This window comes from Granulicella rosea, assembly GCF_900188085.1.
In the GTDB taxonomy this organism is placed as follows: Bacteria; Acidobacteriota; Terriglobia; order Terriglobales; family Acidobacteriaceae; genus Edaphobacter; species Edaphobacter rosea.
Genome location: NZ_FZOU01000007.1, coordinates 110346 through 166300 on the forward strand (window position 1 = coordinate 110346; position 55955 = coordinate 166300).

General features: G+C 63.8%; 53 protein-coding genes and 1 pseudogene (1 of these 54 only partly in view). 20 read left to right on the plus strand and 34 right to left on the minus strand.

Annotated features, from left to right (window positions below; genetic code table 11):
* Nucleotides 1-45: 45 nt before the first annotated feature.
* From CHB87_RS17535 to CHB87_RS17555, 5 genes are all read right to left on the minus strand, one after another.
* On the minus strand, nucleotides 46-1455 hold the full coding sequence (locus tag CHB87_RS17535) for a serine hydrolase domain-containing protein (protein WP_089409735.1): 1410 nt from the start codon (nucleotides 1453-1455) through the stop codon (nucleotides 46-48).
* Nucleotides 1456-1652: 197 nt separating this feature from the next.
* Complete coding sequence (locus CHB87_RS17540) at nucleotides 1653-2438, minus strand: secretin N-terminal domain-containing protein (RefSeq protein WP_089409736.1); 786 nt, start codon at nucleotides 2436-2438, stop codon at nucleotides 1653-1655.
* A 125-nt stretch (nucleotides 2439-2563) separates the two neighbouring features.
* A complete protein-coding gene (locus CHB87_RS17545; protein ID WP_089409737.1) occupies nucleotides 2564-3259 on the minus strand; it encodes a hypothetical protein in 696 nt (231 codons plus the stop codon).
* Nucleotides 3256-3813 carry an RNA polymerase sigma factor gene (locus tag CHB87_RS17550; protein WP_089409738.1) on the minus strand — a complete coding sequence of 186 codons (558 nt, stop codon included), beginning with the start codon at nucleotides 3811-3813 and terminating at the stop codon, nucleotides 3256-3258. The genes CHB87_RS17545 and CHB87_RS17550 overlap by 4 nt, the downstream gene beginning before the upstream one ends.
* Nucleotides 3814-3903: 90 nt before the next feature.
* Nucleotides 3904-4647 (minus strand): TetR/AcrR family transcriptional regulator, encoded by a 744-nt coding sequence (locus CHB87_RS17555; protein ID WP_245818063.1) that lies wholly within the window; start codon nucleotides 4645-4647, stop codon nucleotides 3904-3906.
* A 35-nt stretch (nucleotides 4648-4682) separates the two neighbouring features.
* Between CHB87_RS17555 and CHB87_RS17560 the strand changes: the two genes are divergently transcribed.
* Nucleotides 4683-5843 carry an FAD-dependent oxidoreductase gene (locus CHB87_RS17560; RefSeq protein WP_089409740.1) on the plus strand — a complete coding sequence of 387 codons (1161 nt, stop codon included), beginning with the start codon at nucleotides 4683-4685 and terminating at the stop codon, nucleotides 5841-5843.
* Nucleotides 5844-5873: 30 nt separating this feature from the next.
* Here the strand turns inward: CHB87_RS17560 and CHB87_RS17565 are convergent, their stop codons facing one another.
* Entirely contained in the window at nucleotides 5874-7004 is a 1131-nt protein-coding gene (locus CHB87_RS17565; RefSeq protein WP_089409741.1) for a M20 family metallopeptidase, read from the minus strand.
* A 144-nt stretch (nucleotides 7005-7148) separates the two neighbouring features.
* On the opposite strand from CHB87_RS17565, the gene lpxC reads away from it, so the two are divergent.
* Complete coding sequence (gene lpxC, locus CHB87_RS17570) at nucleotides 7149-8072, plus strand: UDP-3-O-acyl-N-acetylglucosamine deacetylase (protein ID WP_089409742.1); 924 nt, start codon at nucleotides 7149-7151, stop codon at nucleotides 8070-8072.
* Nucleotides 8065-8541: a 2-amino-4-hydroxy-6-hydroxymethyldihydropteridine diphosphokinase gene (folK, locus tag CHB87_RS17575; protein ID WP_089409743.1), complete on the plus strand. Its 477-nt coding sequence runs from the start codon at nucleotides 8065-8067 to the stop codon at nucleotides 8539-8541. Before lpxC ends, folK begins: the two co-directional genes overlap by 8 nt.
* Before the next feature lie 128 nt (nucleotides 8542-8669).
* On the opposite strand, the gene CHB87_RS17580 is transcribed toward folK, so the two are convergent.
* The 4 genes from CHB87_RS17580 to CHB87_RS17595 form a co-directional block, all read right to left on the minus strand.
* The gene (locus tag CHB87_RS17580; RefSeq protein WP_089409744.1) at nucleotides 8670-9173 is read right to left on the minus strand and encodes a DUF4240 domain-containing protein; all 504 of its coding nucleotides are present in this window, start codon (nucleotides 9171-9173) and stop codon (nucleotides 8670-8672) included.
* Between the two features lie 213 nt (nucleotides 9174-9386).
* Complete coding sequence (locus tag CHB87_RS17585; RefSeq protein WP_245818064.1) at nucleotides 9387-10499, minus strand: SurA N-terminal domain-containing protein; 1113 nt, start codon at nucleotides 10497-10499, stop codon at nucleotides 9387-9389.
* Between the two features lie 40 nt (nucleotides 10500-10539).
* Nucleotides 10540-11517: a DsbA family protein gene (locus CHB87_RS17590; protein WP_245818065.1), complete on the minus strand. Its 978-nt coding sequence runs from the start codon at nucleotides 11515-11517 to the stop codon at nucleotides 10540-10542.
* Between the two features lie 85 nt (nucleotides 11518-11602).
* A complete protein-coding gene (locus CHB87_RS17595) occupies nucleotides 11603-14221 on the minus strand; it encodes an LPS-assembly protein LptD (protein WP_245818066.1) in 2619 nt (872 codons plus the stop codon).
* Nucleotides 14222-14349: 128 nt separating this feature from the next.
* Between CHB87_RS17595 and CHB87_RS17600 the strand changes: the two genes are divergently transcribed.
* Nucleotides 14350-15840, plus strand: coding sequence for an RDD family protein (locus CHB87_RS17600; protein WP_089409745.1), 1491 nt, complete (start codon nucleotides 14350-14352; stop codon nucleotides 15838-15840).
* A gap of 48 nt (nucleotides 15841-15888) precedes the next feature.
* Here CHB87_RS17600 and CHB87_RS17605 read toward each other — a convergent pair whose 3' ends face one another.
* Complete coding sequence (locus CHB87_RS17605) at nucleotides 15889-16398, minus strand: Cif family virulence factor (RefSeq protein ID WP_089409746.1); 510 nt, start codon at nucleotides 16396-16398, stop codon at nucleotides 15889-15891.
* Between the two features lie 261 nt (nucleotides 16399-16659).
* On the opposite strand from CHB87_RS17605, the gene CHB87_RS17610 reads away from it, so the two are divergent.
* Together CHB87_RS17610 and CHB87_RS17615 are read left to right on the plus strand one after the other, a co-directional pair.
* Nucleotides 16660-17742, plus strand: coding sequence for a sensor histidine kinase (locus CHB87_RS17610; RefSeq protein ID WP_089409747.1), 1083 nt, complete (start codon nucleotides 16660-16662; stop codon nucleotides 17740-17742).
* On the plus strand, nucleotides 17739-18521 hold the full coding sequence (locus CHB87_RS17615) for a LytR/AlgR family response regulator transcription factor (protein WP_089409748.1): 783 nt from the start codon (nucleotides 17739-17741) through the stop codon (nucleotides 18519-18521). Before CHB87_RS17610 ends, CHB87_RS17615 begins: the two co-directional genes overlap by 4 nt.
* Nucleotides 18522-18548: 27 nt before the next feature.
* Here the strand turns inward: CHB87_RS17615 and CHB87_RS17620 are convergent, their stop codons facing one another.
* Nucleotides 18549-19952: a DUF5715 family protein gene (locus CHB87_RS17620; RefSeq protein WP_089409749.1), complete on the minus strand. Its 1404-nt coding sequence runs from the start codon at nucleotides 19950-19952 to the stop codon at nucleotides 18549-18551.
* 366 nt (nucleotides 19953-20318) lie between these two features.
* Here CHB87_RS17620 and CHB87_RS17625 point away from each other — a divergent pair, with 366 nt between their 5' ends.
* The gene (locus tag CHB87_RS17625; protein WP_089409750.1) at nucleotides 20319-21062 is read left to right on the plus strand and encodes a glycosyltransferase family 2 protein; all 744 of its coding nucleotides are present in this window, start codon (nucleotides 20319-20321) and stop codon (nucleotides 21060-21062) included.
* A 96-nt stretch (nucleotides 21063-21158) separates the two neighbouring features.
* Complete coding sequence (locus tag CHB87_RS17630) at nucleotides 21159-21932, plus strand: PEGA domain-containing protein (RefSeq protein WP_245818067.1); 774 nt, start codon at nucleotides 21159-21161, stop codon at nucleotides 21930-21932.
* A gap of 71 nt (nucleotides 21933-22003) precedes the next feature.
* On the opposite strand, the gene CHB87_RS17635 is transcribed toward CHB87_RS17630, so the two are convergent.
* Nucleotides 22004-22219: a DUF3606 domain-containing protein gene (locus CHB87_RS17635; RefSeq protein ID WP_089409752.1), complete on the minus strand. Its 216-nt coding sequence runs from the start codon at nucleotides 22217-22219 to the stop codon at nucleotides 22004-22006.
* Nucleotides 22220-22308: 89 nt separating this feature from the next.
* Between CHB87_RS17635 and CHB87_RS17640 the strand changes: the two are divergent.
* A pseudogene (locus CHB87_RS17640) lies at nucleotides 22309-22449 on the plus strand (BrnA antitoxin family protein); the annotation flags it as partial.
* 189 nt (nucleotides 22450-22638) lie between these two features.
* On the opposite strand, the gene CHB87_RS17645 reads toward CHB87_RS17640, so the two are convergent.
* From CHB87_RS17645 to CHB87_RS17665, 5 genes are all read right to left on the minus strand, one after another.
* On the minus strand, nucleotides 22639-22842 hold the full coding sequence (locus CHB87_RS17645; protein ID WP_217897068.1) for a hypothetical protein: 204 nt from the start codon (nucleotides 22840-22842) through the stop codon (nucleotides 22639-22641).
* A complete protein-coding gene (locus CHB87_RS17650) occupies nucleotides 22824-23288 on the minus strand; it encodes a type II toxin-antitoxin system VapC family toxin (protein WP_089409755.1) in 465 nt (154 codons plus the stop codon). The genes CHB87_RS17645 and CHB87_RS17650 overlap by 19 nt, the downstream gene beginning before the upstream one ends.
* On the minus strand, nucleotides 23288-26227 hold the full coding sequence (gyrA, locus tag CHB87_RS17655; protein WP_089409756.1) for a DNA gyrase subunit A: 2940 nt from the start codon (nucleotides 26225-26227) through the stop codon (nucleotides 23288-23290). Before gyrA ends, CHB87_RS17650 begins: the two co-directional genes overlap by 1 nt.
* A gap of 179 nt (nucleotides 26228-26406) precedes the next feature.
* Nucleotides 26407-29817 (minus strand): outer membrane beta-barrel protein, encoded by a 3411-nt coding sequence (locus CHB87_RS17660; protein WP_245818068.1) that lies wholly within the window; start codon nucleotides 29815-29817, stop codon nucleotides 26407-26409.
* 301 nt (nucleotides 29818-30118) lie between these two features.
* The gene (locus CHB87_RS17665; RefSeq protein ID WP_089409758.1) at nucleotides 30119-30718 is read right to left on the minus strand and encodes an acetate uptake transporter; all 600 of its coding nucleotides are present in this window, start codon (nucleotides 30716-30718) and stop codon (nucleotides 30119-30121) included.
* A gap of 346 nt (nucleotides 30719-31064) precedes the next feature.
* Between CHB87_RS17665 and CHB87_RS17670 the strand changes: the two genes are divergently transcribed.
* On the plus strand, nucleotides 31065-31757 hold the full coding sequence (locus CHB87_RS17670) for a hypothetical protein (protein WP_089409759.1): 693 nt from the start codon (nucleotides 31065-31067) through the stop codon (nucleotides 31755-31757).
* Nucleotides 31758-31999: 242 nt separating this feature from the next.
* Here the strand turns inward: CHB87_RS17670 and CHB87_RS17675 are convergent, their stop codons facing one another.
* The 4 genes from CHB87_RS17675 to CHB87_RS17695 form a co-directional block, all read right to left on the minus strand.
* Nucleotides 32000-32554: a 5' nucleotidase, NT5C type gene (locus CHB87_RS17675; RefSeq protein ID WP_176441842.1), complete on the minus strand. Its 555-nt coding sequence runs from the start codon at nucleotides 32552-32554 to the stop codon at nucleotides 32000-32002.
* Between the two features lie 68 nt (nucleotides 32555-32622).
* Nucleotides 32623-33402 carry a zinc ribbon domain-containing protein gene (locus CHB87_RS17680; RefSeq protein WP_089409761.1) on the minus strand — a complete coding sequence of 260 codons (780 nt, stop codon included), beginning with the start codon at nucleotides 33400-33402 and terminating at the stop codon, nucleotides 32623-32625.
* A gap of 739 nt (nucleotides 33403-34141) precedes the next feature.
* The gene (locus CHB87_RS17690; RefSeq protein WP_089409763.1) at nucleotides 34142-34468 is read right to left on the minus strand and encodes a HepT-like ribonuclease domain-containing protein; all 327 of its coding nucleotides are present in this window, start codon (nucleotides 34466-34468) and stop codon (nucleotides 34142-34144) included.
* A 10-nt stretch (nucleotides 34469-34478) separates the two neighbouring features.
* The gene (locus tag CHB87_RS17695; RefSeq protein WP_089409764.1) at nucleotides 34479-34775 is read right to left on the minus strand and encodes a nucleotidyltransferase family protein; all 297 of its coding nucleotides are present in this window, start codon (nucleotides 34773-34775) and stop codon (nucleotides 34479-34481) included.
* 136 nt (nucleotides 34776-34911) lie between these two features.
* Between CHB87_RS17695 and CHB87_RS17700 the strand changes: the two genes are divergently transcribed.
* Complete coding sequence (locus CHB87_RS17700; RefSeq protein WP_089409765.1) at nucleotides 34912-36558, plus strand: DHA2 family efflux MFS transporter permease subunit; 1647 nt, start codon at nucleotides 34912-34914, stop codon at nucleotides 36556-36558.
* A 9-nt stretch (nucleotides 36559-36567) separates the two neighbouring features.
* On the opposite strand, the gene mutM is transcribed toward CHB87_RS17700, so the two are convergent.
* Nucleotides 36568-37374 carry a bifunctional DNA-formamidopyrimidine glycosylase/DNA-(apurinic or apyrimidinic site) lyase gene (gene mutM, locus CHB87_RS17705; RefSeq protein WP_089409888.1) on the minus strand — a complete coding sequence of 269 codons (807 nt, stop codon included), beginning with the start codon at nucleotides 37372-37374 and terminating at the stop codon, nucleotides 36568-36570.
* Nucleotides 37375-37442: 68 nt separating this feature from the next.
* Here mutM and CHB87_RS17710 point away from each other — a divergent pair, with 68 nt between their 5' ends.
* The 4 genes from CHB87_RS17710 to CHB87_RS17725 all read left to right on the plus strand — a co-directional run bounded on the left by CHB87_RS17710 (nucleotide 37443) and on the right by CHB87_RS17725 (nucleotide 40422).
* Nucleotides 37443-38066, plus strand: coding sequence for a TonB C-terminal domain-containing protein (locus CHB87_RS17710; protein ID WP_089409766.1), 624 nt, complete (start codon nucleotides 37443-37445; stop codon nucleotides 38064-38066).
* A gap of 82 nt (nucleotides 38067-38148) precedes the next feature.
* Nucleotides 38149-39459 carry an adenylosuccinate synthase gene (locus tag CHB87_RS17715; RefSeq protein WP_089409767.1) on the plus strand — a complete coding sequence of 437 codons (1311 nt, stop codon included), beginning with the start codon at nucleotides 38149-38151 and terminating at the stop codon, nucleotides 39457-39459.
* Nucleotides 39460-39493: 34 nt separating this feature from the next.
* On the plus strand, nucleotides 39494-39781 hold the full coding sequence (locus CHB87_RS17720; protein ID WP_089409768.1) for a putative quinol monooxygenase: 288 nt from the start codon (nucleotides 39494-39496) through the stop codon (nucleotides 39779-39781).
* A 74-nt stretch (nucleotides 39782-39855) separates the two neighbouring features.
* Nucleotides 39856-40422, plus strand: coding sequence for a nuclear transport factor 2 family protein (locus tag CHB87_RS17725; RefSeq protein ID WP_089409769.1), 567 nt, complete (start codon nucleotides 39856-39858; stop codon nucleotides 40420-40422).
* Between the two features lie 57 nt (nucleotides 40423-40479).
* Here CHB87_RS17725 and rpmA read toward each other — a convergent pair whose 3' ends face one another.
* From rpmA to CHB87_RS17755, 6 genes are all read right to left on the minus strand, one after another.
* Nucleotides 40480-40758: a 50S ribosomal protein L27 gene (gene rpmA, locus CHB87_RS17730; RefSeq protein ID WP_089409770.1), complete on the minus strand. Its 279-nt coding sequence runs from the start codon at nucleotides 40756-40758 to the stop codon at nucleotides 40480-40482.
* 69 nt (nucleotides 40759-40827) lie between these two features.
* Nucleotides 40828-41151 (minus strand): 50S ribosomal protein L21, encoded by a 324-nt coding sequence (gene rplU, locus CHB87_RS17735; protein WP_089409771.1) that lies wholly within the window; start codon nucleotides 41149-41151, stop codon nucleotides 40828-40830.
* A gap of 299 nt (nucleotides 41152-41450) precedes the next feature.
* Nucleotides 41451-42443 (minus strand): SDH family Clp fold serine proteinase, encoded by a 993-nt coding sequence (locus tag CHB87_RS17740; RefSeq protein WP_176441843.1) that lies wholly within the window; start codon nucleotides 42441-42443, stop codon nucleotides 41451-41453.
* A gap of 128 nt (nucleotides 42444-42571) precedes the next feature.
* Nucleotides 42572-44290 (minus strand): cryptochrome/photolyase family protein, encoded by a 1719-nt coding sequence (locus CHB87_RS17745; RefSeq protein ID WP_089409773.1) that lies wholly within the window; start codon nucleotides 44288-44290, stop codon nucleotides 42572-42574.
* Nucleotides 44291-44444: 154 nt separating this feature from the next.
* A complete protein-coding gene (locus CHB87_RS17750) occupies nucleotides 44445-45140 on the minus strand; it encodes a YqaA family protein (RefSeq protein WP_245818069.1) in 696 nt (231 codons plus the stop codon).
* Complete coding sequence (locus tag CHB87_RS17755; RefSeq protein WP_342743584.1) at nucleotides 45137-45658, minus strand: MogA/MoaB family molybdenum cofactor biosynthesis protein; 522 nt, start codon at nucleotides 45656-45658, stop codon at nucleotides 45137-45139. Before CHB87_RS17755 ends, CHB87_RS17750 begins: the two co-directional genes overlap by 4 nt.
* A 215-nt stretch (nucleotides 45659-45873) precedes the next feature.
* On the opposite strand from CHB87_RS17755, the gene tolA reads away from it, so the two are divergent.
* Together tolA and CHB87_RS17765 are read left to right on the plus strand one after the other, a co-directional pair.
* On the plus strand, nucleotides 45874-46920 hold the full coding sequence (gene tolA, locus CHB87_RS17760) for a cell envelope integrity protein TolA (protein ID WP_089409775.1): 1047 nt from the start codon (nucleotides 45874-45876) through the stop codon (nucleotides 46918-46920).
* Between the two features lie 173 nt (nucleotides 46921-47093).
* Nucleotides 47094-47576 carry a GNAT family N-acetyltransferase gene (locus CHB87_RS17765; RefSeq protein WP_089409776.1) on the plus strand — a complete coding sequence of 161 codons (483 nt, stop codon included), beginning with the start codon at nucleotides 47094-47096 and terminating at the stop codon, nucleotides 47574-47576.
* 13 nt (nucleotides 47577-47589) lie between these two features.
* On the opposite strand, the gene CHB87_RS17770 is transcribed toward CHB87_RS17765, so the two are convergent.
* From CHB87_RS17770 to CHB87_RS17785, 4 genes are all read right to left on the minus strand, one after another.
* The gene (locus CHB87_RS17770) at nucleotides 47590-47940 is read right to left on the minus strand and encodes a hypothetical protein (RefSeq protein ID WP_089409777.1); all 351 of its coding nucleotides are present in this window, start codon (nucleotides 47938-47940) and stop codon (nucleotides 47590-47592) included.
* Nucleotides 47937-48761: an SGNH/GDSL hydrolase family protein gene (locus CHB87_RS17775; protein WP_245818070.1), complete on the minus strand. Its 825-nt coding sequence runs from the start codon at nucleotides 48759-48761 to the stop codon at nucleotides 47937-47939. Before CHB87_RS17775 ends, CHB87_RS17770 begins: the two co-directional genes overlap by 4 nt.
* Nucleotides 48762-48935: 174 nt before the next feature.
* Entirely contained in the window at nucleotides 48936-49970 is a 1035-nt protein-coding gene (locus CHB87_RS17780; protein WP_089409778.1) for an NAD-dependent epimerase/dehydratase family protein, read from the minus strand.
* Nucleotides 49967-51307 (minus strand): glycosyltransferase family 39 protein, encoded by a 1341-nt coding sequence (locus CHB87_RS17785; RefSeq protein WP_245818071.1) that lies wholly within the window; start codon nucleotides 51305-51307, stop codon nucleotides 49967-49969. Before CHB87_RS17785 ends, CHB87_RS17780 begins: the two co-directional genes overlap by 4 nt.
* Before the next feature lie 110 nt (nucleotides 51308-51417).
* On the opposite strand from CHB87_RS17785, the gene CHB87_RS17790 reads away from it, so the two are divergent.
* Nucleotides 51418-51795, plus strand: coding sequence for a VOC family protein (locus CHB87_RS17790; protein WP_089409780.1), 378 nt, complete (start codon nucleotides 51418-51420; stop codon nucleotides 51793-51795).
* Nucleotides 51796-52012: 217 nt separating this feature from the next.
* Nucleotides 52013-52708 carry a helix-turn-helix transcriptional regulator gene (locus CHB87_RS17795; RefSeq protein WP_089409781.1) on the plus strand — a complete coding sequence of 232 codons (696 nt, stop codon included), beginning with the start codon at nucleotides 52013-52015 and terminating at the stop codon, nucleotides 52706-52708.
* Nucleotides 52709-52780: 72 nt separating this feature from the next.
* Here CHB87_RS17795 and hemL read toward each other — a convergent pair whose 3' ends face one another.
* Nucleotides 52781-54088, minus strand: coding sequence for a glutamate-1-semialdehyde 2,1-aminomutase (gene hemL / locus CHB87_RS17800; RefSeq protein ID WP_089409782.1), 1308 nt, complete (start codon nucleotides 54086-54088; stop codon nucleotides 52781-52783).
* A 60-nt stretch (nucleotides 54089-54148) separates the two neighbouring features.
* On the opposite strand from hemL, the gene CHB87_RS17805 reads away from it, so the two are divergent.
* Nucleotides 54149-55955 carry the 5' portion of a PAS domain-containing protein gene (locus tag CHB87_RS17805; RefSeq protein ID WP_089409783.1) on the plus strand. 113 nt of this gene lie beyond the right edge of the window, so 1807 of the gene's 1920 nt are visible here — the first part of the coding sequence; its start codon is at nucleotides 54149-54151; the stop codon falls past the right edge of the window.

Here is a 55955-nt window from a genome sequence, read left to right on the forward strand (position 1 = left end):
AGGCCATCCATTCCCGGGTGGCCTTTTTTTCATTCCGGAAGGAATCTACTTGCCTTCGACCAGGAACTGCTCCAGCTTGCCGTCAGCCAGGGTATAGGTCGAGATGCTCACACTCCGGCCACCGGTGAAGACCGCCTCATACTCCCGCGCGACCATGCCCCCGCGGAGATTCTCCCGCTGCTTCTTCACCGACGTCACCGCGCCCAGCGGATGCAGACTGCTTGCGAACTCCGCAAGCGTCGTGGCGGAGAAGTAGAAGTTCGCATCCGGGGTGAACAGCGAGCGATCGATGCTGCCCGCCTGCAGCCCTTTCAGAATGGCCAGCGTCTGCGCCTCGACGGCGTCGTCGGCCGGCGCGGCAGCCGCCGGTTTGGCATCCGCAGGCACAACCAGCGGAGCGATCGCCTTCGCGATCAGCGACGCCGCATTGCTCGCCTCTTGATTGGTCAGCACGACGATGGCGATGCCGTCGTCCGGCCATACGATGTTCTCGGAGACGAATCCGCCGACCTCGCCCGAGTGCTCGAGAAGGCGGCGTCCGCCACGCTGGTAGACGCCGATCCCCAGCCCGTAAGTCGTTTCCTTGCCGCTCTTCAACTTCACGGCGGACTCGAAGGCGTCATAGCTGGCCGGCTTCAGCAGGCTGCGCTTCATGATGCTGATATCCCAGCGCAGCAGGTCGGCGGGTGTGAGCGCCAGATTGGCGTCGCCGTAGTACCAGCCCGGCGCCTCGAGCTTCGCCGGACTGAGCGGCGCAAGCGCATGCCGCTCGTACCCCTGCGGCTCGACCAGATTGCGTTGCGTATCCAGGTTGAGCGCGCCCGTCAGCGCCAGCGGCTTCAGGATGTTGCGATCGAGAAACTCGTAGAACGGCGTACCCGAGGCCTTTTCGACGATCAGCGCGGCCAGCACGAAGTTCGTGTTGCTGTACTGCCACTCCGTGCCGGGGTCGAAGTCGAGCGGCTTCGTCGCCCACTCCTCGACCACCTTGCGTGGGTCGACCGGCTTCGTCCACGCGGGAATGGTGTAGTCCTGCGGCGCATAGTCCTCGTAGCCGCTGGTGTGCGAAAGCAACTCCCGCACCGTCACCTCGTTCGACCGCGTCAGCTCGGGAAACCAACGGCTCACCGAATCGTCCAGCGTCAGCTTGCCCTGCTCCGCAAGCAGCAGCACGCAGGCGGCGGTGAACTGCTTGGTCACCGAGCCGATCGGATAGCGCATCGCCGCCGTCGCCGCCATCTTCGGCGACAGCCGCGCATCGCCGAAGGCCTGGGTGAAGACGATCTTTCCATCGCGCGCGATGCCGACCGAGGCGCTCGGCACGCCGGTCTTCGCGACCACCTGCTGGATAGCCGCGTCGATCCGGGCGCGAAGATCGGGCGCAAGATCCTGCGCAAGCGCTGCATGACAGCCGATGCCCAGAACGGCTGCTGCAAGTAGACCATGAGATTTCATACAGACATGATAACGGCAAGGAAGACGCTCATTCGCTCGCCACAAAGCCTGTCATCCTGAACGAAGTGAAGGACCTGCGTCTCGAACTGGCGGTCAAGCCGGTCCTAAACGCAGATCCTTCACTTCGTTCAGGATGACAGACATCTGTGTTGATGACAGGCATCCGTGGTGAGGATGACAGGAGCCTGTGGGAAGACTTACTTCACCGGCTCCAGCACGACCTCCACGTCCAGATGCCGCGTGCTGCCCGCGACGTCCACCGACCCCAGAATCTGCGGTTTACCGACGGTCAGGATCGACGTGCCTTCGATCACCGTCTGCCGGATGACCGGGTCCTGCGGGCCGACGCTCGACCGGTCCTCCGCCACGCTCGACTGCTCGATCTTCGACTTCAGCCGCACGCCGTTCGCCAGTTCATCCACCGAGGCGTCGATGTTGATGCCAACATCGAGGTACGTCGCCTGCTGCTGCGCCGAAGCGCCCGCTGTATAAGTTCCGGTGATGATCGGAATCTTGCTGCCCTGCTTGGTCGTCGTCCGCCCGCCCGAGGCCACCAGCTCCGAGAAATGCTGCACCCCGATGCGCTTGCCGCTGTCCGACTCCGTGATGGTGTAGGTTAGGTGATAGATGCTCTTCGGCCGGTCGAGATCCTTCAGCAGCTTCTGGGCAAGCGCCAGCTGGTCCGGCGTGGTGGTGATGACGATCGCGTTCTGCGACGGCACAAGGAACATCTTCGACGACGGCTGCAGGATGTTGCGCAGCGCGTTCACGACCTCGTTGCTGTCCGGCAGAACGCCGATGTTGCGCAGGTAGAAGGTCTGGGTCGAATCCACGCTGGGCTTGGCGTACCCCCACTCCACGGACTTCGACTTGTCGCCTGCGGCCTTTGCCTTCTCATCCGCGGGCTCTACCTGCGCCCACGCGTGCAGCCCGCCCAACATGACGGCCAGCGCCGTTCCAGCTACCCATGTCTTTCCCTTCATTGTGCTTCTCCTTTGGTGTTGCGGTTGTGAAATGCGTGAGGGCTTCGGTCTGTGGACAGCCGCAAAAAATGCTCGTCATCCTAAGCGCAGCGAAGGACCCTGTATTGGCCCTGACTACTCCCTATCTACCGCTCGACGACCAACGGCGGCGGCGGCGGAAAAAACGCCCGGAAGTCGGCGGCGCCCTTCGCCAGCGCGCGATCCCGCAGCTCGGGATTCAGCGCTGCGAGCTCTTCCGGGTCGCCGGTGTGGGCGATCTTCAGCAGCAGCCGCTCCTGCTCGGTCAGCGGCATCGGCGGCGCAGGGTGGCTGGCGGCGAGCGTGTCGCTCAGCGCCTTCGACTCTGCGGCATCCTCCGGCGTCGCAGGCCGTCTTGCATCGGAGAAGACTCCAGAGAGCCTCTTAGATCGGATGGCCTTCTGCCGGCCATCTCCCAAACTGCTCGTCGTCCTGAGTGCAGCGAAGGCCCCCTGTCTTGGTTCGTGCCGTTGCCTGTTCTTGCTTGCATCCGGAGCATCCTCCGCTGTACGCGCGGCAGAAAACCCTTGTGCGGAATCCAACCCCATCCTCACTGGCCTTCGAACCGCCAACAGCGCGGCGCCTCCCGCGATGAGAGCCGCAACCGCCAGCCCGTACGCCATCGACCGGCCCCTTCCCAGCGACGCCAGCCAAACTGGCTGCCAAACTGGACGCGGGCCAGCCGCCTCCATCTCCGCAACCCGGCGCAGAACGCGCTGCTCCAGCCCTGCCGGAGCCTGCACCTCGCGCAGCCCGCCCAGCACCTTCTCGATCGCCTGCTCATGCTTCTCCGAAGCGTTCATCGCCTGCCTCCCTTCGCTTCCAGCCGCTCGCGCAGCCTCGTTCTGGCGCGGAAGAGCAGCGCCCGCACCGCCGACTCGCTCTTGCCCAGCACCCCGGCCATCTCCGCCGTGCCCAGCTCCTCGATCGCCGCCAGCAACAGCACATGCCGCTCCGCCTTCGGCAGCTTTTCCAGCTCGGCCAGCACCGCAGCCAGCCGTTGCGACTCGTCCAGCGCCTGATCCGCCGCGACGCTCGCAGAGGCCAACCGCTCAGCAAACGCCCCATCGATCTGCTCCGGTCGCACGCGCCGCCGCCGGTCCAGCGCCAGGTTCCACGCGATACGCACCAGCCAGACCCGCATCTCGCGCACCTGCGGCAACGAGTTGCGATGCCCCAGCACGCGGACGAAGACATCCTGCACCACGTCCTCGGCCTCCGCCCGGCTGCGCAACACCGAGTGCGCCACCCGGAAGAGAAGCGCGGAGTAGGTCTCGACCAGCGCCGCGAGATCGACCTCCACCCGCGCACTCTCCATCGATCCCAACGCCAAGCTGTGTCCCTCGAACGAAGCCATGTCGCCCCTTCTATGGAGACAGACGGCTGGGTAAGAGTTCCGCTCGACTATTTGTTGAGGAAGCTATCCTGGTGAATTCAGAGTATTGAATCAGGCCTGCGACCGGAGCCTCATTGATTCAATACCCATAAGGATCAGATCGATTCCGGCGAGAAAGTCCGCCCGGTCATCGTGATCTCGTATCCTTCCCGCCACGCTTCTTGCGAACGGATACTCTTCAGGATCAAGCTGTGACCACGTAGTAGACAACGCCTCGAGAAAGTCGGTTCGATCAAGATTTTGCCGTCTGGCGAGTTGTCCGTTCGCGGCATTTTGACTGCTGACGCCGAGAATGAAGGCCATCAAAGCGCCTGCGGCCGTCCACTGGTGAGTCTCTGGCACATGGAGCTGGCAAATCTGCTGGCCGATGCTCTCGACAATGCGCACGATGGGCGACGCTCCCGGAGCACTTGTGAGCGCGGAGCCAATCCACGGATGCGTGGAGATCGCGTCGAATAAGCCAGCCGCAATCGCACGAATCGTCTCCTCGGGTGTTGTCTCGACGATCTCGTGAATCGTTCGCGCCACCACTGAGTCGCAGGCTGCCGTGAGCAAATCGCTCTTGTCGGCAATGTGCCAGTAAATCGCGCCGGGACCGGTTGAGAGCCGCTCGGAGAGTGCACGGAAGGTCAGACCGTCTTCGCCCCCGCTATCCAGCAGCGCGACGGATGCCTCGATAATGCTGTCGCGTGAGAGAGATTCTTCCCGTCGCTGAAGACTCCGCTGCTTTTTCACCATGATCTTTATATTGACACAGGTGGAACGGCGTTCCACACTAATGGAACGGGATTCCATTCCCAAGAATCGTGTGCAACGGCCGGGAGGTTTGTATGAGTGCTCTTGAAGCAAGGAAGATCGCTATCGTTGGTGGGGGACCAGGCGGGCTTACGCTGGCGCGACTGCTGCAGCAAGGCGGCGCGCAGGTGACCGTGTTCGAACGCGACCAGAGCCGCAGCGCGCGCGTCCAGGGCAGCGCGTTGGACCTCCACGAAGACTCCGGACTCGCAGCGCTGGACGCCGCTGGTCTGATGGACGCATTCTGGGCCAACCATCGACCGGACCTCAACAGCCTTCGCCTGACCGACTCCGATGGGACGATCCTTCATGAGCACCTCCACCAGGTGTCGGGGCCCGGGAAACGTCCAGAGATCGAACGCGGTCCGTTGCGCGATCTTCTGCTTGACTCGCTTCAGCCTGGCACGGTGCAGTGGGACTGCAAGCTGGAGTCTTCCGAGGTTCACGGCGAGCGCGTCTTCCTGCGATTTGCGAACGGGCAGACCTCGGTGGCTGATATTGCCATCGGCAGCGACGGCGCGAACTCTCGCATGCGCGAGTTGGTGACTCCTCTTCGACCGCAGCATGTTGGAATTTCGCTCGCAGAGGGCCTCGTTCCTGCGGCTGCGCGGACGATACCGGCGTTGTGGGATCTTCTCGGCGGTTCGGCGTTGATTGCCTTGGGAGGCGAACGAACGATCGGCATGGGGACGAAGCCAGACGGGAGCGTGCTGTTCTACGCGGGATTGAAAACCGACGACCCTGCGGCCAGGCAGAGCCTGGAAGAGGCGATCCGTCCGGAACAGCGAGTGGGTTGGTTTCGATCCAATTTCAAGGGCTGGAGTGAACGGTGGGAACCGCTCTTCCGGGAGGCTGTCTCCATCGTCTGGCGTCCGCTGCTCGTTTGCCCGACGGCTCAGCATTGGATGCCGAAGCCAAACGTCACCCTGATCGGGGATGCGGCGCACGTGATGCCGCCCTATGCGGGGGAAGGCGTGAATATGGCGATGCTCGATGCGCTCGTGCTGTCAAAGTTTCTCTTCCACGAAGACACGCCTGCGGAGGCAATCGCCGCGTATGAGGCGGAGATGTTCTCCCGCATGCGATCCATGACGGAGGACACCATGGTGAACACGGAGATGTTCTACGCCCCCGATGCCTGCGAGCGCGTTGTCGCCCTCTTCCGCGGCTTCGGTGGACGAGAGAAGTCAGCGTAGCAGAGGTAGCCGCGCTTCGAGCACTCCAGCCTACGACGCAATCATCCCCGCCAGCAGCGCCAGCCTCGGCACGATGTGCTCGACGACAATATGCTCATGCGGAGCATGGGCGCCCTCACCCACCGCGCCCATGCCGTCGAGCGTCGGTACGCCCAGGCCGGCGGTGAAGTTGCCGTCCGAGCCTCCGCCGGTCGCCGCCTCATCCAGCACGAACCCCAGCCCGGCGGCCAGCTTGCGCGCCTGTTTGTACAGCCGCACCGTTCCCGGCTTGCGCTCCATCGGCGGACGGTTGATCCCGCCCGTGACCTCCAGCCTGCAGGCCGGGTCCGTCACCTTCAGGCTGCGGAAGAGCTTTTCGACATACGCGGCATCCCGAGCCCTGGCGATCCGCACATCCACCTCGACGACAGCCTCCGCCGCCACGACGTTCAACCGCGTGCCGCCGGTGAAGACGCCGCAGTTCACCGTCAGACCGCGCGACAGGTCCGTAAACGCCGACACCTTTTCGACCAGCCGAGCCGCCTCCAGGATCGCCGAGTGGCCGCGCGTGAAGTCTACCCCCGCATGCGAAGCCACGCCGGCGACCTTCAAGGTGTAAGCCCCGACGCCCTTGCGGGCGGTCTTGTAGGCAAGCCCCTGCGCCGGTTCCAGAACAAACACGTGAGACGACTCCAGCGCCAGCCGCTCCGTCACCGGCCGCGAAACCGGGCTGCCGACCTCTTCCTCGCTGACCAGCAGCAGCGTGACCGGCGGCAGGAGTTTTTTCTCTTTTAGAATTTTTATCGCCGCGAGCGCCTGCACGACGCCGAACTTCATATCCAGCACGCCCGGCCCCCACAGCCGGCCGTCGGCCTCGCGCCAGGGCATCTTGGCGAGCGTGCCCCGCGACCAGACCGTATCCAAATGTCCCAGAATGAGCAGCGGCTTCTTCAACGCGCGCGAAGGGCCGAAGCGCAGCTCCAGCAGGTCGCCGAACTCCTTTTGTTTGTGACGCTTGACGCGCCCACCCAACTCCCGCGCCCAACCCTCGACCAGCGCTCCGGCGGCGTTCACCCCGGCGGGATCTTCGCTGGGCGATTCGACCTCGACCAATGCCTGCAGCCGCTCGCGCAGCCAGCCCTCATGTGCCTCCGCGGAGGCGAGCAACGATTTAATCTCCATGGGGCGAATCTTATCAGTCGCAATCCCCGTCTACTCCGATGTCCGGAACTGCTGCTGTTTTCTGTGTCTGCACTGTGTCTTTTTTGCCACACCCAATTCGCCCGCAAACGACGTTACGCTGTTAAAAGCAGGAGAACGATCAGGGTGCAAGTCAGCGCTCACTTCGAGCAGACAATCCGGTCAGAGATCGCCTTTGCGGGCGTCGGTCTGCACAGCGGGGCGCAGGTCTCCATGCGGCTGGTGCCAGCCGCCGCCGGATCCGGCATCGTCTTCCGCCGCACCGACCTCGACAACTTCGAGATTCCCGCCACTGGCCGTAACGTCGCGAAGGTCAGCTACGCCACCTCGCTGATGCGCCAGTCGGTCCTGATCTCCACCACGGAACATCTGCTCTCCGCCCTTATCGGCTTCGGCGTCGATAACGTGATTGTGGAGATCGACAATCTGGAAGTTCCCATTCTCGACGGGTCCGCGCTTCCTTATGTATTGGCCTTCCAGAAGGTTGGACTGCGCCAGCAACGTCGCCGCCGCGAGTATCTGAAGATCCTCAAAGAGGTCGAGGTTCGTGATGGATCGAAGTTCATCGGCGTCTACCCCGGCGCCGGCTACAGCATCGACTACATGATCGACTTTCCCGCGCCGATCGGCTACGAGACCTTCCGGGGCGACCTGGCAAGCGGCGACTACGTTCGCCAGATCGCGCCGGCGCGCACCTTCGGCTTCAAGGAAGACGAGGCCATGCTGCGCGATATGGGCCTCATCCGCGGAGCGTCGGACGCCTGCGCCATCATCCTGACGCGTTCCGGAGTTCAGAACGGCCCGCTCCGCTTCCCGGACGAGTTTGTCCGCCACAAAGTCCTCGACCTGATCGGCGACCTCGCGCTCGCCGGACGCCGCATCCAGGGACGTGTCGTCGCCGAGCGCGCCGGACACGCCATGCACACAGCGCTGGTCCAGCGGCTGATGCGCGACCGCTCCGCCTGGGAGCTGGCTCATGGATACGATGTCGTCCGCGACGAAGAGGTCGCAAGCCCCCGGCTCGGCGCGCTGCAACCCATGCATGCGTAGCGGAATCGCACTCGGCTCCAACCTGCCCTCAGCCTTCGGCGACCGCGCCGCCAACCTGCGCGAAGCCCTGCGGCGGCTTGGAGCGCTGGGTGAGGTCGTCGCCGTCTCCAGCTTTTACGACACCGACCCGGTCGGATACCTCGACCAGCCCCAGTTCCTGAACGCCGCCGCTCTTTTAGATTCCGATCTACAGCCGCTCGCTCTGCTGCGCGCCCTGCTGGAGATCGAACGCGAGATGGGCCGCCGGCGCGAGCTCGTCCCGGCCAAAGGCCCTAGAATCATCGACCTGGACCTGCTCTTCGCGGACGATGTTGTGATGGAGACGTCCGAGTTGACGCTGCCGCATCCCGCCATGGCCGAACGAGCCTTCGTCCTGGCTCCGCTGGCGGAGATCGCGCCGGAGTGGGTGCATCCGGGGACGAGACACACCGTTGCAGCGATGGTTACAGCGCTAACGATCCAAGGCTAACCCCTGTGCCTTCCGGTCTCTATTCCTGCGGATGAAGCCCCACGCTTTCACCAGAACCGGCGCAAATCCACCACCAAGCTGTCATCCTGAGCGTAGCGAAGGATCTGCTTTTCGGGACTGGCTATTCTCTAACCGAACTGCGTCGCAAGCCTCGGAAACCGCTCAGCCACCGTCTCCTCATCGAACGGTTCGCCTACAGGTTCGCCATCCGGATTAATTCCTGCGATCGGGTGGTCATCCAATCCACGCTCCTTCAGCAAGGTGACCGCGACGTATCCCAACCCTTCGTTGTCGACAGATGGGTCGTCGATATGCGGTCCCAGCGCGTCGGGATCGGTCATCGCGATATCGAAGACGACCTTGCCTTTACCGACGATCCAGGCGCGGAAATAGTGGAAGCTGTCGTCGCTCATACCGCCTGCGATGACATAGCCCGCGCCCCACAGCCGCCAGCTATTCATTTCGCCGACCTTCCGGTAGAACGTTCGTCCAAAGTCGTAAACCTCGTCGTTGCCGAGGGGCTTCAATACTTTACGCATTCGGTCGGGATCGGCGGATGCCTTGCTGTTTGGACGGAATAAGCCGCCTGCGCGAGCTTTCTCGATGAGCGCCCAGAATCGTTCGTCTGTCATAGGCGCCAGTGTATCGGTTGACCGCCAAAGACAAAAGCGAAAAGCAGATCCTCTTCGAGGATGACAAACAGAGTCAAGAACAACACCGACAGCCCGGGCGCCCCATCCTTCGCGCGTTTGCGAAGGGTGGGACGTAAAGTGCCGAAGCGGCGTACGTCCCACCCTTTCGATGAAACCGAAAGGATGGGGTACCCGAGCGTCAGTGGTAAGTCTTTAGTGGGCGTCGTTCTTGAAGATCTGCTCGGCGAAGAAGTTCTCCACCTTGGACTGGTCGCGCAGCATCTCGAAGTAGGCGCCCTTCAGCAGTTGGGCGCGGGCGTCGTGCAGGCCCTGGCGGATGCGCTGCTGGATCTGCGGCTCCTTCACGTCGTGCTGGCCGGCCGGGTCGCGGGAGATGAGCTGGAAGATCGCGTACCCGCCGATCTTCTTCGGGTCCTGCGGATCGGGGAAGGGCAGGATCGGAGTGACGCCGCCCGGCTTCAGCCCGCTGATCGCCTGAAAGACCACAGGATTCGAGCGCAGTTGCGACTCCGACACCGAACCCATGTCGCCGCCCGAGGCCGAGGTCTGCGGGTTCTCCGAAAAGTTCATCGCGAGCGAGCCGAAGTCCTCGCCCGAGTCCACGCGGTTGCGCAGCGCGGCGATCTTCTTGCGCGCCTCTTCGTCGTTGCTGGCTTTGCTACCCTGCAGATTGTTCGCGCGCTGTGCGCCGTCCGAGGTCACCAGAATCTGCGCCAGGTGGTACTGCGTCTCGATGTTGTTGAACTCGGCCTTGTGCAGGCTGTAGTAGTTGTTGATGTCCGCGTCCGAAACCGTGATCTTGGAGTTGATCTCCTTGTTCAGCAGCTTGTTGATCGTCAGCGTGTGGCGCAGGTCGTGCTTCACCTCGTCCAGCGTGTGCGAGCTGGCCTTCAGGCGCTGGTCGAACTGCTCCTCGGTGTAAGGCGCCTTCATCTCGGCGAGCTTCGCGTCCACCTCGGCGTCGGTCGCGGTCAGATTCATCTTCGCGGCGCGCTGCTGCAGCACCTCTTCGTCGATCAGCTCGCGCAGCACGCCGAGCCGCAGGCTGTCGGCCTGCTCGCTCGAAGGTTGTCCCTGCTGCTGTTGCGCGGCCTCGCCCAACTGCGCCGTGTACATCTTTTCCATCTCGGCGCGCATGATCGCGTGGCCGTTGACCGTCGCGACGACGTCGGCGTTGGGCTTGGCCTTACAGCCTGCGAGAGCCAGCGCCAGAATCAGGGCCGCCGGCGCGAGGACATGCATACGTGCTCCCGCCGAGGTGGTGCGGTGTGCGTTCACGGGTTCCATCAGATTCGGCACGTTCATGCTCTCCTGCATCCTGAAAAAATAAGTGGTTCGTTCCTGGCTACTTGCTGGATGTTGCGGGGGTCGCGGCGGGTGCGGGGGCCGTCAGCACGGTCGGTGTCGCGGGCGGCGGCGGAGTCTGCCCGGCAGCCACCAGCGCGCCGTCGATCATGCGAAAGACGTCGTCCAGCGGATACGCGCCTTCGAGCTTTTCGCCATTGATGAAGAGCACCGGCGTCGCCTCGACGCCCAGGCTTTCGCCCAGCTTCAACGAGGCGTCGATGGCGGTGTGGTCCTGCTTTTCGATGCAGGCGTTCAGCTTGGCCTCGTCGAGCTTGTTGCGCTTGGCCTCTTCGCGGGCCAGCCGGTCAAGCTCGGCGTTGGCCTTCGCGATGGTCTTCTCCTCGCCGCCCATCTCACCCGCGTGCGCGTGGATGTAGTCGACCAGGCTCCAGTACGCGGGCGAACTCTGCGCCGCGACGCAGCTCGTATCCACCGCCGCGCGCATCGCCCACGGGTGCTGCGAGATGGGGAAGTCGCGGTAGACGAAGTGGACGTTGTCGCCGTAGCGCTTGGTGATGGCCGGGAAGAGCTGCGCGTTCATCTTCGCGCAGTACGGGCACTCCAGGTCGTCGAAGCCGACGATCAGCACCGGCGCGCTCGCCGGGCCGCCGCGCCAGGGGCGTCCGCCGTCCGAGACCAGCTCCTTCGGATTCTTCGAGAGGTCGTACTTGTTCAACTGCGCCAACTGGTTGCCGTCGGTCGAGAGCAGAAACTTCGCCGCCGGGCTGCTCTTGCCGTCGGCCGTGAAGACGACCGCGATCTGGTCGAAGCCCGCGACCTCGCTGGGCGAGCGGCCGCTGATCTCCAGCGAATAGTTGGGCGGCACGCCGAGCTTCTGGCGGATGAGGATCTCGACCCGCCGGTTCAGCTCGGCCGGCAGCTTGGCGCCGGCAGCCGGAACCTGCGCATGGCAGCCGGTTACGGCGCCAAACGAAAGGCCAAGGCAGAGAGCCGCCGAAGCTAAGCTCAGACTCAAACGCAGGGGCTTCAGCGAATTGTGGACAATCGGCACAATCCCGATTATCTCACGCAGATGTGTTCGGACCACGGTCGACTCCCGCTTAGAACAGGCGTTCGGCGCGCTTCAGATTGCCCGCCGTGCCCACGTTGACCAGCGTGAAGTTGAACCGGTAGACGCCCTCGTTGCGCACCGAGCCGAGTTCGTACTTGCGATACTCCACGCTGATGCCGCAGCAGTTCCAGTTGTAGCTGCTCTGCAGCGCCGCGTACTGCAGCAGGGACTGATAGCTGGTGGTCGTGGTGGCGGGCGTGGTCGCAGTGGCCGCGACCGTGGTGGTCACGTTCGAACCCGCGTCCAGATCGATGCCGGCGTTTGCCGCCACGCTCAGCCCCGGCTTGGTGGGCACGCCATAGCCCATCAGCACGCGTAGCTGGCTGAAGTTCGAGGTCGAGGAACTCGTCCCCTGGGTGTAGAAACGGCCCGGAGCGTCCAGCCGCGCGTAGCTGAGCGCGCCAAAGCTCTTGCCCTGGTGCAGGTCGATGAAGACGTTGTTCGAGGTGAACTTCTTCGCCCCGGAGTCGTAGTCGAAGTCCCACTCCAGGTCCATCTTGGCGTTGGTGCGGATGCGCAGCCGCGACAGGATCGGCGAGGTCTCGCGCGGCTCCGTCAGAAAGGCCACGCCCGAGAACTGCAGGGTCGAGTCGAAGATGTTGCGCCGGCCACGGATCACCGCGCCGCCGAAGCTCTGGTCGAAGAAGTACTTCTGCGAGAGCCGCCAACTGATCCACTCCTCGTTCGGACAGGTCTTCTTCCCGCCCGCGTCGTCGGTCTCGACCTCCGCGTCCTCGGTGTTCAATCCCGGCTCCTGACTGACCTCGGCCGTGTTGCAGCTATGTTTGCGCGGACGCAGGTAGATGCGCTGCGTCACGCCGTACTCGGCCTCGTTCGTATCGGCCACCACGTCGGCCTCGTCGAAGCGCAGCACATTCAGGAAGTTGCCCACGCCGGTCGTATACCGGTAGGTCAGCTCCGGTTGGATGGTGTGCTTCAGCTCCGGGCCGAAGAGCTTCGCCGCTCCGCCCTTCAGCGCGAAGGTGCGTTCAAGCACCGGCGGCCGGGCGTCCACCTTCACCTCCACATCCGACCGGCTCAGACCGGCCTCGCTCTCGACCGGAACGGTCCCGGTATACGGCGTCACGCGGCTGCGCGTATAGAGCGTCTCCCGCCCGGCGATCGACGGCCGGAAGCGCCAGCCGCCCGGTAGTCCGAACGGAAACGCCAGCTCCGGATGCAGGTCGAAGCGTTCGATGACGCCGCTGGTGGTGAAGTTCGGCTGCGTCCGCTTCAACCCCGCGGCCGAGGCGTCGAAGCTCCACTGCAGGTTCGTGCCGGCGAAGGCATGGTCGGTCGTCGAGACCTCCAGCGCCGGCGCATGGAAGATGCGCACCTGCTGCCCGGCGGCGGTCACCGACTGCACCTCCTTGATGCCCTGGTAGCGATCGCCTTCGAGCGCCGTCTCGATGCCGTTGCTCTCGCGCGTCGCGTACATGGTCGAGACGACGTCGCTGGTCACGGCCTGGTTGAAGTTCGGCGTGAAGGCCTCGCGGTAGATGTACGAGCTGAGATACTCGACCGTGGCCGCCAGCCGGGTCTTCTGGCTGAGGTCGCGCCGGCCCGAGAAGAGCACGTCCTCACCGCCCTGGTTGGTCGGACCCGGCGGCTGCCGGTCCAGCACGCCGTTGTAGTGCGCGGTGGCGAAGTCGTTGCCTGCGCCCTTCCAGCGGAAGACCGCCGACTGCTCCCAGCCGACCGACGAGTAGTACGCCGCGCCGACCGTCATGTCCATGCTGCGATTGATGACGAAGTAGATCTCCTCGCCGATCACCAGGCCCTTGGTCGAAGACTTGCTGATCACCGGGATCAGGATGCCGCTCTGCCGGTCTTCCGAATCGACCGGGTGCGTGACATACGGCAGATAGAGCAGCGGAATGTTCAGCAGGTGGAAGATCGAGTTCCTCGCCCGCGCCTTGTCGCCGTCGAAGGAGAGATGGGCCGCGGCCAGGAGCCAGTCCGGCTTGGGCAACTGACACGAGGTCACCGTGCCGTCGTAGACCTCGTACTCATGCTCGCCCGTCTTCACCACCAGCCGGCCGGTGAAGAGAAACGGGTTCGAGTTGGTATAGCTCAGCTTCATGTTCGGCGAGACCTTCACCCCGACCGAGCCCGTGACGTCGTAAAAGCGGCCGGTTGAGGTCTTCAGGTTCATCGTCGCGTGGCTGGCGTGGATGACCTCGTGGTTCGACCCGCCGGAGATGGTCAGGTGGCCGGTCGCCGTCACCTCGTCCGTGTTGGCGTCGTATTCGATGTGGTCGGCCTGGACGGTGTGGTCCTTGTAGAGAATCGTCACATTGCCGTCGAGCACGTAGACGCCGCCCGACTCCGACTGCGTGGCGGAGTCGATCTTGACCAGCGTGCTGTCGCCTGGAGGAGTGACGATCTGTGCGACGGGAAACTGCGTCTGGCCCGGTCTGTCCGGCAATGGAGCGGGCGGTTCGGCCGGGATCGCGATGGCGGCAGGGGGGGGTGCCTCCGGCGTCACCTGCTGGGCCGCAAGCTGCGGATGAAACCCACCCAGCAGCGTGATAGATATGAAGAGGTAAGCGCGGCGTGCGGCGATATACGGCGAAAAAGCGTTTGAAGCCCAGCGGAAACCCGGCAAAAGCCGCTCTCCCCTCTGGATCTCCAGGCTCTCTCCCCGGCTTCGTCGAACTGGTTCCCTACGGCTCACACGCACCACACTTGTCAGGCTAAACGATTTCACGAAACTGGGTCCTGTCCTTGAATACCATGAGCTCCGCACAGCTCGACATTCTGCCCTCCGAGTACGAGGCCGCCGACCTGCGTTCAGACCGCTCCGACTCCCCCGTTGAAGTATTAGACGGAGGAGCAGCCAACGCGTTGCGGCAACAGGCAGCGGCGACTCTGGCCGCGCACCGCGAGCGCAGAACGCGCAGCCAGGCCGCGGCCCGGCTCGCCGCAGCGCCGGTTCAGACCAAGGCCAGACCCACGAACTCCGCCGCGGCAGCCGTCGCGGCACGCTTCGCCCAGTCCCCCAGCTACCGCGCCGTGCTGGCCGAAGAGGCTCGCCGCGCCATCGAACAGGCCGCCGCCGCCGCCGAGGTCGCCACGCGCAGCGCGGAGGCCGTCGTCGCCGCCCAGCGCCAGATCCTCGACGAGCTGCAGAAGTGGGAGGCTCCGCAGGAGTTCAAGCCCGGCCCGCAGGCAGTCGTGCCCGCCGCCGCACCCGCGCCGCGCCTTGTCACCACCGAAGCCGAGCAGCCCAAACCCTCCGAGTTCGAACCCCTGGCGCTGTCGCCGGTGGACCTCACCCCCATCACGCCCGCGCCGGCTCGGTCCGAGGTGGTGAAGGAACGCTCCTCCGCCGGGCTGACCGTTCGTCTTTACGAGGATGTCGGCCTGAAGCAGGTGCCCTTCAAGGACAACGCGCTCGTCCACCGCGTCGACCCCGAAGAGACCGAGGCGCTCGACGAAGAGATCGCCTTCCGCCAGTCGCCGGTCTTCGAACCGATCGAGCCGCCGGCGCCGCTCGAAGAGATTCCGGCCAACCTGCTCGAATTTCCGCGCCAGCTCGTCGCCACCCGCAAGGCGCGTCCCCGCCTGGCCGAAGGCCCGCTGCGCGAGGACGCCGACGCCTTCGAGGCAGAGCAGAGCGCGCAGCTCCGCATCTTCGAAGTCGAGGCCGACCAGCCCGCACCCGCCGCCGCGCAGGACCTGCAGCCGATTTGGTCCGCCATCTGGCTCGATGCCATCAGCACGCCCCCGGCCGCATACGACAGCGAGCCGGAGTATGAGCGCACCCTCGCGACCCGCGCCGAAGACCTGCTGCCCTCGCTGGTGCCGCCCGACACCGCCAGCATCCCGCACCGGCTGATGGCCGCCACGGTCGACGCCGCGCTGGTGCTGGGTGGATTCATCGCCTTCGGCACGGCCTTCGCCGTCGCCTGCGGCCCCACGCTCGAGCTGCCGGGCGTCGTCCCGACCGCCATCGCCGCCGTCGCGACGCTCGCGGTCTTCCACATCCTCTACCACCTGCTCTTCTTCACCTTCTCGGACGCGACGCCCGGCATGCGCTACGCCCGCATCGGCCTGTGCACCTTCACCGACGAAAACCCCACCCGCAAAGCCATGCGCAAACGCGTCTTCACCACCCTGATCGCCGCCGCACCGCTGGGTCTTGGCCTGATCTGGGCCGCGCTCGACGACGACGGCCTGGGCTGGCACGACCGCATGTCGCGGATGTATCAGCGCGGGTATTAGGGGCTCGTCCACTCTTTGCCGGCGCCGCCACGGGCGCTCGTAATTCCCTTACGCCGGCGGATTCGAAGAGTAAGTGATCGCCGCGATCCTCCAGCCATCCGCCGCCTTCACCAACTGCCAGGTCTCGCTGCCGCGATTCTGTGGCTTGCCGTCGATCAGGAATACAAAGTCGAAGTAGACCGAGGCGATCACGCCGTCCGTGTGGATCTGAACATGGGTGTGCTGCGGGTTGAGCGCCGAGGTCGACGTAGAGACGAACTTCGAAAACTCGGCGAAGCTGGAGTGTTTGACCTTCGTGGCAGAGGGCATTCTGGCGCGCGCCGCGGCGAACGCCTCGTCCGACAGCACGTTGAACCATGTGCTTCCATCGGCGACAAAGAGGGACGCCACGCGCTGGCCGTCATGGGCGACGACCGCCCGATGGAAGCTCTCCATGACCTGCTGAATATCGGCAGTGTCCCGGTCCGGCGACGCGGGCAGAGCAGCGCCATGCTGTCCTTGGGCGGAGGGGCAGAGTGCGAGCGAGATGGCGAGTAGTGCGGCTTGGATCCGGTGCATGTTTTTCCTCTTTCACGGCATGGCGGGTGATCGGTTGCGCCATGTCTCTGGCGAAGATAGAGGCTTTCCCCACCACGAAGTGAACTTTGTCTCCAAAGGGATCGGGGCTGCATGAACCGGCGCCCGCAGCGCATGAAGCGGCGCCCACAACATCCTCGCCTCGGCCAGAACGCACCGATCCGCGCGCGCCGCAGTGGACGCAGAGACGACATCTACGCCATCCTGTCCATGCAGAGGTAAACCGTGGCGGATGGCTGGAGCATGAAAGCGGCAGGCGGCAGGCTCCGGGGTGTTGTCCTCGCGTTCGTCTTCTGGACGGCGGTGAGTCTCGTGTTCGTCCTGCCGCTACTCGGGCGAAGCGCGAATCTGGGGCGCACTCTCCTGGCCGCGCTGGTCCAGTGGTGGTTGTGGGGGTTGCTGGCGCCGGGAATCGTCGCGGTCGACCGCGCGCTTCGGTTCCCTGGCGAAAGACTCGGCATGAGGGTCGCGAGCCATCTTGCCATCGGCGCCTGCGTCGCGCTCCTCTACAGTTACCTTCTGGCGGTAGTGCGCGCTCTCCTGCGGCTCGGCGACTGGTCGCAAACGCACTCGCATGCCGTACTCGTCGAGGCGGGCCGCGATATCTTCTGGAGCCTGCTCGTCTACTTCATGATCGTGGGAGCCACGCAGGCCTATTCGTACCAGCAGCGGTACCTCAGCGCCAGGATTCGCGCCGAGCGCTCGGAACGCATGGCGAGCGAGGCTCGGCTGCATGCGCTGCGATCGCAGCTCGATCCGCATTTTCTCTTCAACACGCTCAACGGCATCTCTGCCTACGTCGAACGCGATCCGCGTCTGGCGCGCAGCATGATCGAGCAGCTTGGCGACCTGCTGCGCCTCTCGTTGAAGTCCCAGGGCCGCGAGTCGATTTCTCTGCGCGAGGAGCTCGCCTTCGTCGAACATTACCTCGCGCTGCAGAAGATGCGCTACCGCGACCGGCTGCGTATCGAGATGGACATCGCCGCGGATGCCCGCGAAGCCCTCGTGCCAAGCCTTCTCCTGCAGCCTCTGGTCGAGAACGCGATATGCCACGGCATCGCGCCGCTGACGGGTGGCGGAAGCCTGACCATCTCGGCAAGGATCGCCGCGGGGCAACTCCTGCTGGGTGTGGTCGACGACGGCGTCGGCCTCACGCCGGGCTGGTCCATCGACGATCAGACAGGCATGGGCCTTCGTCTGACGCGGGAGCGGCTCGCGGTGCGCGATCCAGGCTCGCAGGGCCGGTTCGAGGTCCTGCCCGGAGCGGTTGGCGGCGTCGAGGTTCGCATCGCGCTGCCCCTGCGCTTCATGGAGGAGGCGCCATGAAGCCAACTCTGCCCGGTATCCGCGTGCTGGTCGTGGACGATGAGGACTCCGCACGCCTGCGCATCACCGACCTTCTCCGCGCGGACCCCGATATCGGCGAGATCGCGGAGGCCTGTAACGGCCAGGAGGCGCTCCAGTCCATCCAAACCAGGAAGCCGGACCTGCTGCTGCTCGACATCCAGATGCCGGGCATGAACGGCTTCGAACTGATCGACGCGCTCGGACCCGGACGCATGCCCTTGACGGTCTTCGTCACCGCCTACGACCAACACGCGATCCGCGCGTTTGAAGCCAACGCCCTGGACTACCTGCTCAAACCGTTCTCGGACGAGCGCATGCAGGCGGCGCTCGCGCGCGCGAAGGGCAGGATGGAAGATCTTCAGATCCGTGAGTTTGGACAGGGACTGGCTCGCGCTCTCTCGCACGCACCGATGCGCCGGGAGTATCCGGACCGCCTCGCCGTAAAGTCGGACGGCGTCACCCGGTTTGTGACGGCGAAGCAGATCGACTGGATTGAGGCGGCTGGGCCGTACGTGACGCTGCATATCGGAGGAAAGCAGCTCCTGCACCGGCACTCGCTGACGTCGCTGCTGGATCAGCTCGATCCCCGCCAGTTCGTCCGCGTACACCGCTCGACCGTGGTCAACCTCGAAAGCATCGTTCAGCTCGAACCGCTCTCGCACGGCGAGTTCGAGATGCTGACCAGGCACGGCGGCAGGCTCCGGGTGAGCAGAACCTACCGCGCAGCGCTGGAGGCCCGGCTTGGGCATACGTTTTGATCCCCAGGCGGTTGCAGAGAATCGGCGCTACTGCATCGCCGCGGCCAACGCCTGCGCCGACCCGCGATGCGTCACCACGATCCGCTTCGGCGCGGCGGACGGCATGTACTTGCGGTACACGCTGATGTGGAAGCAGGACTGCTGGAACTCCTCCTCCACATCCACCTTGCCCTGCTGGATCAGCGGCAGCAGGTACCCGCGCATCCAGGCGATCTCGGTCTGCGACAGGCCTTTCTTGGCGATATCCACGGCCTGACCCGTGAGGTGTGGAGAAGCCGTCTCGCCCTCGAACGGCGCGGCATTGCCGTTGGTATGGATCAGCCGCGCCTGAAACTGCACCGTACGCACGGCGGAGTTCACCTGCAGCGGCGTCTGGAAGCGGGCGTAGTGCGCGCGCGACATATCCGACAGGAAGCGCGCAGCCCAGGGGCGGGCGTAGCGGCGATCCACCGGCAGGCGCTCATCCACGGACAAGCCCTCGCTCAAAGGCAGCGCGACCAGCATGTTCGAAGCGCGCATCCGGGCCAGGTCCTCGTCGTCGCGGATGCGCTCCAGGCCGTCGGCGTCGGCGTTCACGTTCTGGCGCACCAGGATCTCGTGCGAACCCTTGAGCGGCGGCGGCATGATCAGCCGGCCGTGCTCGTTGAAGAGCTTCGGGCTGGGCAAGGGCGCGACCGTCGCGGTCTCGACCGGCGCAACCACCGGAATCTCCTTCATCTGCAGCGGCAGGCGCACGACGCTGACGGTCTGCTTCGCGGGCGTGCTCGAGGGCGGGTCGGGCAGCTCCACGATCGACTTCTGCATCGGCTGCGACTCATCGTCGGTGGGCGGGTGCGAGGTGCCGGAGTTCAGGTCCGCCGGAGAGAGCGCGTGGTGCGGGTCGACGGCCGGCGCAGCGGCTGGCGCCTGCGGGGCGTCTGCCTCCAGATGCACCTTGCGATTGTGCTGCACGTGCGGCTCGGGTCCTGCAGGCGCTGGCTCCGGCTCGGTGCGCTCGAGCTTCGCGACGCGCGTCGGCTCGGGCGCGGGCTTCTTGCTGGCGATGAGGCGCGGCTCGGGCTTCGCCTCCACCGCATGCTGGTGCTTGCCCTTCTCGCGGCTGACGCGGCTCAGCGCCAGCGGCTCGGGCGCTTCGTGGGTCTTGCCACGACCGTGCTTCGACGGCTTTTCAGGCTTCTCCGAGGTCTTGCCCGATGCTTTTCTGGAGGAGGTCTTCTTCAGCGCGGGCTCGGCCTTCTTGCCGGCCTTGGCGCTTGCGGCCTTCGCGCCTCTGGCTGGCTTCGCATTCCTCGCCTCAGCCTTGGAGGATTTGGACGCAGAGCTGTGCTCTGCCTTTGCAGGGGCCCGATGAGTCACCGCCAAAGCGGTTGGAGCGAGCAGAACCAGGCCAGACAGCGCCAGGAGGGCCGGGAAGGGGGCGTTTGCGCGCATACAGGTTTTTGGAGGCCGGGAAAGCGCCAGAGCAAGTTCGAAGGTACGAGGTTCGCGGTGCATGGATAAGTACCCAGGTTGATTCTGTTTACTCTTTCGCTAATTGCTGGCGGGGTGCAACGAGGCCCACAGGCTTCATCGCCGGATGCAGTATGTTGCTTATCGGCTTGATTGCAGGGAACTTGAGGGCCTACCCCAAAACGAGGCGGCACTTTCGTCAGGGTCCGGTTGCCGGTTCTCGACGCGCTGGCCTGGGCCGATATTCGACGCAGTGCAGCCGGACCGGGCGAGTCCACATCCAGCGAAGTATCTATATAGACACACAGATTTAGCGCGGCTGTAACAACCCCGGACTAGCGTTGTGGGATGCGGATCAGCTTCGTCATTCCTGCGTACAACGAAGAGGCCTACTTGCCGGCGTGCCTGGAGTCGATTCTGGCCCAGACACGCGGGCTCGACTGCGAGATCATCGTCGTCAACAACGCCAGCTCCGACCGGACGCGCGCGGTCGCGCTTTCCTATGTCGGAGTTACGGTCGTCGACGAACCGCGCAAGGGCTTGACTTATGCTCGGCAGGCCGGCTTCTGCGCCAGCTCGGGCGAGCTGATCGCCAACGTCGACTCCGACTCCCGCCTAACGCCCGGTTGGGTCGACATGGTGCTGGCCGCCTTCGTCGAGGAGAAGAATCTTGTCGCGCTCTCAGGCCCGGTCGTCTACTACGACCTCACGCCGTCGCAACGCGTGAGCGTCCATGTCTTCTACCTGCTGGCGTTCATGGTCTATGTGACCAACCGCTACATTCTGCGGGCAGGATCGATGGTGCAGGGCGGCAACTTCGTGCTGCGCAGCGAGGCGCTGCAGCAGATCGGCGGCTTCAATCTGTCGATCCCCTTTTACGGCGAAGACACCGATATCGCTCGTAGAATGAATCGTTTAGGAAAAGTCGAGTTCACCTTCCGGCTCAAGATGTTCTCCAGCGCGCGACGGCTGAAGAAGGAAGGCATGCTGACCATCGCCGCCCGCTACACCATCAACTACTTCTGGACGACCTTTCGCAAGCGGCCGTTTACGGAAGAGTACGTCGACGTACGCGAGCAGACCGAAAGCTAAGTTCTTTCCCACCATCGCCGTACCACTAAGGGGCACTTGCACCGGCACGGTTTCGCAGATAGAGTTCTCGCATCCAAGTTGTGACTCGAGGCCCCGGTGAAGATCTTTTCTGCCGCCGTATTCTGCCTGCTTTCTGCGGGATCAACCGCATTCGCCCAAGCCCCAGCCGCACCCGTCGCACCATCGGCTGCGCCAGCCGATCAGGCTCGCGTCTTCATCACCGACAGCAACTCATGGTCCATGTCAGCCAGCGGCGGCGGCGGCGGAAACCGCAGCGGCGGCGGCTTCGCCAGCAGCGCTTCCGGCGGCGCACGCCCGCAGACGGCGGAGATCATCAAAACCTTCGGCCAGCGATGCCCGCAGGTCATCATCAACAACCTTCCGCAGATGGTGGATTATGTGGTCGAACTGGACCACGAGGGCGGCAAATCGTTCCTGGCGCACAAGGACAAGGTCGCCGTCTTCGTCCGCACGAACGGCGACAGCATCTTCTCCGAGTCGACGCTGTCGGTCGGCGGGTCGGTTCAGGACTCCTGCAAGGCGATCCTCGCGCACTGGTCCGCGCATGCGACCGAGCTGAAATCCGCCGCCGCGGCAGCCGCAGCCGTGGCAGCCGCGCCCGCGGCCCCGATCGTCGTGCAGACCGCAGCCGCTCCCGCGGTCGCCCAGGGTGTGAGCGTGGAGGCAAGCGTACCGAACTGCGATATCGAGGTGGACGACGAGTTCGTCGGCAATACGCCGTCCGTCGTAACGCTCAAGCCCGGCAAACACAAGATCGTGGTGAAGAAAAAGGGCTTCGAGGACTGGAGCCGCAACATCACGTACAGCGGCGGCACGGTGCGTCTGAACGCCGATATGACGGCGAAGTAGCCTACTCGCACCGACGCCCCATGCGGCCCGGAAGACCCGGCGCTGCATGGGGCGTGCGTGTCTGGTCTCGACTACTCCAAGCTGACGGAGTTGGTGGCGAGCGCGTGGCGGACCTTCTCGACGTGGGTGCCGTGGACGCGGATAGCCTCATGCAGCAACTGGCCGGAGACGCCAAACTCCTTCGCCCAGTAGGCGATATCGGACGCCATCTTGGGGTTGATCTCGTGGGGGTCGTGCGGCGCCTTGGGGTGCTCGATGGGGACTGCGCTGGCAATGATGTCGGACATGCGTACCTCTTTCCTGTTCCTGGTTAACTGGATGAGGATACGCGGGGCGGGGATGTCCCTGGACGGAAGAATGCGGCGCGCGGAGGGTCTACCAGCCGGTGAAGGAGGCGGTGAGCCTGCGGCTGGATGCGGACGTGCTCGCCTGGCTGAAGAAGGATGGCGCGGGGTATCAGACGCGGGCTAACCAGATGCTGCGTGAGGTGATGCTGAAGGATTTGGAGGGCAAATGATGCTCTACTTCCTCCGAACTCGCCCTGATCTCAGGCGTTCTTAAGCCATATAGGCTGAGTTATATCCAAGGAAAATTTGAGCGAGGCCATCAATTCCGAACTTGCGGCGCGCGAGTCGAGGACTTCGAACTAGCTAATCTGATCTAGATTGTTTAAAGTCGTTGGGTTGACCAAAAGCTCGAGGACTGCCTATTTCGTCAATTCGCGAGCAATATCTTCGATGGTGACGCCAGCGAGCCATTGATGGCGGTCTGCTGTGTAGTCGCCGGGGCCGGAGCGGTGCAAGCTGATGAAGCGCGCAAGTCCGCCAGCGCCGAGTTCCCGGGCGAGAATGGTCATCGCGTGGCGGTCGAACTGTTCGTCGGTCATGTCGCTTACGGGTTGAGTAGCCATGGCGACCTCCTGCGACCCCAGTTTATCGGATTTTCCACTCGCGGTACCGGACTATTGGGTCTGCGACCCGCGCGCCGAAGGAAGCGATCGTCGACCGTCAGCAGGCAATCGACTTTGGTCAGCTCCGCGACCGCGAGGTGGAGGGCGTCGAAGTCGCCATATCCTTCAGCACGAAGGGCAATCGCACGTTGAAAGCTGGCGGGCGTCGGATGAACGAACTCCGACGTCAACGACAGCAATAAAAGAGCATCTTCCCGTCGTTCTCGACGGGGATTGCGTTTAAGTTCCAACTCGACGACGCTGCTCGCGATCCAGTGGACGCCGCCTGCTACGGCGATGTCCAGGATCTTCGCAATAGCGGCAGACTCAGCTCGCACTCTCGGCTGGCGCTGATCGTCGCCGGGACGATTCAGTACGCAGGAGTCGAGATAGAGCCGTTCAGCCACTACAACAACGTCCCGTTCTCCGGCTGCACCTTGGCTTCTTCGGGGGGGATGACCATGGCTGCGGCGACCTTGTCCTGGGCGTCCATGTCGAGGAGTTTGACGCCCATGGTGCCTCGGCCGGCGGCGCGGATTTGTTTGGTGTCGATGCGGATGATCTTGCCGAACTGGCTGATGACCATCAGCTCGCTGGTGTCGTCGACGAGCTGGATGCTGGTGACCTTGCCGATCTTGGGCGTGGTCTTCATGTTGATGACGCCGGTGCCTCCGCGCGACTGCAGGCGGTAGCGGTCGACGTCGGTGCGCTTGCCGTAGCCGTTCTCGGACACCGTGAGGATGAGGCAGGGGGTGAGGCCGAGCTTCTCGTCGAGCTTGTCGAGCTTGGCCTGCGCCTCGTCGTCGATGGGAGTGTCGGAGCCGAGTAGCTCCTGGCCTTCGGCGGGGGCGGCGCCTGCGTCGCGGAAGCTGGCAAGCGCGGAGGTGGGTCCGGTGACAGCTTCGAGCTGCTGGGTGAGGCCGAGGGCTTCGGCGCGTTCGCGGCGCTGGGACTCGCGCGCAGCCTGGCCCGGGGTGACGGCGGCGCCGATGACGTAGTCGCCCTTGCGCAGGTTGATGCCGCGGTTGCCATAGGCCGGGCGGCCCATGGCGCGGAGGTCCTGCTCGTCGAAGCGGATCGCCATGCCTTCGCGGGTGGCGAGGAAGATGACCTGATTGCCGTCGGTGATACGGGCGGTGATGAGCTCGTCGTCCTTGTCGATGCCGATCGCGATGATGCCGCGCGCCATCACGTTCGAGAAGTCCTTGAGCGGCGTCTTCTTGACGGTGCCGTTGCGGGTGGCGAAGAGGATGTTCTTGCCCTCTTCAACCAGATCCTTGACGGCGAGGATGGTAACGACCTTCTCGCCCGGCTGGAGGTCGATGAGCGAGGCCATGGCCTTGCCTTTGCCGGTGGTGCCGGTGTCGGGGATCTCGTAGATCTTGACCCAGTAGACGCGGCCGGTGTTGGTGAAGCAGAGCAGGTAGGCGTGGGTGGAGTCGATGATGAGCTGCGCGACGAAGTCCTCGTCGCGGGTCTTCATGCCGATGCGCCCAGTGCCGCCGCGGCGCTGCTGCCGGTAGGTGGTGATCGGCGTCCGCTTGAGGTAGCCAGTGTGCGAGACGGTGACGGCGACCTGCTCGTCGGTGATGAGGTCTTCGAGGGTGAGATCGGCGGCCTCGTCGAGGATCTGGGTGCGGCGGGCGTCGCCGTATTTCGCGAGGATCTCGCGCAGTTCGGCGGCGATGACGGCCTTGAGCTTGCGGATGTCGCCGAGGATGGCCTCATACTCGGCGATATTCTCGCGGATGCGGGCCAGCTCGTTCAGCAACTCGTCGATCGAGAGCTGGGTGAGGCGGTAGAGCTGCAGTTCGAGGATCGCGTCGATCTGCTTGAGCGACAGGATGAGGGTCGCGACGCCGGCTGCGGTGGTCGGCAGGAAGCGCGTGTCGATGTTGTACTTGCCCGGGTCGAGCGTGACGCCGGCCAGCTCCGCGCCGCGCAGGCTGACGGTCTTGCCGCTGAAGAAGGCAAAGAGGTTTTCGCGCGCATCGGCACGAGAGGTCGACTGGCGAATGATGCGGATGACCTGGTCAAGGTGGTCGAGCGCGATCTGGTAACCAAGCAGGATATGCTCACGGTCCCGCGCCTTGCCCAGCAGGAAGGCGGTGCGCCGGCGGACGACGTCCTGGCGGTGTTCGAGGAAGGCGCGAATGGCGGCGTCGAGCGACAGTTCCTTGGGCTGTCCGTTGTGGACGGCCAGGAAGATCATCGAGAACGACTCCTGCATCTGGGTGTGTTTATGGAGCTGGTTCAGTACGATCTGGTGCTCGGCCCCGCGCTTGAGGCCGATGACGATGCGCATGCCGTCGCGGTCGGACTCATCGCGGAACTCGTCGCGCGCGATGTCGGTGATGACGCCTTCGTTGACCAGCTCGGCGATGCGTTCGATCAGCTTCGACTTGTTGACCTGGTACGGAATCTCTTCGACGATGATGGCCTGGCGGCCGCCGGAGATGTTCTCGATGCGGCACTTGGCGCGCATCATGAAGCGTCCGCGGCCGGTTCGGTAGGCCTGCGGGATGTTGGTGCGTCCGAAGAGCGTGCCGCCAGTGGGGAAGTCCGGGCCGAGGACATGCTCCAGGCAGAGTTCGAGGTCCGGGCGGTGATCCTGCGGGGACTTCTCCAGCAGCGCGAGGCAGGCGTTGACAACCTCGGAAAGGTTGTGGGGCGGAATGTTAGTCGCCATGCCGACCGCGATACCGGAGCCGCCATTGACGATCAAATTCGGGAAACGCGTCGGCAGAACCGATGGTTCGACCGTCGACTCATCGTAGTTTCCGACGAAGTCGACCGTGTCGGAGTCGATGTCGGCCAGCATCTCGCTCGCAAGCCGGGTCATGCGCGACTCGGTATAACGCATGGCAGCCGGCGGGTCGCCGTCGACCGAGCCGAAGTTTCCCTGGCCGTCCACGAGCAGGTAGCGCAAGCTGAAGGGTTGGGCCAGGCGGACCATGGTGTCGTAGATGGCCGAGTCGCCGTGGGGGTGATAGTTACCCATGACATGGCCGACGACCTTGGCCGACTTGGTGTACTTCTTGTTGAACTGCAGGCCCATCTCCTGCATACCGTACAAGATACGGCGATGCACGGGCTTCAGACCGTCGCGGACATCGGGCAGCGCGCGGCCGATGATGACCGACATGGAGTAGTCGAGATACGACCGGCGCATCTCCTCTTCAATGTTGATGGACAACATGTTGAAGGCGCCGCGACCCTGCACATTGTTCCCGCCGTCGGGTGGGCTTCCGGCGGGCGGCGGGTTGTTCGAAGCGGCGTCCTGCGGGGAGGGAGCGTCCGGATTCTGCGGGTCGAGCGGGTCTTCTGGAAAGAGATCGTCAGCCATGGTTATCCCATTATTTTACTTGAAAATGACAGGGACAGGCGGGTAAACCGAGGGGCACGGAAGAAGCTGGGAATGCCAGAGGAATTGTGGCGTTTTCACCACAATTTCTATTCACAGGAGGCAAAAAAGAGGGACAGACCGAAAGGCCTGTCCCTCTACAAGAATTGCTGCAGGTTTTGTTAGAAGATCAGTTTGCCCGAGACCTGGATGGTGCGGGCATTGTTGCCGAACTCCACATTGGGCTTGTTGAAGAGTGCGTTGGAGACGGTCTGGAAGTTGTAGCTTCCCGTGTAGGACTTGCTGTCGACGCCATCGACCGAGCCCGGAATGTACTGGGCATGGTTGAGGGCGTTATAGGCCTGAGCTCCGAGTTCGACGGAGTAGTGCTCGAAGATCGTAACCCGCTTGTAGAGCGACAGGTCGAAGTTGTTGATCGGGTTGATCGGCAGCGTATTGCGGCCGACGGTGGGAAGCGTGCCGGAACCGGCAGCCACGTAGTAAGCATTGGGGTTCTTAGCGCTATATCCGACCGTCTGGCCGCCGACGACGATGGGATTCACGCCGGTTCCAGTTCCTTTGACGCCGTTCGGGTTGATAAGAGGGCGATCGATCGCAGTGCCGCTGTCGCCGTTCAGGTTGGAGTTGAATCCCGAGAGTGCGGTGGCGTACTCAGGCGATTCATAGGTATAGATAGGCGAGACCGTCCAGTTGCCGACGCCATTCTTCAGGAAGAAGTTGTGCGACGTCTGGAAGAACGGGAGATTGTAGACGGCCTCAACAACGACGCGGTGTGTGTGGTCGAGAGCGGAACGGCTGTAGTCGCAAGCGACGCACTGCGAGTTCTGCGGACGACGCGGGGTGAGAACGGTAGCGAAGACCTCGGCCGTCGCATCGTCCATCGTCTTGGACCAGGTCCACGAGGCGCTGAACTGAAGGCCGTGCTGCATGCGGCGGCTGAGGTTGGCGATCAGGGCGTTATAGCTGGACTGCGAGAAGGGCTGGTAAGAGGTGATGGTGCTGGTGAAGCCAGCCGCCCGGAAAGCCGGAATGACGGCATTCGCGGTGTTGATGGCAGCGAGATTCGTAGCGGAGGTTCCCGCTCTCTCGATGGTGGTCGTACCGGCAACGGTGTAGAGATTGTTGGTGGCGTTCACAGCCGGCTGCTTGTTCAGCTGGATCTGAGTCGGGAGGTGAATGCCGCGGGTACCGAGGTAGCCGATCTCAGCAGTGTAGTTCGACGCGAAGGTGCGCTGAACCGTGAGGCTGTAGGTCTCAGCGTAGGGAACGACCTGGTTGGGAAGATAGGCCGAGGTGCCTGCGATGGCCTGGGCCGTCGTCAAGGTACCGCTCGACGTGGCAGGCAGACCGCCGTTGGTGAGGAAGTTCGGCGCAAGGAATGCATAGATGCAGGTCGCGGTCTGGGCGGTCGTGCACTGCGGACTTGCGGGCGTCGTCTGCGCCACTACGTTCGAGGTGGTCGAGAGCTGCGGCGGGAAGGACAGAGTACCCAGGTTGTCGAAGAGCACGTCGTATGCGACGCCGAAGCCTGCGCGCACGGACGTCTTGGAATCGGGCGCCCAGTTGACGCCGACACGCGGAGCGAAGCTGGTGTATGCAGGCTGCGGCGCGTGGAAGCTGATGAGACCGGCAACGCTGGAACCGGCGTTGAGAGCCTGCGTGCGCTCGCCCACCGGAACGGAGGTGAACTCGTAACGCAGACCGGCATTGATGGTGAGGGTTGGTGTGGCGCGCCAGGTGTCGTTGATATAGCCGTAGAGCGCGGTCTGGTCGCCGTAGTAGGTGTGCGTGCCGCTGGAACGCTGGCCGAACTCGTCCGGCGCGAGGTCGTGAAGGAAGTAGTCGGTAGCGGACCACTCGTAGTCGCCGCGAGCGCGCTGCGTGAACTGCTGGGGCGAGATGTACTTGCGACCGTCGAAGCCGATCTTGATGGCATGCTTGCCCTTGACCCAGCTGACGTTGTCGGTGACCTGGAAGAGATTCTGGATGGTGAACTGCGGAGCGTTGCCATCCGGTCCTACGTCGTCGTAACCCTGGTCATCGAAGGTAAGGTTCGGGAACGAACCGACCGAAGCGCTGTACTGCTGGGGCGCCGTGATGGTGTTGGCGAAGCGGTTGAAGCCGATACGGAACTCGTTCGTGAGATTCGGCGTGAAGCTGTGGTACTCCGAGATCGTGGCGAGGTGGTACTTGTACGGCGTCGTGACGAAGAACGTCGGCAGATAAGCGGCGACGTCAGAGGTGCCTTCGGTGTTGTAGAGGTAGCGGACGCGCAGCGAGTCCTTGCTGGAGATCGTGTAGTCCATGCTCGTGGTGAGCGCATCGAAGTTGGTGAAGACCGGGGCCGAGACAAGCAGGTTACCCAGCGGGATGTTGGTGGACTGCGTTGCCGTTCCCGTACCCGTGGTGTTGTTGGTGACCGTCAGGTATTGCGGACCGCTCGCCTGGTTACCGCAGGCGACGTCGGCTGCCGCATCGATACCAGTTCCACCGGCGCCGGTGACGGTGGCTGCCGGCACGTAGGTCTCAATCGCGTTGAGGTTGGTCGTATTGAAGCCGTAGCCGGTCAGACTCTTCAGGGTGGTGAGACCGGCAGCGGTCGGCGTGCAGAGGTAATAGCTGAGGCTCTCACCGGTGGTCTGACGCTCGAAGTTGCCAAAGAAGAAGAGCTTGTCCTTCCAGATCGGTCCGCCGAGCTGGCCGCCGTAACGGTTGTAGTCGTAACGCGGAATTGGGAAGATCTTTCCACCGGCTACGCCTGCCGCTGCGTTCAGGTTGCGGTTGTTCATGTACTCGTACAGCTTGCCGTGGAAGGCGTTGGTTCCCGAGGTCACGGTGGTGTTGAACTGACCGCCGGTGGAGTGACCGAACTCAGGCGAGAACTGGTCGGTGATGATGGTAAAGTTGGCGACCGAGTCGTTCGGGATGTAGATGAGGGGACCGGTGACGGCCTTATTGTTGTTGTCGATACCTTCGATGGTGAAGTTGTTGCTGCGCGGACGCTGACCACCGATGGAACCGCCGACGCCGATTCCGACGCCGCCCGACGAAGTGACGCCGGGGCTGAGCAGGGCTGCGTTGAGCACGCCCTCGCCGCTCGTCGTGTTCGGCAGAGTGGAGAGCTCCTCGGTCGAGTAGGTTGCGGTGAGGTTGGTCGAGGTGGTGTCGATGGTGACGCCCGAATCGACCGTCACCTCAACCGACTGCGAGGTCGCGGCAGCGAGGGTGATATCGGACGTCGAGGTCTTGTTGGTGTCGATGACGACGCCCTTGAGATTGTAATTCTGGAAGCCCGAGTTCTTCACGGTGACGTCATAACGACCGCTCAGAAGATTGAGGACCAGATATTCGCCGCTTCCGTTCGTGGTGGTCGTGGTAGAGATACCGGTGTCCTGGTTGGTGACCGTGACGGTCGCCTTGGCCACAACAGCGCCGGAAGAATCCTTGACGATGCCAGCAAGGTTACCGCTGGTAACCTGCGCGAAGGCCGACGGCGTCATCAGTGCGGAGGGTGAAGCTAACAGAGTGACCGCGAATAAAGATTTGAGAAGCGGTGAGGAGATATTTCGCAAGTGGCGGCTCCTGGGCATGGGCCCGGTTAACGTGATGCGGTGAAATTCCGCCGGGCATGCGCCCGAACTCTAGATGTTGGTAATCTTCACCATTGCACGTCATGGGCCAAAGTTACGAAGCCGTAAAGAGACTGTGAAAAACCCGCAACTTCATCACTTTGCGAGACTTTCTCAAGAAACCGATCTATGGAAATCTGTATGCGACCCATGAAAAGACATACCTGGGCATACCCGCTTTCATAGATCAGGGCGCACCTTTCCCTTCGGGTGCGCCCTTCGATGTCCAGGATGAGTTCGCGGTCTAGCGGAGAATCGGCTCTCCGAGCGGGATGACGACGCGTCCGGCCGTGGCGTTCAGCACCTCGATGAAAGCCACCAGCAGCGCATCCGCGCCGGTGACCAGGCCGAGGTAGCCGCCGGCGTGCCCCGTGCCGTAGCCGGCGTCTCCTGCGGCGAGCAGGAAGAAGGTGATCCACAGCAGCAGGAAGATGCTCCACACGGCCTTGCTCGCGCGGAAGGTCACGATCCACAGCAGGAAGGTGAAGATGCCCCACATCAGCAGGACGAGGGCGACGGCGCTGGCGGGCGGCGCCTTCAGCCAGCCTGCGCCGACGGTCCACTGCAGGAAGGCGAACCACCACCAGAACAGTCCGTAGCTCGTGAAGGCGACCATGCCGAAGGTGTTGCCGGTCTTGAACTCCAGCACGCCGGCGATCAACTGCGCGACGCCGCCGTAGGCGAAGGCGAGCGGCACGACGACCGGGACGGCCTCGTGCGGCAGCAGACCGGCGTTGATGGCCGAGAGCACGCAGGTGGTGAGGCCGAAGCCGGCGAGGCCGAGCGGGCCGGGGTTCGCCAACTTGACAGGTGCGGAGTGCGGGACTTCGACGAGCTGCGCCATGCGTGCCTATTTCTCCCTGGTGTGGACTGCGAAATGAAGGTTGTTGCGGGGCGCGGATCATCCTACATGGGCCGGTGGCGGGCTGTCGCGTGGGATTCGATGTCGTTTCAATAAATTCTTCCGCGCCGGTGAGCAACCTCGCTTTCGGGCAACACATCGCATTGAGTGCGGATGTAGTCTCCGGGCTTGAGACATGTCCCGCAAACCTTGTTTTGTTTGGGTAGCGCGGATTCGGTGGGCTAACCGTCTCCGCGCATCGCCCGTCTTGGCACCACTTTTCTGTGAGCCTTGGAGGTTCTCACCTTTGACGCTCGGCTTCGGCCGGGCTTGTCCATGGAGACTTCCGATGACGACCTACTCATTTTCCACCCCACGCAGTGCGGATTTTCGGTCGTACCGCTGGCCTCTGCTGAAGGCCGCGATACTTGTGGGTGCGCTGGCGCTGCCAGGCGCGCTCTTCTCGCAGGGTTTTGTCTCCTCGGGCTCTGCCTCGAATGCGAATGGTTTTCACCCGACCGCTACGAGTAACGGCAAACCGGAGCCCGCGCCCAGGCATATCGACACGCGGGTGCATGACGGCATCCTGACCGTCGACGGACTGGTCGCGAAGGTCGATCTGAACTATCCGGTCGACGCGCCGTTTACTTACTTCTTTGTCCCGGGTGTCGGCACGGCTATCGTCGCGCTCGACCACTTCCCCAACTCGACGCCTCAGAAGAACGCGTTCAATGGCAACACGCTGACCATTATGGCGGGCGGCCATGAGATCCAACTGACCAACGGCGGTCCTTTGCTGAAGGAAAAGGGCAAGGACGAAGCCTGGGTCGCCTTCGACCCGGACTACAACCGCGCCAGCCGCATGCCGATGATGGGCTATGGCGAGGCGCTCCGCGCGCCCTACCAGTGGCCGGGCGCCAAGCCTGAGACGACGCAGTCCACCGCGCTTGCGCCGCCAGTTCCCAAGAGTCTTCAGCCGAAGATGGAGGTCTCGTCTTCATATTCCGTGACGGTCGCGCCGGCGGCGAAGTCGAATCCTTAGCGTCGACAACCCAAACCCGATAGGGTGTCAACCTGAACCCGGGTAACTGTCCTCCTGAACGCAGTGAAGGATCTGCTTTTTTGAACTGGCGACCATGCCGGTCCGAGAAGCAGATCCTTCACTGCGTTCAGGATGACAAACCTTCAGTTCAGGATGACAAACGTTCAGGGTCAGGACGACCGATCTGTTCAGGGTCATGACGACAAATCAGGGTCAGGACGACAAACTTTTCGGTTAGAGACCTACAGGTCGCCCAGCCCGCGTCCATTGCCCGACAGGAACATCTGCTCCACCGCCAGCCAGTCCTTCACCCGGCGAAATCCCGTGACGTTCACGTTGTGGGGCGCACTGTAGAGAATGCCCTCGCCGGTGAAGCGCCGGAGCTGGCGCGGGTTGTCGTCGATCAGATAGTCGGCCTTCAGGATCGCCTTATCGCCGCAGTAGACGACGTTCGACGGCGGAATGAAGGGGAAGTGCTCGGCCAGCCAGTGGTACTTGGCCATGAACGAGGTCGGCACCTCCATGGCGGCGGTGGCGATGAAGACCTCATAGTCCTTCTGCAGGTCGCGGATGACGCGCTGCGAGTGAGGCATGACGTTCAGCACGCGGAAGAAGTCCTGCGAGCACATGTAGGCTTCGAGCGCCGGATGCCGGTCCACGCGCACCACGTCCCACAGCCACTTGCCATGCAGGTCGGCCTGCGTCAGCTCCTCGTTGAAGTCGCGGTTATAGCGGAGGAGATGCTCGGTAACCGCGTCGGCGATGACCTCGTCCATGTCGATGCAAATTCGTTTCATCTTGACTGAAGAATACGCCCGGTGAAGGCATGCGCGAAATCACCCGCCGGGGGCATCTTCCGCACGCTTTACAACCCGCGCACGATGCGCGCCGCGATGCTTTCCACCTCGACCACCTTGCGCTGCGGCGAGTCCCGCGCCGGGTCGTAGTAGAGCAGCCGTCCGCAGCTCTCGCAGGTCATCATCTCGGCGTCGTTGTCGCGGTTGCGCAGGTCGTTCCAGCGCTGGGGGCGAAACATCATCTGGCAGGCCATGCACTTCTGGTTCAGCGCCTCGGCGACGCCCGTTCCCTTGGCCTTCGCGATGCGGTCGTAGATCGAAAGCGCCGTCTCGCCGATGAGCGCGCGCTGCGCCGTGCGTTTCACTTCGACCGCGGCCAGCAGCAGCTTGTCCGCCGCGACCGTCTCGGCTGACTTTGCGCTGGCGCTTGCCAGATTCGCCTCCGCCTCGGCGACGGCCTTGTCGGCGACGCGCTTCTGCGCTTCGAGTTCCTCGGTCCGCTCCATCGACTCCAGCTCCGCGTCTTCGAGCTTGGCGATCTCGCCCTTCGCAAACGCAATCTCATGCTCGAACGCCGTCACATGCGCCGCGACGGTCGCGCCTTCAACCTTCTTCCGCGTCTTCTCAATCTTCGCCTGCTGGTCCTTCACGTCGGACTCCTGCCGGCGGCGCAGCGCCTCCTCCTTCGCCAGCAGGTCGACGACGACGGCGCGCTGACCGGCGAGCGCGGCGGCTTTGGTCTGCAACTGCGCGACCTGCTTCGGCAGCGCGACCATCTCCTCGCGCAGACGGCGCGCCTCGACGTCGTGTTGCTGGAGGACGATTAGCTTTTCAAGATCGGGGTGCATGGTGGCTCCTGTAGCAGTGATGCTACAGGCAATCGTCCAGTAGGGGCTAGGGTAACGAGAAAGCGCTATCAGGAATCAATGAAGTCCACTCATTGGATTGCGATAAATCGTCGCGTCGTCTGCACCGCGAGCGTCCGCCACAGTGTAGACAGCGTAATACAGGAGGAAAAAGCCTCCGACCACGGCAACAGGGATTGCACCAATGATAGTCACTGACGATAGGTAGACGGCCCCCGTAATGATGCCTCCTCCGATGCCAAGGGGGAAGAGATAGGTCCACCAAGGCGTGTGGGCTAGAGGACCGGTCAACTTTTCGACGTCTGCCCTTGCGTAGATGGTCGGCTTATTGGAGCCGTGCATACAACTCACACTCTCCACCATAAAAAGAGGGTTCTTGCAAATCCTCCGTTTATGCGGCTCGGCAACTGTATACAACCCGAGCTTCGCGCCTGCAAACTGATACGTCGACGGTGGCCAACCTTCACCGTCCGAGCGAAGAACTTCCGTTTCTGTGCCGTGCGTGATTGGAGCCTGAGCCTGGATGTTGTGGCTGCCTCCGGCCACGAGGACTGCGGCTACGGCGAGAGGTATGAGTCGTTGATTGGGTGATCGCATCGTTGGCTCCAGGAGTGATATGCCGCTCCAGGACCTACAGTAGTGTTGCGACAGGCGCTTGCTTTGCCCATACATACACCTTCTCAAGTGTCACAACGTTCACGAGGATTATCTGCAACCTTTCTTATGGAACCATCATTGCCAAAGCACGCTGGACTGACTCCTTCAAGAAAGGCAGATCGAGTTGCACCGTGTCCCAGACGATCCTGTCGTCCACCCGATGGTAGCCATGCCGGAGTATGTTGCCCATCCCCATCAGCCCTTTCCAATCCGGGCCGGGGCAAAGCGCACCGCCCTCGTCACCCAACCGGTATGCAGCCTCAGTCACAATCTGGAGCTGCCGCTCTACAGCGGATCTCGTCTTCTGATCGTTTTCATACGCGGCGAAATCGAAGCCTGCCAGAAAACTTTCGATCAGTGCGATGGCAGTGAGGATGTCTTGAAAATGCATCCGAGCGTCTCTAAAAGGCAACCACGGCCTCCCGGATCGCCTGCTCACGAATCGGCTCTCGCATCCATGCAGCCGAGGACAGCTCCACCTTCGCGCCCAGTAGAGCGCCGAGGCGGTGCTCCAGGCTGCCCACGCTTACCAGCGTCACGCGCTTCCGCTGGTCGAAATCGACGAGAAGGTCCACATCCGACTCCGGCCCGGCTTCCCCGCGCGCCACCGATCCAAAGACGCGCAGATGAGCGACTCCGGCAGCCTGTAGCTCCAGAGCGTGCTCACGCAAAACGTCGAGTACGAACTCTCTGTTCATCAATCTCCAGCGCTCGCTTCATTCTCCCGCCGTTCGCTGGACAACACAATAACAATCGGACACTGTCACCACAAGAGACCAATCGGTCGCAACAATCTTTGCATCGGCAAGCAACCCGTGGAATCGAAAACTCTACATGGCTGCCGCTACCGCAACCCTCACAGAAGCTCAACAACACGCCGCCGACGCCGCATGGCGGCCGAAGGCGAACATCTGGGCGATCGCCCTGACGGTTACGCTCGCCACGTTTATGGAGGTGCTCGACTCCTCCATCGCGAACGTGGCGCTGCCGCACATCGCCGGTTCGCTCGGCGCGTCGCAGGACGAAGCCACCTGGGTGCTGACCAGCTACCTGGTCTCGAACGCCGTGATTCTGCCGGCTTCCGCCTACCTGACGACCTTCATCGGACGCAAGAAGTTCTACATGATCTGCGTGGTGCTCTTCGGCGTCAGCTCGATGCTGTGCGGTCTGGCACCTTCGCTGCCGATCCTGATCTTCTGCCGCGTGCTGCAGGGCGCGGGCGGCGGCGGTCTGGCGCCGTCCGAACAGGCGATTCTCGCCGACACGTTTACACCGAAGCAGCGCGGTCAGGCCTTTGCGCTGTACGGGCTGGCGGTCGTCTGCGCGCCGGCCATCGGGCCTTCGCTGGGCGGCTGGATCACGGACAACTACAACTGGCGTTGGATCTTCTTCATCAACGTCCCCATCGCGATGCTGTCGCTCTACCTGACGAACCGGCTGGTCGAAGATCCACCGCACGTGACGCGCGAAGTCGCCGAGTCGAAAAAGGGCGGCCTGCAACTGGACCTGATGGGCTTCGGCCTGCTCGCCGCCGGCTTCGGCTCGCTCGAGTTCATTCTAGACAAGGGCCAGGAGGACGACTGGTTCGCCTCGCACATCATCGTCTTCTTCTTCTGGCTGTGCGTCATCTCGTTGATTACGCTGGTCTTCTGGGAGCTCTATCAGATCAGGGTGGGCAACCGGCCGATCCTGAACCTGACGCTCTTCAAGCGCCGGACGTTTTCAATCCCGGTCATCCTGATGTTCGTGCTGGGCTTCTCGCTCTACGGCACCACGGTGTTGATTCCGCAGTTCGTGCAGACGCTGCTGGGCTACACGGCGCAGCTCGCCGGACAGGTGATCTCGCCGGGCGGCATCTGCATCATGCTGATGATGCCGGTGGTCGGCTTCCTGATCGGCCGAACCGACCCGCGCTGGCTGATTTGCTTCGGCTTCTCCATCCTGGCCACCTCGATGATCTGGATGCATCAGGCGCTGACGCTCGAGTCCAGCTTCAAATACATCATGTGGCTGCGCGTCTACCAGGCGTCGGGGCTCGCGTTTCTCTTCATCCCGATCAATACGATCAGTTATACGGGGGTCGCGCGCGCACAGAATAACGACGTCGCCGGCCTGACGAACCTGGCGCGCAACATCGGCGGCTCGGTCGGCACGGCGTTCGTGGCGACGATGCTGTCGCGCGGATCGCAGCGGCACGAGGCCTACATGATCCGCCACCTGACGCCCGGAAGCCCGAACTTCGACAACCAGGTCGGCATGCTGAAGGGCTTCTTCGGCGGCCACTCGGGCGGCAATAACCTGACCGGCCCCGGCGTCTATACCGCGCAGGCCTATATCTACAACCTGATGCATCGGCAGTCGGCGATGCTGGCGTATCTCGACATCATCGCCATCTTCGCGGTCTTCTGCACCTGCATGATCCCGCTGGTGCTGCTGATCGGCAAGATCAAGCCGGCGGCCGACGGTCCGGCGATGCATTGAGGTCTTGATTTACCGCTGGCAGACGGGGCAGAAGTGCGTGCTCCGTCCGCCGACGGTGATCTTCTGGATCGGCGTCGCGCAGACCAGGCACGGCTCGCCGGTGCGGGTGTAGACCTTGTGTTCGAGCTGGAAGAATCCCCGCACGCCGTCCGCATCGACATAATCCGAGACCGACGAACCGCCAAGCGAGATGGCGTGTTCGAGGACCTCGATCAGGGCGATCCGGAGCCGCAGCAGCTCGGCGCGGGTCAGCCGCCCGGCGTGACGCTTCGGCCGGATGCCGGCACGGAACAGGCTCTCATCGGCGTAGATATTGCCCACGCCATGCAGCAGCGACTGGTTCAGCAGCGCGGCCTTGATCGGCGTCCTGCGGCCTTTGAACAGCGCAACGAAGGCATCGGGCGAGATCGTTAGCGGCTCCGTGCCCGGCCCGCCGTAGCTCTCCTTCGAGACCGAAAGCCGGCCAAACCGCCGGGCGTCCACGAAGCGAAGCTCCTGCCCGTTCGAGAGCGCAAGAATCGCATGCGTGTGCGGCGGATGCGGGACCTCCGGCGCAGAGACCAGCAGACGCCCCGTCATGCCGAGGTGGATCAGGAACTGCGCCTTTTCCCCACCACGGCTCAGGTCGGCGACGATCGTCTTGCCGACGCGCCGCACCCCGTCGATGCGCGCGCCGGTGAGCGTCTCGACGATCTCCTGCGGCGGCGATTTGAAGGTCTGCGGCTTGTTGCTGGTCCAGACCTGCTCGACGGTCAGGCCGTGGATGCGGTCGTGGACGCCATTGGCGACGGTTTCGACTTCGGGTAGCTCAGGCACCTCCACAGGTTAATTCTTTTGCACGTTCTTCGTATTTTTGCGAGCAGCCTCCATTTATCCTTTAGCCAATGCCACCCCCCATCCCAGCTCGCGTGGCCGCCGCTCTGGCTCTCTGCGCCGCGTTTTCGTCGGCCTATTGTCAGCAGGCGCAGCAGCCGCTACCGGACGCGCCGGCCCCGTTGGTCCTGCCGAAGAGTGCTGGCATCATCCCGCCGTTTTCCTCTACTCGGGTGATCGCCAGCTCCGACCACGAACCCGCGCCGCCGCCCGCGCCCATCGATGAGGAGGCCTGGTGCTCCGCGCCGTCGGACTCCGGCTGGCATAGCAAGGGCAAGATCACGGACGACAGCAACTTCCAGCTCTCGCGCTATTTCACGTCGGTGACGAACCAGATTCGCGGGCATTGGAAGCTGCCCTTCGGCTCGCCCATCCCGAAGGACAAGACCGTCGTCCAGATCCGGTTCAAGGTCGAGCAGGACGGCACGGTCGTCGACCCGCGGGTCATGATGAGTTCAGGCAGCGGCTTGTACGATCACGCCGCGCTGAACGGTGTGTTGAAGGCCGGAAAGATGCAGCCGCTGCCCGACGGCCTCATCGGCCCGATGCAGTACTGCATGCTCTTCGTCTACGGCAGCAACTATGGAAAGAAGCCGCCAACCGATCCCTTTGCACCGGCGCCGGCGCGGCATTAGGCACAGCGAGGTATAGAATCAAGCATGGGCATCCGCGCATTTCGCGTGGGCCCTACTTGAGCGGTTTGGAGCAATATCCTTCGTGAGTCAGCGTAAATCAGCGGTCATTCTGGGCGCCCAGTGGGGCGATGAGGGTAAGGGCAAGATTGTCGACGTGCTGTCGGAGAAGTTCAACGTCGTCGCGCGCTATGCGGGCGGTCACAATGCCGGCCACACCGTCATCATCCACGGACGCAAGTTCGTCCTGCAGTTGATCCCCTGCGGCGTGCTACGCCCCGGCTGCAAGGGCGTCATCGGCAATGGAGTCGTGCTCGATCCGGCTGCTTTCCTCAATGAAGTCAAGAAGTTGCGCGATGCCGGCCTGCCGGTCGACGGGCAGCTCTTCGTCTCGGATCGCGCCCAGGTCATCCTGCCCTATCACCGGATGATCGAGCTGGCGGCGGAGACCGCGCCCGGCCGCACGAAGATCGGCACCACGCGCCGCGGCATCGGACCGGCGTATGAGGACAAGATTCATCGCAACGGCCTGCGCGTCGTCGACCTGCTGAACTCCGCGCTGCTGCGCACGCATATCGAGAACGCCTGCCACGAGAAGAACACCATCGCGCATGCGCTCTTCGGCACCGAGCCGCTGAACCCCAAGGGCATGTACGAGGAGTACTCGCGCCTCGCCGAGCAGGTCGCGCCCTTCGTCACCGATACCGCCTACATGCTGAACGAGGCGATCGACAACGGCGAGAAGGTCATGTTCGAAGGCGCGCAGGGCGCGTTGCTCGACATCGACCACGGAACCTACCCCTTCGTCACCAGCTCGTCGGCGACGGCGGGCGGCGCGGTCACCGGCACGGGCGTCGGCCCGACGAAGATTGGCGCCGTCATCGGCGTCACCAAGGCGTACGTCACGCGCGTGGGCGAAGGCCCGTTCCCGACCGAGGACTTTGGCGTCATGGGCGAGCTGCTCGCCAGGCGCGGCAACGAGTTCGGCGCGGTCACCGGCCGTCCGCGGCGCTGCGGCTGGCTGGACCTGCCGCTTCTCCGCTACTCGAACATGATCAACGGCACGGAGTGGCTGGTGGTCACGAAGATGGACGTGATGGACGAGTGCCCGGAGATTCCGGTCTGCACCGGCTACAAGATCGACGGCAAGGTGACCGACCGCATCCCGGCCGACATCCGCGGCTTCGAGTCGATCAAGCCGATCTACACGACGTTGAAGGGCTGGAACTGCTCCACCGAAGGCATCACCGAGTTCGACAAGCTGCCGAAGCTGGCGCAGGATTACCTGCACTTCGTCGAAAAGGAGTCCGGCGCGAAGATCGGCATGGTTTCGACCGGCCCCGATCGCGCGCAGACGATGACGTTGCCCGACTTCGCGGCGTTTCTGGACGCATAACAGCAGCTCAACTGTACTGCCGGGGGACGTGGGGATGATCAGTTTTATCGTACGAATGCGCTTCGACGCGGACGATCACGAGGCCATCGCCACGAACCTGCGGGCGCTCACGGCGGCATCCCGGCAGGAGCCGGGGTGCGTCAGCTATGTGCCGCACTTTGTGGAAGACGATTCGAATGTGGTACTTATCTATGAGCAGTATGTGGATGAGGCAGCGCTCGAACACCATCGCCACACGCCGCACTTTCAGGAGCACGCCATCGGCGGACTCTACCAGAAGATGCGCGAACGTTCGATCCAGAATCTGACCGCGGTCTGCTAGCATCCCCCCATAACGCCGGTATTCGCCGGTTTTTTGACTTGGAAGAGGAATCCGGACTACTATCCGGTACGCTTATGTTCCAGCGCTCGACTCCAAACCGCCTGTTGCTCTGCTGCTGCCTGCTGCTGGTCAGCGTGGGTGCGTACGCCGCCAAAGCCAAGACCAAGACACCCCATAAGCCCAACGCCAAGCACCAGATCGAAGACCTGGAACAGCAGTGGCGCACGGCGCAGCTTGCGGGCGACCCCGTGGCCATGGATAAGCTGCTCGCGGACGACTACGTCGGCATCTCGATCACTGGACAGATCAACACCAAGGAACAGCAGCTCGACCGCATCCGCGACCGCGCCCTGACCGTCACGAGCATCGACCTGACCGATATCAAGGTGAAGCTGGTGGATTCGGTCGCGATCGTCACCGGGCACGCCGACATCGACGGCACCAATGAAGGCGCGCCGCTCAAGGGCGAGTACCGCTATACGCGCGTCTACCAGCGGCTGGCGGGCGGCGTGTGGAAGATCACGAACTTTGAGGTCACGCGTGTGCCCCGGCCTCGTCCGCCGGGGTCGAGGCCGAATGGGCCTCCGCCGGGTCCACCTCCCCCTGCGTCAAATACCATGCCTGCCGAACAAGGCAAGTAGCAAACAAGAACTCCTCGCCGAAGCGAGGAGTTCTTGTTTGTGGCGAAAGTTTGTGAGTTATGCAGCCACTTCGGCGACTTCGACGATCGGGTCGATCGAGACGAAGCGGCCCTTGATGCCGCGATCCTGGAAGCGGACGATGCCGTCGATCTTGGCGAAGAGGGTGTCGTCCTTGCCGCGGCCGACGTTCAGGCCGGGCTTCAGCGGTGTGCCGCGCTGGCGAACCAGGATGGAGCCGCCGGTGACAACCTGGCCGCCGAAGCGCTTGACGCCAAGTCGCTGCGCGTTTGAGTCGCGGCCGTTTTTGGAAGAACCAAGTCCTTTTTTATGTGCCATTTCTATACCTCGATCCGCGCCGCACTCAGGCGGGTCCGCAGAGAATTTGTTGAAATCGAATTCGAAAGCCTAAGCCTTGAAGCTCTTGCCGTTGACCAGCACTTCGTTGATCTTCACTTCCGTGAAGGCCTGACGATGGCCCTGCATGCGCTTGTACTGCTTCTTGCGCTTGAACTTGAAGACCAGGATCTTGTCGCCGCGGCCCTGGCCGAGGACGGTGCCGGTCACCTTGGCGCCTTCGAGGGACGACTCGAACTTGCCCGCTTCGCCGCTGATGGCGAGAATGTCGCTGAACTCGACGACATCGTTCTCGGCTGCGACCTTTTCGATCTTCAACACGTCGCCTGGAGCAACGCGATACTGTTTTCCGCCTGTGCGGATGACTGCGTACATAGTGAAACCCTCGTGCGCGGTGACGGCCAAGACTGCAAACCGTTTCCCAGCGCGTTCTTCTCCTGCTGAATGGGTGGTGCGTGGGGCGAAACTTCCGGACCCGCTCGTCTCAACCTCGACGGAAGACCCGCCGGCGTGGGGCTTAGCCGGTCCTGCGGAGTCTGTTCTTGGTGGAAAAGACGGACGCATCGCCAAACTTAAAAAGTGTATCGTGAGCTAGCGCAACGGGTCAACTCTCTAGGTTACCTATCGGCTAAGGTCGACCATTCAAAACCTGCATAGAAGGCATCACCCCTATGCTAGGTTCCAGTTTTCTCGTGCGCAAAGAGCTCTGAGATGACTCCCGGTCTTGGCGGGTCTTCGTCTCGGACAGCTTCTTGATCTGCTCCATCTCGCGCTCCTGCTGTATTTGTTCCTTCACTAACACCTGACGCGTTATCACTGTCATTTGAGACCTCGGTCTTCGTCTTCGACATAAAGAACAAAATCGGACCATCGGTTTTAGGAGTTCTCATAACCGAACGGAGCAAGCTAACTAACAGCCCTTCGTCTTCTGTCGTGTTTCTTACATTCACAAATAACTTCGCAGCCTCTTTACGGTCAATAACAAAACCGTGGGACGGGTACTCGTCTACTAGCGCACTTAGAGCATCACTTCCAAGGTTCTTCGACAGATCGCTAAGCCGTCGCCCATATTCCTGCCCAATCTTCATCGCTCTTGAAACTTCGCCAACATGCATTGGATCAACTTGAGCCATTATCGGCGCAACGACACCTTTCGCCAGCTCCGTTGCTATAAGCGTCGCAGTTTTGAAGGTGACACTTCCGTCACTCCGAATTTTGATGCGCAGAAACGCATTTTCGAACAGTTCGAAAGCCTTGTTCTCAAGTTCGGTCAGTGCGCTCAACACCGTCAAGCCTGAAGCCGTCTCGAACAATTCGTCTTTCTTGCCAAGCTGGATGTCTAACGGACCGAGCTCAGCGTGGTCAGACATTACCAACTCATGCGCGCCAATGGCGATCAGCGTACCGGCACTCTTGCACCGGCCTGCAAGCAGGACGGTAAACTTCTCATAATAGTCTTGCAATCCACGCGCCATGCGGTATGCTGCGTCAGGATTGCCGCCGCGCGAGCAAAGCAAAAGCATCACATTTTTGCGACGCTTTCTCTCAAGACATATGTCTAAGAGCTTGTCATCGTATGGGCGTTCAATATCCCCGCTGTACAGCAGGATGTCTGAATCAGTCGCTTCGGCAATTGTTGTCGCAACTGTTTCGATCTGATTTTCCACACGACACTCCCATAGGTGAAGTGTATACCGCGCTCCTGAAAACCGTATACATCCGAGCCGGATCTTCCAGAAAATTGCTCGGCTCACAGCTCTCGCCGTGGTCGTTCGATGGATCGGACACATGCGCTTTAATCTGCATACTCCGGGCGCTTGAAGCTCGCAAGATGCGCGATGGCCTCCTCGGCGCGTGTGCGTAGCTGCACCAGCTCTTCGCTCGACTTCCGGTGCAGCGCGGCGTAGGGAATCTTCAGGCGGAAGTTGCCTTCGAGGACCGGCTCGTTGCGTTCGAGAAACGTCCAGTAGAGCGCGGTGAACGGGCAGGAACCCGAGCCGGTGGACCTCTTCGGGTCGTACTGGCAGTGGCCGCAGAAGTTCGACATGCGCTGGATGTAGGCAGCGCCCGAGACGTACGGCTTGGTCGCGGTCAGGCCGCCGTCGGCGTAGGTCGCCATGCCGAGCACATTCGGTTCAACGACCCAGTCGTACGCGTCGACATAGGCGAACCAGAACCAGTCCGTCAGCTCGCGCGGAGAGAAGCCGCAGAGCGTTGCGAGATTCGAGAGCACCATCAGCCGTGTGATGTGATGCGACCAGCCCTCTTCGATCACCTGCGCGACGACCGTATCCATGCAGTGCAGGCCGGACTTCACGCCCCAGTAGACCGCCGGCAGGGGCAGCGACGCGCCCAGCGCCGAGGGCCGCGCGCCGGCGTAGGGATCGGCTTTGCCGGACGGCGCATAGGCTTCGGCGGCCTCCGCGGTCCGGTCGGGCGAACTCTCCTGCGGGCGCCGCGGCGGCTCCTGCGGGACGTGATCTTTCAGCAGCCGGTAGCCGTGGGTCTGCTCATGGATGTGCCGCATGAACTCCCGCCAGCCCAGCACCTGACGAATGAAGCCCTCGCACGAGGCCAGCGGCGCGGCGCCGGACGCAGCCCGTTCTGCGACGTCGCGGATCAGGTCCATGGCGAGCAGGCGGCCGAGATTCAGCAGCACCGAGGTCTTCGAATGAAAGAGCTGCAGGTGATCGTCGCGCATCGCGTCTTCGAACGGACCGAAGTGAACGAGCTGGTGGTCAAGAAAGAAGCGCCAGAAGCGCTCCGCGTCTGCCTGGGTACAGGGCAGGTCGAAGTTGCGGGTCGTGCCGAAGTGGTGGGCGTAGGTCTCGTCGACCATCGCGATGACCTCTTCGGTGATCTCGTCCGGCGGGAAGCGCGGCGGCGCCGGCACGGGCACCTGATCGCGAAATGGCTTGCGATTCTCGGCGTCGAAGGTGTACTCGCCGCCGACCGGCTTCGCATGCTGCATCAGGACGCCGGTCTTCTGCCGCATGCGCCGGTAGAAGCGATCCATCACGTAGGATCTGCCCGCCGTATAGGGGCCGTAGACCTCGGTGAAATCCGCCGTGGTCGAGGCCCACGTGGGGTCTTCGACCATGTTGAGCTGAAGGCCGTTCTTCTGGGCGAAGTGCAGGTCGAGCCGCAGCTCGCGCTCGGCGGGCGTGGTGCAGGTGAGCGGCGGCAGATGGCGGCTCCGCTGTAGTTCGAGCAGCGCCTGGCCGTGGCTGTGCGGCGAGAAGTGATACAGCACGGAGACGCCGCGAGCCTGCTGCTCCAGCGCGAAGTGCCGCATGTTGGAGATGAGCACGACCAGCTTCTTCTTGTGATACGGGCGGCGGAACGCCTTGGCGGTGGACTCGACGATGACGATGCCGGTCTCCGCGGCGGGCTGCTCGGCGAGCGGGCCGACGCGGTCGGTGTAGCGGTCGTAGGGGATGTAGATCCAGCGCCGGTGTGCGATATCCCGCGCGGTGGGGTGGGCAGCTTCGATCTGGGCTTGGAAGGTTGGCATGGGAGACGGCGGCGCATAGTCAGACTACGTTGCGCGCGGCCCTCTTCGATGCGCAGCTTCAGAGCCGATTCATCGGATTGAACTTGGACCGTAAGGAATGATGCGACACGATCATGCGGCGGCTGTGGTGGCGAGAGTTGGGCGCGCGACCGGCTTACCCCAGGCCCTCTTCTTCATCCTCGCCCTGCGACTCGCGCCGGTTGCGGCTGCTCATGCTCTTGCGCATGACCCAGACGATCAGCAGCAACAGCAGCAGGCCGACGCCGGTCATCACCCAGCCGGCGTGCCGGTGGATGGCCTGCATGCCCGTGTGCAGGATCGCGGGGCCGTAGATGATCACGATGATCGACTCGATCGCGAAGCGCAGGAACTTGCCCGAACAGATGGCCAGGAAGTACGACAGCGGCCGCATCTCGAAGACGCCCGCCGCCAGCTCGAAGAGCTTCACCGGCATCGGCGGAGGCATCATCGCGGGCAGCATGATGGCGAGGAACTCCTGCTTCTCGAATCGGTCGCGGAGCTGCTCGTAGCGCTCGCGATTGATGCGCTTCAGCAGAAAGAGCTCGCCGCCCGCGCGGCCCAGGTAGTAGGGCAGCATGGAGCCGATGGCCGAACCCAGCGCCGCCATGAAGCTGTAGAGCAGAAAGCGTTTATGGTCGCCCACGCCATAGCTGACCACCAGCGGGTCGAGGAACGGCAGCGGAATCGACGACGAGTCGACGATGGCGAGGCCGCACAGCCCCCACACGCCGAGCGGCTTCAACAACGCGATCAGCCAGATCTTTGCCTTCAGCAACCAGCCGCCAACCTTGGCCCAGGGAATCCTTGCCGCGAATGCCAACGCCCTCACGCAGACGCTCCCGGTTGATGCTCCGTGCGTCCGGCCAGCAGGTCCAGCGCGTGCGGCAGGATGTCGAGGATCGCGGCCAGGGACGTCTCGGCGCCGGCGGGCGAGCCCGGCAGGTTGACGATGAGCGCCTCGCCGCCCCCGGCGCGGCTGATCGTGCCGCAGACGGCGCGGCTCAGCGGGGCCATGGGCGTGTGGGCCAGACCGGCGGCGCGCATGCGCTCGGCCAGACCGTCCACCATCCGCTCGCAGACGGTCTGGGTGGCTTCGGGCGTGACGTCGCGCGGCGCGAGGCCCGTGCCTCCGGTGGTGACGATCAGCTCCGCCTCGGTCGCGTGGAAGCGCAGCGCGTGGACGATCTCGCCGAACTCGTCCGGCAGCGTCTGCATCTCGAGCGTATCGGCCCCGGCGCCGCGCAGCAGTTCGGCCACCTTCGGGCCGGAGATATCCACCTGCGTGCCGGCGGCGCACCGGTCGCTGATCGTCAGGACGACGACTTTGACGTTACTGCGAAAGGTCACATTCACCCGTCCAGTCTACCCCTTGAGCAAAAAAGTGAGAAAATAGGAAGAGCCGCAGCGAAGACCGGACACCACAGGATTCTCCGCCCGACGGCCCGGCCAGCAAACTTTCGCAGCCCTCTGTCCGTCTCAAGGAGATGGACGGCTGCTCCGAGCGGGCAACCCAGTCCAGAATTGGGCTTCCAGAATCCAGACCGAAGCGTGATCCCTGCCTGATGCCCGAACTTGAGACACCGCCCAACCCGGTACCGCCCCCGCCACCGTCGGACAAACCTGCGCCCATCAAGCTGCGCACAGGACGCTTCGGCGAGCTGGAGGAGCACGAACTCATTCACCTGATCGACACGCTCGACGACGAGCGTTCGCGCGCGCGCTTCCGCGAATCGATCTATATCTCGATCTTCGTCTACATCATCCTGACCTGGCTCGCGGTCTATGGAGTGCGCTGGCTGCCGCACGGCCCGCGGATCGCGAATGCGCCGATCAAGGAAGAGCACGAGAGCAACATGATGGCGAACCTCTCCGTGCCGAAGGATCTGCAGAAGGAGCTTGCGCGCCATCCCGCGCCGCCCACGCCGAAGCCGGCGCCGCCGGTCGATACGCCGCAGCCCGCGCCCGCGCCGCAACCGCAGCAGCAGGCGCCGCAGCAGCCGCAGAGACCGCAACCGCAGGCTCCGCAGCAGCCGCAACAACCGCCTCCGCCGCAGAATACGCGTCCCACGCCGACGCCCCCAACGCCCGCACCCGCGCCGCAACCGCAGCAACAGGCGATGGTGGACGCGCCGCGGCCTTCGTTCCAGCAGCCGAACCAGTCTCCCGGCAAGGCGATCGAGCAGGCCGCGCGCGAGGCTGCGCGCAACCAGCAGACGGGCGGCGGGGCGTATTCGCCGAACATCTCAGGCGGCGGCCGCGCGCCGCTCGGCTCCGGCGCAGAAATCTTGACCGATACGCAGGGCGTCGACTTCGGCCCGTACATGCGTCGCGCCAAGTCGGACATCTACCGCAACTGGCAGCCGCTGATTCCGGAGTCGGTCTACCCGCCGATCTCGAAGCACGGCGTGCTGGCCATCCGGATGACGATCCTTTCGGGCGGCAAGATCGGCTCGATGACGCTGGAGACGACCTCCGGCGACGTGGCGTTGAACCGCGCGGCGTGGTCGGCGATCACGAGCGAAGGAACCTTCCCGCCGCTCCCGAAGGAGTTTCCGGGGCCGAGCATCGATATCCGGTGGACGTTCTTCTACAACCAGACGCCGCAGTAGTTCCGGTGGAAGCATGGGGCTTCAGCCCCATGAATTCAAAGTCGAATAAGAGAAGGGCTTTAGCCCTGGGCCTGAGCCATGGCCGCGAAGCGCTGCACGATCGGCCTCGACTCGCCCTTCAGCGTCGCAAGCTCCAGCTTGGGCAGGCGGAGACTCATTGCAAGAGGGACCACATGCAGACGCAGAAGCTCACCATCCGCTCGCTGTTGCCGGGCGACGACTCCACCGCATTCCGCACGCTGAACGAGGAGTGGATCAGCCGCTACTTCTCGCTCGAGGCGGCTGACAACGCCTTGCTGGGCGACCCGGAGCGCATGATTCTGCGCAAGGGCGGCCGGATCTACCTGATGGATCTGGATGGCGAGACGGTCGGCTGCGTCGCGCTGGTGCCCATGGGCGACGGTGTCTACGAACTCTCGAAGATGGCGGTGACGCCGGGCCATCGCGGACTGGGACTCGGGCGAAGGCTTATTGAACACACCATCGCGCAGGCGCGCGTGCTGGGCGCGAAGAAGCTCTTCCTGGGCAGCAGCAGGAAGCTCGCCAATGCGGTGCACCTGTATGAGTCGGTCGGCTTCGAGCATGTGCCGCCGGAGCGGCTGCCGAAGATGGAGTACAAGCGCGCGGATGTGTTTATGGAGCTGGTGCTGGCTTAGACGCTCAGGCGTCCTACGGCGAGACCCAGTGCCTGGTGGCGATCACCTCGTGGTCGCCGTTGAACTCCACGATGAAGTAGTCGGCGGTGAGCGGCGAGAACGGGTGGCCGTAGACAAACTCCACCTGGCAGCCGGTGGAGATGCGTGCGATCGTGCCGCAACGGCCCTCGTGATAGCTCGGCTTGCCCAGGCGGCTGTAGACCGAGGCCTCCGATTGTCCCTCGGCGACGGTCTCGAACTGGTCCTTCACCCCGGCGTAGTGGGCGAAGGCGGACCGCTCATGCTGCCAGAGGGCGAGGATCAGGACGATCCAGACAAGGCCGAAGAGGAAGCGTCTTCTATTGGCTGGTTGGCTTCGCGTCACTGGGTCGCCTCCCGATAGAGCATCTCTCCCACGGCCTTGTGGACGGCGGTGGAGGGGTGCGCGGAGTAGTAGTAATAATGCGTCGCCGGTGTGGCGCAGATGTTCGAGCCCAGGAACGCGCCGGGCGCCACGCAGGGCGAGACGGTCTCGGTGATGCCATACTTCGCCGGATGCGTCATCACCTCGTCGAAGTACGGACCCCACTGGCTGTTGGCGATCTGGATGTCCGGGTGACGGGCGCGCATCTCGGCCGGAATGCCCGCGAGCCCCGGGTTGAACTGCGTCCCGGCGGTGGCGAAGACGGGGATCGCCACCGGCAGCAGCGCGACCTCGAACCGGCGCGCGCCGAGTGCGTAGAGGGTCTCGATCTCGCCTTCGATGTTCGTCACGGTGTAGCCTTCGGCCGAGCCGCGATCGTTGAGTCCGCCGGCGAAGTAGAACATGGTCTGGGCCGGATCGAACTTCACCTTGCCGGACCTCACGAGCGCGGCGAAGTCGTCGACCTGGTTGCGCAGGCCGCGTCCGAAGAAGGCGCCGCGCGGGCCGTGGCCTTCGCCCTCGCCGGTCTTGCCGCCGCTGACGGAGAAGTTCAGCCCCTTGCCCTTGCTGTTCGAATCGCCGAAGTAGGTGAAGGGGATATGCAGGCGCTCGGCCAGGTAGGCGACCGCGGTGGGTCCGTCGGAGTCGACGAAGCCCGCGCCGGTGTCCGAGTAGCTGTCGCCGAAGACGTAGAGCATCGTATACGGGCGGCTGGCGGCGGCGTGCAGACTCAGGGAGCCGAGTAAGGCAAGTGCGGCAAGGATGTACCGGCGTGACTTCATGAACTGCGTTCTCCACCTCTACAGACGCTGTTCCTGCCCGCATGGACGCAAACCCGCGTGGCGTTGTTGGAGCAGACGGGAACGAGCAAAGGCAAAGACGAAATACGGGGGTCCTTCGCTGCGCTCAGGATGACGAGCATTCCTGGCGGATGCTCTATATCCCCGTGCTCGGCTCTACGAGATCCACTTCAGCAGCCGGATCACGCCCATCGCTGCCGGTTTGGAGTGGGCCGAAACATCCGTGCGCGCGTGAATCTCCTTGCGGCCCGCGGCGTAGTAGCGGAAGGCCTCGACCATCATCTGCTCGTTGGTCAGGGTCGGCCGCCAGCCCAGACGCTCGCGGATGCGGCGCGTGTCGAAGATGAAGTCCTCCGCGATCATGCGGTAGTGGTACGGCCCCAGCGGCGAGATGCGCAGCGTGTGCGCGAGCTTCATGGCCGCGATGGTCGGCGCCTTGGGCAGCTCGGCGACGCGCGCCTTCGTGCCCGCGGCGGCGATGATCGCCTCGTACACCCGGCGCAGCGAGACGACATTCTCCGAGCCGATATGGAAAAGGTCCGAGCCCTCGTAGCCGAGCGTCTGAATACACGCCGTCGCAAGGTCCTGCGCGTAGATGAACTGGTAGCGGTTCTGCCCGTCGCCGACCACCCACACGCGCTTGCCGTCGAGGATGAACTCGAAGAGAATCGCCAGCAGGCCCAGCCGTCCGCCGTCGATAATGGTCGGGCAGCGGATGGTGACCACGGCGAGGTCGGGGAACTCGGCCAGCACGCGCTCGCCTTCGAGCTTCGAGCGGCCGTAGAGCTCGACCGGCGCCGGCGGCTCGTCCTCCGCGACCTCGTGGCCCAGGTTGCTGGCCCACAGGCAGTTGGACGAGATGAAGACCAGCCGCGAGACGCCCGCCGCGCGGCAGGCCTCGGCGATGCGGCGCGTGCCGTCGACGTTCGAGCTCCAGAGCTCGTCCTCGGAGATGGTGTCGTGCGCGAGCATGGCGGCGCAGTGGAAGACAGCTTCGAACTGGCCATCCGCAAACACCCGCGCCAGCAAGGCCGCGTCGCGGATGTCGCCCTGGTGGCTGACGAGGTTGGGCAACGTGTCCACGTCGGCGACCAGGTCGATGTTGACGACGGCGTATCCGGCGGCGAGCAGTCTGCGCTTCAGGATGCCGCCGAAGAAGCCTGAGCCTCCGGTGACGAGCACGCGCCTCATGCCTGCACCTTCTGCCTGCGTGTCTCGGCGGACTGGAAGAGGTAGACGATCAGCACGGTCATCAGCGGCTCCAGCGGATGGCGGAAGCGCGCCTGCACCGTCACGAAGTAGTAGATCATCGGCGCCAGCGCGAAGGCCCAGAAGAAGAGCCATGCGGCGGGAATCCGCTGCCGGATCGCCAGCGCCAGCCCGAGCAGCGAGGCAACGCTGATCCAGCCGTAGTTCAGCACGCGCAGGAACTCCTCGAAGAGGTGGTCGATCGGGTGCGGCACGCTGAACCAGAAGAAGTAGACGCGCTGGACGATGTGCGCGACCCAGAGGCCGGGGTCGGCCTTGATCTGGCGATTCGCCTTCACGCCCTGCTCCTTGCTGTAGGCGAGTTCGCCCAGTTGGCGATAGCGCACGAACGAGGGATGCGTCTCCGCCATGGGCAGGGTCGCGGCCCAGGGGAAGCCGTGGTTGGCGGGCAGGGTCGCCTCGTACATCTCCGCGCCGAAGTTCGAGCGCAGAGGCACGAAGGCGTGGAAGGCGTACCAGTTGCGCACGACCCAGGGGCTGACGACCGCGATGCAGACGACGCCCGAAAGCACGGCGTTGCGCAGCGCCAGGCCGATACGTCCGGCGCGCAGCACGTCCCACAGCATCCAGATGGCGCATGCGGGCAGAAAGAGCAGCAGCGAGCTGTTCGAGAGCGCGATGAGACCCCAGCCGGCGCCGAAGACGATCCAGCGGCCGGCGGTCTGGTTCACGGTCTGGCCTGCCTCCACCGCGCCGGTCTCGCCGACGCCGCGTATGCGCAGCGCCATGACGAAGATCCACGCGAAGAGGAACGCCGTCAGCGACATCTCCCAGATCCAGTGCACGGCGTACTGCATCGCCGCGGGATACAGCGCCCACAGCCAGCCGGACCAGAGCGCAACCTTCAACCCGCGGGCATTGCGTCCGAAGCAGCGCCAGGCGATCTCATACACGGCGGGCGCGATGGCCGCCGAGAACAGGCTGTTGACCGTGAGCGCCACCCACGCCGAGAGCGTCGAGTAGACGCCGAAGAGCTTGAAGATGCCGGCCAGCAGCAGCGGATACGCCGGCGGCACCCAGGCCGTCGGGCCGGAGTGGCCGTTGAAGGGGTCGGAGTAGCCGTAGCCGGTGACCAGCGCGCGCGCCACCCGGCCCATCTCCCAGCCGAACTCGAAGTGGTCCAGGTGGATGCGGATGCGGTACTTATGCGCGGCGGTCAGGAAGATGACGCGCGCCGCGAAGCCGACCCAGAACATCCGCCAGGGAAGCCTGTTTTCAGCAGCAGGCGGATTGAAAAACGCTCGAAACCACTCTTTCATCTTCCTTCGATTCTATCCTCCCATCGAACCCTGCTGACACCATGCTGTCAGCAGCCCCTGCCTATCCTCACTTCAGGTCACAACGTTACCGAGATTTTGAGGAGCACGACATGAGCGAAAACCCCGCCGCCAACGCCATCCACTGGTTCGAGATTCCCACCACGGACCTCGACCGCGCCACCACCTTCTACGAGGCGCTGCTCGCCTGCACGAAGATGCACCGAGCCACCTATGGCTATCCCATGGCCGTCTTCCCGTATGCGCAGCCCGGCATCGGCGGCGCGCTCATCCAGTCGCCGGAGCTGAAGCCGAGCGCCGACGGCGCGCTGATCTACCTCGCCTGCCAGAAGCTCGACGAAGCCGAAAAGCGCATCGAGCCGAACGGCGGCGAGGTGCTCAAACCCTACGCGGAGATCCCCGGCGGCTTCGGGTTTGAGGTCATCCTGAAGGATACCGAGGGAAATCGCGTTGCTCTGCACAGCCGGTAAGAGCGCATTGAAAGGGCGGGACTTCAGTCCCGCCACAACCCCAGCTATGCAGGGCGGCTTCAGCCGCTGAGGGAATATTTGAGCCCCCGAAGCTGCCTTCCGGTCAAAATTCCCTCAGCGGCTAAAGCCGCGACATCGTTTCGCTTCTTTGGCAGGACTGAAGTCCTGCCCTTTCAAAACTGAGGCTATTCATGCCTTTTCTCACTACACTGCCCATATGCGTCGCGCCGACCGGCTCTTCCGAATCGTCCAGCTTCTCCGCTCCGGGCGCCTGCTCACGGCGCAGAAGCTGGCCGAAAAACTCGAGGTTTCGACCCGCAGCATCTACCGCGATATCCGCGAGCTGCAACTGTCGGGCACGCCGGTCGAAGGCGAGGCCGGCGTGGGCTACACCCTGCGCCGCGACTTCGACCTGCCGCCGCTGATGTTTACCCGTCAGGAGCTGACGGCGCTGGTGCTCGGCGCGCGTCTGGTGCAGGCGCTGGGCGGTGCGGAGAGCGCGGCCGCGGCGCACTCCGCGCTGGGCCGCATCGAGGCGGTGCTTTCGACCGAGATGCGCGAGCGGCTGGACTCGATCCTCTTCTTCGCGCCGGACTTTTACATCCCAAAGAACGTGCGGGAGCGGCTGGACGTCATCCACGAGGCCTGCATTCAGCGGCATCCGCTGCGCTTCGACTACGTCCGCGAGGACGGCCACGCCACCCGCGCCCGAACGGTGCGTCCGCTGGCGCTCTACTGCTGGCGCAGCGCGTGGACCGTGGCGACGTGGTGCGAGCTGCGCCACGGCTTCCGCGTCTTCCGCATCGACCGCATGGAGAGGTTCGAGGTGATGCCGGAAACCTTCGAACACCGGCGTGGGCAAAGGCTGGAAGATTATCTGCTCACCGTCACCGAGCCGCCGAAGGACGCGTGAGCAGTCTCCGCATCTCCATACCCTCGCACAAACGCTCGTCATTCTCGGCGGGTGTGAGGATTCACCCCGACATTACCGCAGCGCGTGCCGTGCCGCGTCGAGCGCCAGCCCGATCTCCACATCCCTATGCGCGGTCGAGATAAAAGCAGCCTCGTACTGGCTTGGCGGCAGCCACACTCCGGCCTCGAGCATCGCGCGATGGAAGCGTGCGAACGCCTTCGTGTCCGACGTCGCGGCGGAGGCGAAGTCCGTCACCGGCTGGTCCGTGAAGAACCACGTAAACATCGAGCCGACGCGGTTGGTCGTCAGCGGAATCCCCGCGGCATGCGCGATGCTGGCGACGCCGTCGGCGATGTGCGCGGTCACGCGTTCCAGCCCGCCGTAGACCTCGCCTTCATGCTGGATGAGGTGTTCGAGCGTCGCGATGCCGGCGGCCATGGCCAGCGGGTTGCCGCTGAGCGTGCCCGCCTGGTAGACCGGCCCGAGCGGCGCCAGGTAGTCCATGATCTCCGCGCGTCCGCCGAAGACGCCGCAGGGCAGGCCGCCGCCGACGATCTTGCCCAGCGTGGTGATGTCCGCCTGCACTCCGTACATCTGCTGCGCGCCGCCGAGCGAGAGCCGGAAGCCGGTCATCACCTCGTCGACGATCAGCAGCGCGCCGTGTTGCGTGCAGAGGCGGCGCAGCTCCGAAAGAAAGCCCGGCGCGGGCGCGATCGTTCCGGCGTTGCCGACGACCGGTTCGAGGATGATGCAGGCGATCTGCTCCGGGTGATTCTCGAACGCCAGCTCGACCGCCGTCAGGTCGTTGTAAGGCAGCGCGAGCGTGTGCATCGCGGTCTCTTCCGGCACGCCGGCCGAGCCGGGGATGCCGAGCGTGGCGATGCCCGAGCCGGCCTTGACCAGCAGCGCGTCGGCGTGGCCGTGGTAGCAGCCCTCGAACTTGACGACGAACTTGCGGCCGGTGAAGCCGCGCGCCAGCCGTATGGCCGACATGCAGGCCTCGGTGCCGGAGCTGACGAAGCGCAGCTTCTGGATGGACGGGAAGCAGCGCGTGACCAGTTCGGCGAGGTTCGCCTCGCCGGCGTGCGATGCGCCGAAGCTGGCGCCGCGCGCCGCCGCCTGCTGGATCGCCTCGACCACCGGCTCGAAGGCGTGGCCGAGGATCATCGGCCCCCAGGAGCCGAAGAAGTCGAGGTAACGGTTGCCGTCGGCGTCCCACAGGTAGGCGCCCTTGGCGTGCGTGACGAACGGCGGGTCTCCGCCCACGGCGAGGAAGGCGCGGACGGGCGAGTCGACGCCGCCAGGCAACAGGCGGGCGGCGCGCTGCTGCAGCGCTCGGGATTGGGTCGTGACGCGGGCGGTAGGTTCGTTCGACGGCATGGATTGAGTATATGGAATGCCGCGCGGATGCCGGAAAGCCATGGCGCGTAGAATGTTACGGTGACAACCGGGGCCGAGTCGATGCAGCCGTTCCACCAGAGATTGTCCGACGAATCGGACGAGGTCCGGCTGCGCAAGATCGCGGATACGCTCCCGACCTACATCGCCTACGTCGGCCCCGACCTGCGCTACCGCATGGCGAACCGGATGTACGAGCAGCAGTTCGGCCTGTCTTCCGGTCAGATTGTGGGCCGGCTCGTCGCCGAGGTGGTCGGCCCATCGTTCGAACGGGTGGGGCGCTATCTGCGCGCCGCGCTGGCCGGCGAGACGCAGCGATTCGAGACCCCGATGCACACCCTCGACGGCGTCCGCCACCTCGAGGTCTCGCACATTCCGGACCGCGACGCCGAGGGACGCGTGGTGGGGGTGATCGTCCACGGGTTGGACGTGACCGAACGGCTCCAGGCGCAGGAGGCGCTGCGCCGGAGCGAGGATCGCCTGCGCATGGCGCTCGACGCGGCCAGCGGCGTCGGCGCCTGGGACTGGGACATCGTCACCGATAAGGTCTACGCCGACAGCGGCTTCGCGCAGCTTTACAGCGTGGACGAGGAGCAGGCGCGCAACGGCATCCGCATCGCGGAGTTTCAACGCAACATCCACCCGGAGGACGCGGACCGCGTCGCGAGCGGCATCGCCGCGGCCATGCGCACAGGCGAACGGTTTCGCGAGGAGTACCGTCTGCTGCAACCGGATGGCTCCTCCCGCTGGGTCTGCGCCGTGGGCCGCTGCATCTTCGCGGTCGATGGCGCGCCGGTCCGTTTCCCTGGCGTCGCCTTCGACATCACCGACCGGCGGCGGAACGAAGAGATCGTGCGGGCCAGCGAAGAGCGGCTGCGCATCGCGGTCGATACAGCGAAGCTCGGCAGTTGGGAGCTCGATCTGACGACGGAGCAGATTCTCTGCTCCGCGCAGTGCAAGGCGAACTATGGCGTTGCGCCCGAAGACGAGCTGACCTACGACTACTTCCTCCAGTGCGTACACCCCGAAGACCGCGAGAGCCTGCAGCGGGAGGTCGACCGCGCGGTCGAAACCGGAACCGACTATCGCCACGAGTACCGCATCCTGTGGCCGGACGAGAGCGTCCACTGGGTGATCGCGAACGGCAGAACGGTGCGCGACCGGGAAGACCGGCCCACGAAGATGATCGGCGTGACGCTGGACGTCACGGAGCGCCACCACGCCGAAACGGCGCTGATGCAGAGCGAGAAGCTGGCCGCGGTGGGCCGGCTGGCGTCGTCGATCGCGCACGAGATCAACAATCCGCTGGAGTCGGTGATGAACCTGCTCTACCTGGCGCGGCTGACGGCGGAAGACCGCGATACCCGGTCCTACCTCGACATGGCCGACCAGGAGCTGCAGCGGGTGGCCGTGATCGCGAATCAGACGCTGCGTTTCCACAAGCAATCCACAAGGCCCGTGCTGAGCGCCTGCGAGGATCTGATCGGCAGCGTGCTGACGATCTACCAGGGCCGGCTGGTGAACTCCAGCGTGCGGGTGGAGAAGCGCAAACGCGCCCAGCGGCCCGTACTGTGCTTCGACGGGGAGATTCGCCAGGTCTTGAACAACCTCTTCGGCAACGCCATCGACGCCATGCCGCAGGGCGGCCGGTTGCTGGTGCGCAGCCGCGAGACGACGGCGTGGAAGAGCGGAGAGCGTGGCCTCGCCATCACCGTCGCCGACACCGGCGCGGGCATGAGCGCCGCAACCGCGCGCCGCATCTTCGACCCTTTTTTCACCACCAAGGGCATCGGCGGCACGGGGCTGGGCCTGTGGGTCAGCCAGGAGATCGTCGCCCGGCATCGCGGTT

Excerpts from the sequence above, each read along its gene's own strand:
- CHB87_RS17645 (WP_217897068.1), bottom strand. The coding sequence starts at position 22,842 with ATGGCTACTCAACCCGTAAGCGACATGACCGACGAACAGTTCGACCGC.
- hemL (WP_089409782.1), bottom strand. The coding sequence starts at position 54,088 with ATGCCGTCGAACGAACCTACCGCCCGCGTCACGACCCAATCCCGAGCG.
- CHB87_RS17580 (WP_089409744.1), bottom strand. The coding sequence starts at position 9,173 with ATGACAGACGAACGATTCTGGGCGCTCATCGAGAAAGCTCGCGCAGGC.
- CHB87_RS17550 (WP_089409738.1), bottom strand. The coding sequence starts at position 3,813 with ATGGCTTCGTTCGAGGGACACAGCTTGGCGTTGGGATCGATGGAGAGT.
- CHB87_RS17555 (WP_245818063.1), bottom strand. The coding sequence starts at position 4,647 with ATGGAATCCCGTTCCATTAGTGTGGAACGCCGTTCCACCTGTGTCAAT.
- CHB87_RS17675 (WP_176441842.1), bottom strand. The coding sequence starts at position 32,554 with ATGAAACGAATTTGCATCGACATGGACGAGGTCATCGCCGACGCGGTT.
- CHB87_RS17615 (WP_089409748.1), top strand. The coding sequence starts at position 17,739 with ATGAAGCCAACTCTGCCCGGTATCCGCGTGCTGGTCGTGGACGATGAG.
- CHB87_RS17700 (WP_089409765.1), top strand. The coding sequence starts at position 34,912 with ATGGCTGCCGCTACCGCAACCCTCACAGAAGCTCAACAACACGCCGCC.
- CHB87_RS17795 (WP_089409781.1), top strand. The coding sequence starts at position 52,013 with ATGCGTCGCGCCGACCGGCTCTTCCGAATCGTCCAGCTTCTCCGCTCC.
- CHB87_RS17625 (WP_089409750.1), top strand. The coding sequence starts at position 20,319 with ATGCGGATCAGCTTCGTCATTCCTGCGTACAACGAAGAGGCCTACTTG.
- CHB87_RS17665 (WP_089409758.1), bottom strand. The coding sequence starts at position 30,718 with ATGGCGCAGCTCGTCGAAGTCCCGCACTCCGCACCTGTCAAGTTGGCG.
- CHB87_RS17540 (WP_089409736.1), bottom strand. The coding sequence starts at position 2,438 with ATGAAGGGAAAGACATGGGTAGCTGGAACGGCGCTGGCCGTCATGTTG.
- CHB87_RS17610 (WP_089409747.1), top strand. The coding sequence starts at position 16,660 with ATGAAAGCGGCAGGCGGCAGGCTCCGGGGTGTTGTCCTCGCGTTCGTC.
- CHB87_RS17690 (WP_089409763.1), bottom strand. The coding sequence starts at position 34,468 with ATGCATTTTCAAGACATCCTCACTGCCATCGCACTGATCGAAAGTTTT.
- CHB87_RS17600 (WP_089409745.1), top strand. The coding sequence starts at position 14,350 with ATGAGCTCCGCACAGCTCGACATTCTGCCCTCCGAGTACGAGGCCGCC.
- tolA (WP_089409775.1), top strand. The coding sequence starts at position 45,874 with ATGCCCGAACTTGAGACACCGCCCAACCCGGTACCGCCCCCGCCACCG.
- CHB87_RS17545 (WP_089409737.1), bottom strand. The coding sequence starts at position 3,259 with ATGAACGCTTCGGAGAAGCATGAGCAGGCGATCGAGAAGGTGCTGGGC.
- CHB87_RS17765 (WP_089409776.1), top strand. The coding sequence starts at position 47,094 with ATGCAGACGCAGAAGCTCACCATCCGCTCGCTGTTGCCGGGCGACGAC.
- CHB87_RS17585 (WP_245818064.1), bottom strand. The coding sequence starts at position 10,499 with ATGAACGTGCCGAATCTGATGGAACCCGTGAACGCACACCGCACCACC.
- CHB87_RS17780 (WP_089409778.1), bottom strand. The coding sequence starts at position 49,970 with ATGAGGCGCGTGCTCGTCACCGGAGGCTCAGGCTTCTTCGGCGGCATC.
- CHB87_RS17680 (WP_089409761.1), bottom strand. The coding sequence starts at position 33,402 with ATGCACCCCGATCTTGAAAAGCTAATCGTCCTCCAGCAACACGACGTC.
- CHB87_RS17785 (WP_245818071.1), bottom strand. The coding sequence starts at position 51,307 with ATGAAAGAGTGGTTTCGAGCGTTTTTCAATCCGCCTGCTGCTGAAAAC.
- CHB87_RS17620 (WP_089409749.1), bottom strand. The coding sequence starts at position 19,952 with ATGCGCGCAAACGCCCCCTTCCCGGCCCTCCTGGCGCTGTCTGGCCTG.
- CHB87_RS17605 (WP_089409746.1), bottom strand. The coding sequence starts at position 16,398 with ATGCACCGGATCCAAGCCGCACTACTCGCCATCTCGCTCGCACTCTGC.
- gyrA (WP_089409756.1), bottom strand. The coding sequence starts at position 26,227 with ATGGCTGACGATCTCTTTCCAGAAGACCCGCTCGACCCGCAGAATCCG.
- CHB87_RS17720 (WP_089409768.1), top strand. The coding sequence starts at position 39,494 with ATGATCAGTTTTATCGTACGAATGCGCTTCGACGCGGACGATCACGAG.
- CHB87_RS17725 (WP_089409769.1), top strand. The coding sequence starts at position 39,856 with ATGTTCCAGCGCTCGACTCCAAACCGCCTGTTGCTCTGCTGCTGCCTG.
- CHB87_RS17710 (WP_089409766.1), top strand. The coding sequence starts at position 37,443 with ATGCCACCCCCCATCCCAGCTCGCGTGGCCGCCGCTCTGGCTCTCTGC.
- CHB87_RS17560 (WP_089409740.1), top strand. The coding sequence starts at position 4,683 with ATGAGTGCTCTTGAAGCAAGGAAGATCGCTATCGTTGGTGGGGGACCA.
- folK (WP_089409743.1), top strand. The coding sequence starts at position 8,065 with ATGCGTAGCGGAATCGCACTCGGCTCCAACCTGCCCTCAGCCTTCGGC.
- rpmA (WP_089409770.1), bottom strand. The coding sequence starts at position 40,758 with ATGGCACATAAAAAAGGACTTGGTTCTTCCAAAAACGGCCGCGACTCA.
- CHB87_RS17745 (WP_089409773.1), bottom strand. The coding sequence starts at position 44,290 with ATGCCAACCTTCCAAGCCCAGATCGAAGCTGCCCACCCCACCGCGCGG.
- CHB87_RS17635 (WP_089409752.1), bottom strand. The coding sequence starts at position 22,219 with ATGTCCGACATCATTGCCAGCGCAGTCCCCATCGAGCACCCCAAGGCG.
- CHB87_RS17670 (WP_089409759.1), top strand. The coding sequence starts at position 31,065 with ATGACGACCTACTCATTTTCCACCCCACGCAGTGCGGATTTTCGGTCG.
- CHB87_RS17565 (WP_089409741.1), bottom strand. The coding sequence starts at position 7,004 with ATGGAGATTAAATCGTTGCTCGCCTCCGCGGAGGCACATGAGGGCTGG.
- CHB87_RS17535 (WP_089409735.1), bottom strand. The coding sequence starts at position 1,455 with ATGAAATCTCATGGTCTACTTGCAGCAGCCGTTCTGGGCATCGGCTGT.
- rplU (WP_089409771.1), bottom strand. The coding sequence starts at position 41,151 with ATGTACGCAGTCATCCGCACAGGCGGAAAACAGTATCGCGTTGCTCCA.
- CHB87_RS17775 (WP_245818070.1), bottom strand. The coding sequence starts at position 48,761 with ATGAAGTCACGCCGGTACATCCTTGCCGCACTTGCCTTACTCGGCTCC.
- CHB87_RS17790 (WP_089409780.1), top strand. The coding sequence starts at position 51,418 with ATGAGCGAAAACCCCGCCGCCAACGCCATCCACTGGTTCGAGATTCCC.
- CHB87_RS17695 (WP_089409764.1), bottom strand. The coding sequence starts at position 34,775 with ATGAACAGAGAGTTCGTACTCGACGTTTTGCGTGAGCACGCTCTGGAG.